Genomic DNA, 57159 nt, shown 5'->3' with positions numbered 1-57159 from the left:
TTGACCGCATTCATCAGCCGGGGCGGCAGCACCAGCAGGTCAAACCCCGCCAACCACAGCCCCGCCAGCGCCGAGACCCCGAGCGAAAACGCCAGCGGCATCCCGAGGAAAGCCAGCACGAGAAAGGCAATGATGACAAACAGGCTCATGCCAGCGACTCCGGTTGTGGCGGGAACAGCGCCATCCGGGACAGATGCAGCGCGGAATGCAGCGCCCCCAGAATGACGGGAAAGAAAAACACGCTTGAGGTCAGGTTGATGGCGCCCAGCCGCTCCGACCAGGTGGCCAGTGCGACGACAACCGAGGTCCAGAAGATCACCAGCATCATTGCCGCGGCGAGGGCGCTCATCACGCGCGACACCATCATCCGCAGTGCCGGAGGAAACCGGTTGACCAAGAGCTCAATGCCCACATGCGTGCCATCGCGGATGCCCATCGGAACGGCCAGAAAGATGGTCCAGACAAAGGCGATGCGCGATGCCTCATCTGCCCAGTCGAACGAGCCGTTGAAGACATAGCGCATGATGACCTGCCCGGACACGATGGCGACCATCGCCGCCGCGCCCAGGATCACGAGGAAACGCGCGCCGGTATCGGCACGCGCAAGGATTGTGGTCAGCAGACGGTCCGCGCTCATCGGATCACATGCCAAGCCTGGCGATTTCTGCATCGAGCAGAGCAACCAGGTCCGGATCAAGCCGCGCCTTTGTCACGGCGGCGACACCGGCCGTCTTTTCGCGCAAGGCAGCCGCCAGATCGGGGGAAACTTCGGTGTAAGTCATGCCCTTTTCGACCAGCTGGCCCAGCCCCGCAGCATCCTGCTCGGCGGCCAGCCCGCGCTGATAGGCGACCGCGGTCGCCATGGCCTCCCGGACCATCGCCTGTTTGGCTGCGTCCAGACCGTCAAACCAGTTTTTGTTCGACACGACCGAGATGAAGTCAAAGAAATGCCCGGTGTTCGAGACGTATTTCTGCACCTCGGCATAGCCCGCCACATTGATGATCGCAAAGGGGTTTTCCTGACCGTCGATCACCCCCTGCTCCAGCGCGGAATAGAGTTCCTTGACATCCATCGCGACCGGATTGGCCCCCAATGCCCGGAAAGTGGCCAGATGGGTTTCATTCGGCTGCAGGCGGATTTTCAGGCCCTCGATATCCTCCATTTTCAGGATCGGCCGGACATTATTGGTCAGCTGACGAAAGCCGAGCTCCATATAACCCATTGAGGTCATGCCCTCGGCGGCCATCTTTGCATCCAGCGCCGCGCCCACCGGACCATCGACCACGGCAAAAGCGGTTTCGCGGTCGGGGAACTGGAACGGCAGCCCGATCACCTCAAGCTCGGGGACAGTGCGGGTCAGATAGGCGGTCCCGACCCACATCAGCTCAATCGCGCCGATTTTGACCGCCTGCACGTTTTCGGCCGCGCCGCCCAGCTGTTGCGCCGGAAAGATGTTCACGTCGATCTCGCCCCCCGAGAGACGCTCCAGCTCTTCCTCGAACTTCGCCATGGCGAGCGACGAGGAATGTTCGGCCGCAAAATTGCCGGCCACGCGGATCACGTCCTTGGCCTGCGCGGATACGGCGATCAGCGCCAGCGCAGAGGTGGTGAGCAGGGTCTTGAAGAGGGTCATGGGACGTTACTCCTGTGTGTCGAAGGATATCATCTGGGAAGGAAGGGGGGTGGCGGCGGCCCCAAAGGCCCGGGCGGTTCTGGCGCGGATCACCGAGGCAATCTCGGCCAGCGTGGTGATATGTTCTTCGATGGGCGTGGCGCCCAGGCGCCCCTCAAAGGTGGCAAACAGCGACGTCAGATCCGCAACCCGGTGCAGCGCAATGATGAACGGATGCCCAAAGCGCGCCCGATAGGCCGCATTCAGCTGCGTCAGCCGTGCCATGTCGCCCGGCGCAAGCTGCAAGAGGCCAAGGCGGCCCTGCTCTCCCTGCGAGGCGGCGGACATAGACCCCTCGATCGCTTCGCGCCCCGCGAGGTCGGGATGCACCCTGAACAGGTCAAGACGCCGGGCGGCATCGGCGGCCAGAATGGTCTCGATCAGCGCCTCGGCCAATGCCTCGTCGCTCTCGAAGGGACGCGCGTCAACGGTGGCCTCTCCCACCCAGGCCGACCGCTCGACCAGCGGTGCCAGCATCGCAACCGCCTCGCAGCGGGGCGCCTTGTTCAGAAGATCGAGGGGCTGTGTCATGGCGTCAGTGTCTCGGGTCAATGCTGCGTTGACCCCAGTTAGCCACGGGCCTCCGTTGCAATCCATGACATTATCGGCAATCATTCATTCGCAAAATCAGAATGGATACCCGAGCATCAGAAGGGATGTTCTGTGGCCCTGCACCTGACCCCGCGCGGATTGCACTATGTCGAAGCGGTGGCCGAACACGGCTCGATCCAGGCCGCCTCGCGCGCCATCGGCATCGCCGCCTCTGCCATCGACCGGCAAATCAAACTGCTCGAGGACCGGCTGGGCGTCCTGTTGTTTGACCGGATGACCACCGGCATGGCGCTGTCTCCGGCGGGCGAGATGTTCGTCGTGCTGGTCCGGCGCTGGAAAGCCGACGAAAACCGCATCTTGTCCGACGTCAAACAGATGCAGGGCGTCGACATGGGCCATATCCGGATTGTCGCGATGGACAGTCTGGTCAACGGGCTGGTGCCGCGCTTTCTGGCCTGCATGGCCGAAACCTATCCCCGGGTACGGATCGATGTGGATGTGGTCACACCGGATGACGCGCTGATGGCGCTGGAGGAGGGGCAATGCGACATCGCCCTGGCCTTCAACCTGCGCCCGCAGCGCGACGTTCATGTGCTGTGGTCTGCCGAACTGCCGCTTCTTTGCGTCGCCCGGCCGGATCACCCGCTGGCGCACAGCCCGAAAGTGGCGCTGAAGGATGTGCGCGAACATGCCCTTGTCGTCCAAAGCCGCGCCTTGCCGATCCGCCGGATATTGGAGGCGCGGCATTCGTGGATGTTTTCCGACGGCCCGCCCCCGGTGGTGACCAACTCGCTGCAATTGCTCAAGCATCTGGTGGTTGCAGGCAGCCATGTGGCGCTGACGTCAGAGATGGATGCCGCGCCGGAACTTCTGGATGGCCGGATGGTGGCCATCGCGGTGACGGGGATCAATATGCCGGCGCAGAACCTGAGTATCGCCATCAACACAAGGCGCAGCCTGCCGCGAATATCAAAAGTGGTCAGCGATCTTTTGGCGCGCGAAGCACAGGCGCTGCTGGACAATGTGCGCCAACATGCCGCGCGCACTGAAAACCGCGCGTGACATCCGGGCGCAGCGGTGACGGCATCGCGCCTCACCCGGCCCCGGGGCTCTGTCGGCTTCAGCGGCGTCTCTGGGCCGGGTTCTGCACGGCGGATGCGGGCACGGTAACCCCAGGAGGATTAAAATACCCTCGCCCGCAAACGCCCGCCCCCAGGCAGATCCCGCGCGGCCGGCAGATGCGATTTCTAGTAAAGCGCAACCATCTCATAGCCGCTGACATGATAGAGCCGCGCATTGGTCACCGCCTGCCCGGAAATCCAGGTGGTCCGGTCCACGGTGAACAGCGGTGCGTTCGGGCTGACCGACAAGAAGCGCCCCAGGGCTTCGGTCGCGGCGGTGGCTGAAAAGCGCACGGCGGCATCGGTGAACGGCACGGCGCGCACCAGCCATTCATTGGGATTGTCGACGGTGAAATCCGCCGTCTCCGCCTCTGGCACCGCCGCGAGGTTGATCCAGCGATCCTCGAATTGAAACGGCGCATTGTCCGCGTAATGCATGCATTCCAAATGCAGCAGACGCGCGCCCGGCTTCAGCGCCAACCGCGCGCGCAGCCAATCGGGCGCATCCACCACCGCGCGCGACACGAGCGCGTAGCGATAGGCGGCACCCATGGATTCGATTTCCACCCGCAACAGCGGAATCTCGAATTTGATCTGGCGCACCGGCGCGATCTTGACCCGCGTGCCCGCCTTGCGTCGCCGCTCGATGATACCCTCATCGCTCAGCTCGCGCATCGCGCGGCTGATGGTGGCGCGCGCGCAGCCAAATTCCGTCGCCAGATCCACCTCGCCGGGCAGCAAGGCGCCCGGCGCCCAGACATTCGCGCGGATCCGCGCCAGGACTTCCTGCTTCACCTGACGAAAAGTGACTTTCTGGTCCACGATAATTACCATACTCTTATTTTCTATATGTCAGTGCATATTCCGGCACCATACGGCAAGATACCCGAGCACAGAAGAGGCGGGAAATGAATATTATCCACCTATCCGATCTTGTTGAACGGCCTTGGCGCAACGGCGGCGGAATCACCCGCGAGATTTGCGAACGGCACCACGGCACAGAGCTTCTCTGGCGGCTGAGCATGGCCGATGTTGCCGCGGACGGGCCGTTCTCTGATTTCAGCGGGCTGATGCGGGTGCTGACCGTCATTGATGGCGGCGCGATGGAGCTGATCACCCCGGAGGGGCGCCTGATGGCGCACCCCCGAACGCCGGTCCGCTTTGATGGCGGCGTGCCGGTCACCTCAAAGCTCTGCGACGGGCCGTTGCGCGACCTCAATCTGATGTTCGACCCGCGGCGCATCGCGGGCGAGGTGACACTGATCGAGGGGCCGGGACGGCACCGGCTGACCGCAACCGACCGCCAAAGCCATGCACTGCATCAGCTTTCCGGCATGGCAGATCTTGGCGCGAACGGGACGCTGAGCCCGGGCGATACGCTGCTGCTGGAAGCCGCCGCCAGCGCCGACGTGGCACTGGCAGCGGGCAGCGCCGCCGTGTTGATCGCGCTGACGCGGCTTCCCTGACACGATCGCGCAGCATGGCCCCGGCCCATGTGGCCGGAGCCGGTTGCGTCAGCCCGCCAGCAGCGCCGCCACCGCCTGCCGGTAGGCCGGAACGATCTGATCGCGCGCGATATGGCGCCCGCCGCGCACCGCATGGCGGCCCGCCGACCACAGATCGGTCACCACCCCGTCCTTGGCGGCAAAAACCAGCCCATCCAGCAGCTGGGCACGGGTCAGCGCGCAGAGCGCCGGGCTCGTGCTGTCGATCGCCACCAGATCCGCCAGCATCCCCGTGCGAATGGCACCCGCCGCGCGGCCCAGGGCCTGCGCCCCGCCTGTGGCCGCCCCCTGATAGAGCGTGGCCCCCACCGACCCCTCGCCCGCAACCATCACATTGCGGGCCACATCCCGCAGCCGCTGCGAATATTCCAGTGTCCGCAACTCTTCGGTCAGCGAAATCAGCACATTGGAATCCGACCCCACGCCAAAGGCACCCCCCGCCGCAAGATAGCCGGGGCCGTTGAACGGGCCATCGCCCAGATTGGCCTCGGTCACCGGACACAGACCCGCCACCGCCCCCGAGCGCGCCATGGCCAGGGTTTCCGCCTCGGTCATATGCGTCGCATGGATCAGACACCAATCGGCATTGACCGGCGCATGCGCCAAGAGCCACTCCACCGGCCGCGCGCCCAGCCATGCCTCAATATCGCGTACCTCCTGGGGCTGCTCGGCAATGTGGATATGCACCGGCCCCGCCGCATGTGTCGCCAGAACCGCGGCCAGATCCGCAGGGCTGGTGGACCGCAAGGAATGCGGCGCGATGCCCAGGCGCGCGTCAGGCGGCAGATCGGCCAGACCCGCGCGACAATCCTCGACCAGACGAGCAAACCGGTCCACGTCATTGCCGAACCTTTGCTGCCCCGCGCCCAGCGGCACCGCCCCCGCCCCGCCATAGGTATAGAGGACCGGCAAATGCGTCAGCCCGATCTGTGTGGCGGACGCGGCGGCATAGATCCGCTTGCTCAGTTCGGCCAGATCGGCATAGGGCGCGCCGCCCGGTTGGTGGTGCACATAGTGGAACTCGGCCACCGCCGCATAGCCCGCCTCCTGCATCTCCATGAAGACCAGGGCGGCAATCGCCTCCATCTGCTCCGGCGTCAGGCGATTGACGAAAGCATACATCAGGTCGCGCCAGGTCCAGAAACTGTCACGCCCCGCCGCGCGATATTCCGTCATCCCGGCCATGGCGCGCTGGAAGCTGTGGCTGTGCAAATTGCTCAGCGCGGGCAAGAGCGTATCCACCCGCACATCACCCGCCTGCGCCTGCGCCTGCACCGCAATATGGCTGATTTTGCCGTCAGAAACCGTGAGGCGGACGTTTTCGGCCCATCCCGCCTCCAGCAACGCGTGTTTTGCAAAGATCACTTGCGCTTCCTTGTTCTGGCATTATGTCTGGACATAAGAATTATATAAACATACAAGTTGAGTCGAGCGAATTCTTCCCGACCTGCTGAGCTGAGGACCGAATGACCCGTTCCGACCATCTTCTGACCGAACTTGCCGCCGCCACGATGACCGAAGGCGCCACCGCCTATGGGCTGATCGAAGATGCGGCGATTGCGGTGGTGGGGGGACAGATTGCCTGGGTGGGCCCGCGGGCCCAGCGCCCCGCAGTTTTCGCCGACCTGCCGGAAACCGCGCTCGGCGGACGGCTGGTGACCCCTGCCCTGATTGATTGCCACACCCATGTGGTCTTTGGCGGCGACCGGGCGCGCGAGTTCGAGATGCGCCTGAACGGTGCCAGCTATGAAGAGGTGTCGCGGGCGGGCGGCGGCATTATCTCAACCGTTGCGGCCACCCGGGGCGCGTCGGAGGCGGAACTTTTGGCGCAGGCGCTGCCGCGCGTGGATGCGATGCTGGCCGAGGGGCTGGGCACGATCGAGGTGAAATCCGGCTATGGGCTGAACCGGGAGGCCGAACTGGCCATGCTGCGGGTGGCGCGCCGCATCGAAGATCACCGCCCGGTGCGGATTGTGACCACCTATCTGGGGGCACATGCGACCCCGCCCGAATACAGCGGCCGCGTGGATGCCTATCTCGAGGAAATCTGCATTCCCACGATGCACGCCGCCCATGCCGAAGGGCTGATCGACGCGGTGGACGGCTTTTGCGAAGGCATCGCCTTCTCGCCCGCCCAGATCGCGCGGGTGTTTGACGCCGCCAAGGCGCTTGGCCTGCCGGTGAAACTCCATGCCGAACAACTCTCCAATCTGGGCGGGGCCCAACTGGCAGCCAGCTATGGCGCGCTCTCGGCCGACCATATCGAATATCTGGACGCGGCGGGTGTCGCGGCGATGGCGGCGGCAGGCACGGTGGCGGTGCTGCTGCCCGGTGCCTTCTACACCCTGCGCGAAACCCAATTGCCGCCGGTGGATGCCCTGCGCCGTCACGGCGTGCCGATGGCGCTGGCCACCGATTGCAACCCCGGCACCTCGCCGCTGACCTCGCCTTTGCTGACCCTGAACATGGGCTGCACCCTGTTCCGGATGACACCCGAGGAAGCGCTGACCGGCATGACCCGCCACGCCGCCCGCGCCCTCGGCCTGACCGACCGCGGCACCATCGCCGCCGGACAACGCGCTGATCTGGCGGTCTGGTCGGTGCAACACCCCGCCGAGCTGGCCTATCGCATCGGCTTCAATCCGCTTCATTCCCGCATCTTCGGAGGCTCGCTTTGACCACCCTCACCCTCACGCCCGGCGCCGTCACGCTGGCCGACCTCGCCCGGATTTATTGGGAGGAAGCCAATCTGGTGCTGGACCCCGCCTGCCGCCCGGCGATCCAGCTTGCGGCAGACCGGATTGCCACGGCGGCGGCGGGCAATGCGGCTATTTATGGCGTGAACACCGGCTTTGGCAAACTCGCCAGCGTCAAGATCGAGAGCAAAGACACCGCCACCCTGCAGCGCAACCTGATCCTGTCGCATTGCTGCGGCGTCGGCCCCGCGATCCCGCGCCGCCACACACGGCTGCTGATGGCGCTGAAACTCCTCAGCCTCGGGCGCGGTGCCTCCGGCGTGCGTCTTTCGCTGATCGACCTGTTGCAGGATATGCTCGCCAAAGGCGTGACGCCGGTCATTCCCGCGCAAGGCTCGGTCGGCGCCTCGGGCGATCTGGCGCCGCTCGCGCATATGGCCGCGGTGATGATGGGCGCGGGTGAAGCCGAGTTTGACGGCAAGATCCTGCCCGGGGCCGAGGCTTTGGCCGCCGCAGGCCTGACCCCGATCCCGCTCGGGGCGAAAGAGGGCCTCGCGCTGATCAACGGCACCCAGTTCAGCACCGCCTTTGCACTGGCGGGCCTGTTCGGGGCCTGGCGCGCGGCGCAATCGGCACTGGTCACCTCGGCGCTCTCGACCGATGCGATCATGGGTTCCACCGCGCCCTTGCAGCCCGAAATCCACATCCTGCGCGGCCATCGCGGCCAGATCGAGGCCGCCAGCGCCATGCGCGACCTGCTCGCAGGCTCCGCGATCCGCGAGAGCCACCGCGACGATGATGCCCGCGTGCAAGACCCCTATTGCATCCGCTGTCAGCCGCAGGTGACGGGCGCTGCGATGGACATGCTGCGCATGGCCGCCCAGACGCTCGAGATCGAGGCCAATGCCGCCACCGACAATCCGCTGGTGCTGATCGGCGCCGACATGATCGTCTCGGGCGGCAACTTCCATGCGGAACCCGTGGGCTTTGCCGCCGATATGATCGCGCTGGCGATTGCCGAGATCGGCGCCATCGCGCAGCGCCGCGTGGCCCTGATCGTCGATCCGGTGCTCAGCCACAACCTGCCGCCCTTCCTGACCCCCAATCCCGGCCTCAGCTCCGGCTTCATGATCGCCGAAGTGACCACCGCCGCGCTGATGAGCGAGAACAAACATCTCGCCAACCCCTGCGTGACCGACAGCACGCCGACCAGCGCCAACCAGGAGGATCATGTCAGCATGGCCGCCCACGGCGCGCGACGCCTTGGGCAAATGACCGAGAACCTTGAGCGTATTCTGGGGGTTGAGCTGCTCTGCGCCGCGCAGGGCATTGAGTTTCGCGCGCCGCTGACCACCAGCGCGCCGATGGAACGGGTGATCGCCCGCGTCCGCGAAGAGGTGGCGACGATGGGCGAAGACCGTTACCTCGCCCCCGATCTGGAGGCGGCAGCGCAGATGATCCGCTCTGGCGCGGTGGTCGTGGCGACGGGCAGCCCCCTGCCGGAGCTGGGCGCATGACCCCGGTCGAGGTCCATCAGGGCGACAGCCCGGTCGTGCTCGGCCTGCCCCATACCGGCACCTATGTGCCGCCGGACATTTTTGCCCGGCTGAATGCGCGTGGCCAGACGCTCGAGGACACCGACTGGCACATCCACCAGCTCTATGACGGGCTGTTGCCGGGGGCGACCACGGTGCGCGCCACCTTCCACCGCTATGTGATCGACGCCAATCGTGACCCCGAAGGCAACAGCCTCTATCCCGGGCAAAACACCACCGGCCTTGTGCCGCTGACCAATTTCGACGGTGACGACATCTGGACCCAAACGCCGGATGACGCCGAGGTCGCGACGCGCCGGGCCGCTTTTCACGCCCCCTATCACGCGGCGCTGGCGGCGGAACTGGACCGGGTGCGCGCCCGCCACGGCGTGGCGATCCTCTATGACTGCCACTCGATCCGCTCGCAGATTCCGTTTCTGTTCGAGGGCACCCTGCCCGATTTCAACATCGGCACCAATATGGGCACCACCTGCGCCCCTGAGATCGAAACCGCCGTGCACGACATCTGCGCCGAAGCCCGGGGCTATCGCTCGGTGCTGAACGGCCGCTTCAAGGGCGGCTGGACCACGCGGCATTATGGCCGCCCGGCCGAGGGGCTGCACGCGATCCAGATGGAGCTGGCCCAGTCCACGCATCTGCAAACGCAATCGCCCCCCTTTGCTTATGACACCGCGCGCGCCGGGGCACTTCGCCCGATCCTCGCGCGCCTTCTGACCACTTTGGCCGATCTGGCCCCAACCCTTCGAGGCTTGTCATGACCAACCCCATCTCCACCGATCCGCGCAAGAACGCCCGTGACATCTATCCGCCCACCGGCAGCAAACTGACGGCGAAAAGCTGGATGACCGAAGCGCCGCTGCGGATGCTGATGAACAACCTGCATCCCGATGTGGCCGAAAACCCGCATGAGCTGGTGGTCTACGGCGGCATTGGCCGCGCGGCGCGCACCTGGCGCGACTTTGACCTGATCGTGGAGAGCCTGACCAATCTTGAGGAAGACGAAACACTGGTGGTGCAATCGGGCAAGCCGGTGGCCGTAGTGAAAACCCACCGCGATGCGCCGCGCGTGCTGATCGCCAACTCCAACCTCGTGCCGCATTGGGCGACCTGGGACCATTTCAACGAACTCGATAAGAAAGGTCTGGCGATGTACGGCCAGATGACGGCGGGGTCCTGGATCTACATTGGCAGCCAGGGCATCGTGCAGGGCACCTATGAGACCTTCATGGAGGCTGGTCGTCAGCATTACGGCGGCAGCCTGAAGGGCAAATGGATCCTGACCGGCGGCCTCGGTGGTATGGGCGGCGCGCAACCGCTCGCTGCGGTGATGGCCGGGGCCTGTTGCCTCGCGGTGGAATGCAATCCCGACAGCATCGATTTCCGGCTGCGCACCCGCTACGTCGATGAAAAGACGGACTCGCTGGACGAGGCGCTGGAGATGATCGCGCGCTGGACGGCGGCGGGCGAGGCGAAATCCGTGGCGCTTCTGGGCAATGCGGCGGATGTCTTCCCCGAGCTCTATCGCCGTGGTATCCGCCCCGATATCGTCACCGATCAAACCTCGGCGCATGACCCGGTGAACGGCTATCTGCCGCAGGGCTGGACCATGGGCGAGTGGAAGGCCAAGCGCGACAGCGATCCCAAAGCCGTGGCCCGCGCCGCGCGCGCCAGCATGAAAATCCATGTCGCCGCGATGGTGGATTTTTGGAACGCCGGGGTGCCGACCCTCGATTATGGCAACAATATCCGGCAGATGGCGCTGGAAGAGGGGCTCGAAGACGCCTTCGCCTTCCCCGGTTTCGTGCCCGCCTATATCCGCCCGCTGTTTTGCCGGGGGATCGGCCCGTTCCGCTGGGTCGCCCTCTCCGGCGATCCGGAGGACATCTATAAAACCGACCAGAAGATGAAAGAGCTGTTCCCCGAGAACAAGGATCTGCACAACTGGCTGGACATGGCGCGCGACCGTATCGCGTTTCAGGGCCTGCCCGCGCGGATCTGCTGGATCGGCCTCGGCGACCGGCACCGCGCGGGGCTTGCCTTCAACGAGATGGTCGCGAATGGCGAGCTGAAAGCCCCGGTCGTCATTGGCCGCGATCACCTCGATTCCGGCTCCGTCGCCTCGCCCAACCGCGAGACGGAGGCGATGCGCGACGGCTCGGATGCCGTGTCGGATTGGCCGCTGCTGAACGCGCTGGTCAACACCGCCTCGGGCGCGACCTGGGTCAGCATTCACCATGGCGGCGGCGTCGGTATGGGGTTCAGCCAGCATTCCGGTGTGGTGATCTGCGCCGATGGCACGCCCGAGGCCGCCAAACGGCTGGAGCGGGTCCTGTGGAACGATCCGGCCTCCGGCGTCTGGCGCCATGCAGATGCCGGCTACGAGATCGCGCTCGATTGCGCGCGCGAACACGGGCTGAAACTGCCCGCCATTCTGTAACCAAAAAAACCAACCGGGAGACTACCATGACCAATCTTAACGTGAAGGGCACCGCCATGGCCGTGTTGCTGGGGCTGGGGCTGACCGCCCCGGCACTGGCGGACCAATTGGCCGACATCAAGGCCAAGGGCACGATCACGGCGGCCACCGAAATGCACTATGCCCCCTTCGACATGCTGGTGGACGGGGAATATCAGGGCATCGGCCGCGACCTCTTTGACGAGGTGGCCAAGGAACTGGGCGTGAAGGCCGAATATATCGACCTGCCCTGGGCCTCGATCCTGCCGGGCCTGGAGGCGGGCAAGTTCGACATCGTCAACGCCCCGGTGACGATCACCGCCGAGCGGATGGCGCGCTACAGCTTTACCCTGCCCATCGGCAATGCCACCGTTGCGCTGGCGAAACGGGCGGGCGACAGCGCGATTTCCAAGCCGGAAGACATCGCCGGAATGCCGGTCGGCTCGCAAAAGGGCTCGGCGCAGCTCGAGCAGCTCAAGGCGCTCTCGGCCTCGCTGGCGACCCCGGCAGATGTGCGTGAATATGTGAACATCGACGAGGCGCTGGCCGATCTGGCGGCGGGCCGGATCAAGGCGGTGGCCAATTCGATGCCGCTCATGGGCTATGCCGCGATCGAGCGCCCCGAATTGTTCGAGCTGGTGATGCCGCCCTTTGGCGACCCGAAATATTTCGGCTGGGTGGCGCAGCCGGGCGATGACAGCGCAACTCTGGTGGCCGCGATCAACGAGGCTTTGCTGAAAATGCACGCCGATGGCCGTCTGGATGCGATCAACAAGAAATGGCTGGGCGCGGCACCGGAGCTGCCCTCGACCATGCCGGACGTGAAATAAGGCCCCTGTTTCAGGCGGGTCCGGCGTCCGGCCGGGCCCGCCCTCATGATACGCATTCAGGGGCCTGAACCGTGAATTTCTCTTTTGACACCATTCTCCACAACCTGCCCTATCTCCTCGGCGCGGCGAAATGGACCATCTTGATCTCGCTTGCCGGAATGGCGATCAGCATCGTGCTGGGCGTGTTCATCTGCGCCGCCCGGATCTCGAAAAGCGACCTGCTCAGCCGGGGTGCTGCGGTCTACATCAGCTTTTTCCGGGGCGTGCCGCTCTTGGTGCAATTGCTGATGTTCTTTTACATGCTGCCCCATATCGGGCTGGATCTGCCCGCCATTCTGGCCGCGATCCTGTCGGTGGGGCTCTGCTCGGCGGCCTATACCGCTGAAATCCTGCGCGGTGCCTTGCAGACCATTCCCGCCGGACAGACCGAGGCCGCCCATGCGCTGGGGATGCCGCCGCTCTCGCTCTGGCGCCGCATTCTCGTGCCGCAGGCGCTGCGCCTCGGCATGCCCTCGCTGATCAATGAGCTGATCCTGCTGGTCAAGGTCTCCTCGCTGGCCTCGGTGGTGGGCATCGGAGAGCTGACGCGCGTGGCGCAGAACATCACCGGCCAGACCTACCGCCCGCTCGAAATCTATCTGGCGGCGGCGGCACTGTATTTCGTGATCAATTTCGCCATCGCGCAGCTGGGCCGTCTGGCCGAGCGCCGCCTGCAACTGCGCTGAGGAGACCGCCATGGAATTCGATCTTTTCCTGCGCTACGGCCCCGCGCTCTTGCACGGGTTCGGCGTCACCATCCTGTGCTGGATCGTCGGTTCTCTCGGCGGCGCGGTGCTGGGCTTTGCCATCGCCTGCCTTTACCGCTGGGCGGGGCGACCGCTGCGCGCGGTCTTGCAGACCTATATCGAGCTGATCCGCGGCACGCCCTTCATGATCCAGCTCTTCATTCTCTACTACGGTGGCCCCAATGTCGGGCTTCTCCTGACACCGGTTCAGGCCGGGATCACCAGCTTCATCATCTACGGCAGCCCCTATTTCGCCGAGATCTTCCGCTCTGGCTTCAACGCGATCCCGAAAGGCCAGATCGAGGCCGCGCGCTGCATGGGCTTTTCCGAGGCCACCATCATGCGCCGGATCATCCTGCCGCAAACTCTGGTGCTGATCACCGCGCCGTTGACCAATTTCGTGATCATCCTGACCAAGGAAACCGCGATCCTCTCGGTCGTGACGGTGCCGGAACTGCTCTATCAGACGCAGACGATGGCGGCGGAAACCTTCACCTATGTCGAACCCTTCCTCGTGCTGTCGCTCTTCTATTGGCTGCTTGTCGTCCTGACCTCGGGCCTCGGCAAGAAGGTCGAAGCCCGCGCGATGCGCCATCTGAAACGCGCCTGAACCCGCCTTTGAAAGGATCATGGCCATGACCAGCCCTGTCTCAATCCGCCCTGCCCCGCCTGAAGCGCAGGAACCGATCATCACCGTGCGCAACATGTCCAAGACCTTTGGCACGTTTCAGGCGCTGACGGACGTCTCGCTTGATGTGCGCCGCTCCGAGGTGCTGTGCCTGATCGGCCCTTCGGGCTCGGGCAAAAGCACGCTGCTGCGCTGCCTGAACTTCCTTGAGGAATATGACGCGGGCGAGGTGCGGATGAACGGCAACCTGATCGGCTGGCAAGATGCGCCGGGCCTGCCGCGCAAACCGCTGCCCGCAGCGGCCCTGCGTGAGCAGCGCCACCACATCGGGATGGTGTTTCAGCAGTTCAACCTCTGGCCGCATATGTCCGCCCTCGACAATGTCGCCGAGGCCCTGATCCGGGTGCGCAAGCTGCCGAAAGCAGAGGCGCAGGCCCGGGCCCGGGCGGCATTGGAAAAGGTGAACCTTGGCGACAAGGTGGCCAATTATCCCTCGGGCCTCTCGGGCGGTCAGCAACAGCGTGTGGCCATCGCCCGCGCCATTGCCATGGAACCCGATGTGATGCTCTTTGATGAGCCGACCTCGGCGCTGGACCCCGAACTGGTGGGCGAGGTGCTGAATGTGATGAAGCAACTGGCCGCCGAAGGCATGACGATGGTGGTGGTGACGCATGAAATGGGTTTTGCCGCCCATGCGGCGGACCGGGTGGCCTTTTTGGAAAAGGGGCGGCTCGTGGCCTGCCTGCCGCCCGCCGAGATCTTTTGCGAAGCACCGGCAGATCCGCGCATCCGCAGCTTCTTGCAAACCTACCGAGAGCGGAATGTCGTCTGAGCGCCCGCGCCCCCACGGGCACCACCTGCGCTCTGTTGCCCCAGCCTGCGACAGACGCAGGCGACCGGGCCCATATGCGCCAGGCCGTCTGACCAGGACCGGGTGAACCGCCGCCTCCCACCCGGCCCCTCTGACCCGCCCCCTCTGACCCGGGCCCTCCGACCCGGCCCGCATGACCCGGCCCCCGTGCCCCCGCCCGCCCGATCTGAGACCACCCGTCGCGACGGGTGGCCCTGCCCCCGCCTGTCCGGCCCCCAAGCGAGATGAGCCATGACCCAAACCACGCTTCCGTCCCCTGCTGCTGCCCCGCTGGCCACCCCGCATCCGATTCCAGTGCCCCATATCGCCGCCATCGCCTTTCCGGCCTTGCCGATGATGCCCGAGGAAAACGGCGCACCTGCCGCGTCCGTCACCCGGCTGAACCTGAACGAATCCGCCACGCCACCGTCGCCAAAGGCACTGGCGGCGGCACAGGCGGCGCTGGAGGCCGCGCATCGTTACCCCGACCATCATGCGCTTGCGCTGACCACCGAAATCACGGCCCGTACCGGGGTTGCGCGCGACCGGATCGTTCTGGGCAACGGCAGCGGCGAATTGCTGGTGCAATCTGCCCTCGTCGCGCTGAGCGCGGGCGATGCGGCGGTGATGCCCAGCCCGACGTTCCCCACCTGCGGCAAGGGCGTGCAAATGGCGGGCGCGCGGATCATCAACGTGCCGCTGCGGGCGGATGGCGCCAATGACGTGCCCGCGATGCTGGCCGCGCTCACCCCGGACACGCGGCTCTTCTACCTCTGCACGCCCAACAACCCCACCGGCGGACTCCTGAACGCTGCCGATGTGGCGCAGGCCATCGCCGAGGTGCCCGACAGCTGTCTGTTGGTCATCGACGAGGCCTATCACGAATTTGCCGCACAAGAGGGCGGCGATGCGGTGCTGCCAATGCTGGCCGCGCGCAAGGGACCCTGGGTGATCACCCGCACCTTCTCCAAGGCCTATTGCCTTGCGGGGCTGCGCATCGGTTACGCCCTGGTCAGCGACCCCGGGCTGGCCGCGGGTTTCGCGCGGCTGCGGCATAATTTCAACGTCAGCCGCCCCTCTCTCGCGGCGGCCCTCGCCGCGTTGCAAGACGATGCCCATGTCGCGCAATCCATCGCGCGGACGGTGCAGGAACGCCAGCGTCTGGCCGCGGCCCTCGCCCCCCATTGCGCGCAGATCCTGCCGAGTTTCGCCAATTTCCTGACCGTCCGGCTGCACCAGCCCGCCGCGCCCATCGTGGCGGCGTTGCAGGCCGGGGGCATCGCCGTGCAATATCTGGGCTGGCCCGACACCCAGGGCGCGATCCGCATCTCGATCGGCGATGCTGCCGAGAGCGACCGGCTGCTGGCGGCACTGATCGCGGCGGTGGCGGCATGACCATGCAGGCACTACAAGCACTTCAGGCGCAATTGGGCGACAAGGGGCTGATCACCGATCCGGCCGAGATGGCGCGCTATCTGGACGATCCGCTGGGCACGCCCGCCACCTTGCCGCGCATGGTGCTGCGTCCCGCCACGACCGTCGAGGTACAGGCCGCGATGCGCTGGTGTCATGCCCAAGCCATCGCGGTGATCCCGCAGGGCGGCCTGACCGGCCTGACCCGCGGGGCGGCACCACATGATCTGGAACACACGGCGATCTTGTCGCTGTCCAGAATGACCCGCATCCGCGCGCTCGATGCAGCAGGCGCCACGATGAGCGTGGATGCGGGGGCTGTTCTGGGCACGATCCGCGCCACGGCAGAGGCGGCGGACCTGTATTTCCCCCTGTTCCACGGCGCCGTCGGCTCCTCGCAGATCGGAGGCAATCTCTCGACCAATGCGGGCGGCAACAATGCGCTGCGCTATGGCACGGCGCGCGATCAGGTGCTGGGGCTGGAGGTGGTGCTGCCCGATGGCACGCTCTGGGACGGGATGCGCGCCCTGCGCAAGAACACGGCCGGCTATGACCTGCGCCAGATGTTCATCGGCGCCGAAGGGACTTTGGGCATCATCACCGGCGCCGTCCTGAAGCTGCGGCCCGCCCCCCGCAACCGTGCCACCGCCTTTGTCGCGGTGGACAGCCCCACCGCCGCCTTGCAGTTGCTGCACCTGCTCTCACGGCATCTGGGCGAAACCATCGCCGCGTTCGAGCTGATGTCCGAGGGCGCGCTTGCGGCGGCATTGGCGCTGGAGGGCTGCCGCTATCCGCTTGCGGCCCCGGCGCCCTGGGCCGTGCTGATGGAGGCCGAAACCCCGGCGATGCGCCATGATCTGGCGGCCGCCCTTGAGGACGGTCTGGCCGAAGCCTTTGAGGCCGCGCTCGTGCAAGATGCGGTGATCAGCCAGAATGACACCCAGCGCGCCGCCTTCTGGGATCTGCGCGAGGGGATCGCCGGTGCGCTGATTGAGGACAAAAGCTGCCTGAAAAGCGATACGGCCGTGCCCGTCAGTCAGGTGCCCGCCTATATGGAAAACACCGCCCGCGCGGTCTCGGGGTTTCTGCCCGGCATCCGTCCGGTCCCCTTCGGACATCTGGGCGACGGCAACGTGCATTTCAATCTGCTGCGCCCCGAGGATATGGCCCCCGACATCTTCCGCGGCCATTGGCATGCGCTGACGGTCATCCTTGCGCAAGAAGCGATGAAACTCGGCGGCACGCTGAGCGCCGAGCATGGCATCGGGCGGCTGAAGCGGGCGGAGTTTGAGGCGCTGGCCGATCCCGTTGCGCTGGATCTGATGCGGCGGCTGCGGCGGGCGATGGACCCGGCGGGCCGGATGAATCCGGGGGCGATATTCTCCTCGTGAACAGGCCCGCAGGGCTGCCGCGAAAGCCGGGCCGCGTCAGGGCCTGCTGGCTCCCGCGCCCGGATGCGGGGGACGCGTGGTTCCCCCGCCCCCCCATCCGGGCGCGGGCAATCGTCTGGTGCAGCCCCTAGATGCCGTCGCCGCACCAAGGCGCTTTGGTCACCCCTGAGGCTGTCTGTTGTGCGATTTTCGCGCCTGGCGCAGCAGCCAGGACTTGAATTGCATCGTCGCCGGACGGTCCGAGCCACGTTCGGAATGCACCAGCCAATAGCTGTCTTCGCTGGCGACGGGCGGCCCGAACGGCAACCACAGGTCACCACGGCGCAGCTCTGCCTCGACATATTGCACCGGCACCACCGCAAGCCCGAGGCCGGACACCGCCGCCGAAATCAGCATTTCGCTGTGCGGCAGCCGCGGCCCGCGGATCGCACCGGAATGCGGCAATCCCGTGCGCCGCAACCAGGTCAGCCACAAATCGGCGCGGCTGGCATTCTGCAACGTCGGGATCTGATCAAAATCGAGATGCTGCAAAGCGACGCCCCGGGGCAGCAGTTTCGGCGCGGCCACCACCGCCAGTTCCTCCGGGAACAGTTCATAGGACACCGCATCCTTCCAGGAGCCCCTGCCGCGCAAGATGGCCATGTCGATCCTGGTGGTGTCAAAATTGATCTCCTGCGTGGCTGTGGTGACTTCGATCATCACCCCGGGATGCGCCGTCATGAAGCCCTGCAGCCTTGGCGCGAGCCAGCGCGTGGCCAGCGTCGGATGCGCGCAGACCATCAGCGCCTCGTCCAGTTTGCGCCCGCGCACCGTGTCGATCGACGCCTGCTCGATATGGTCCAGAGACTTGGAAACCTCTTGCAGATAGGCGCTGCCCGCATCGGTCAGCACGATCCGGGAGCCGATGCGCTCAAAAAGCCGGGTGCCGAGGAACACTTCCAGATTGCCGATCTGACGGCTGACCCCGCTCTGCGTGATCGACAGATCCTCCGCAGCCTTGGTGAAACTCGCGTGCCGTCCGGCGGATTCGAATGCCAGCAAAGCGGATAGTGACGGTAAATATCTGCGCATCATGCCCTCCATCATGACCAAAAGTCATGCCGGAGTGAGGATTTCAAGAGTTCGCAGCCGCCCCGGTCTCTGTCAGGAGTACGAAGACGGACGACGCAGTGGTTTGGCGCGACGAAAACCGGTCACGCGACGCAGGCAGGCGCACTGGAAATGCATCCTGATAAGGCGGGCGTGTGATCTGATGTCACATGGTTGGCTGCCCATGCGAAAACGTCATTGGACGGCGAGGTCGAAACGAAGATGGCAGTGGACGCGAAACATATCGTGGTGATTGGCGCAGGCGTGATCGGGGCAACGGTTGCGCTGGCCTTGCAGCGCGACGGTCATCGCGTGACAATCGTTGAGCCCTCAACGCCCGGCGGCATTCAGGCCGCCAGCCATGGCAATGGTGCCTTTCTGAGCCCGGCATCAATCATCCCGATGTCGATACCCGGTCTGTGGAAAAAGGTACCCGGCTATCTGCTGGATCCGACCGGCGCGCTGACCATCCGCTGGCGGCATCTGCTGCGATTGTCCCCCTGGCTCATGCGTTTTTTGCTGTCTGGCTGGACCCCTGCCCGGGTCGGGAAAACGGCGGCGGCGCTGGCCGCGCTGCTGGCCGGGGCGCAGGCCAGACATCGCGCCCTCGCGGAGGGCATCGGCCGCCCGGAACTGATCGTGCAAAAGGGGCTGATCTATGCCTTTGCCGACAAAACCGCCTTTGAGAATGACAGCGCGAGCTGGGCATTGCGCCGCAGGTTCGGTGTCCGCATGCAGGAACTGGACGGCACTGAACTGCATGCCCTGCTGCCCGACCTGTCGCAGGCCTATCAATTCGCCATCCTGCTGACCGATGGCGCGCATTGCACCAATCCCGGTGGCTATGTTGCGGCGCTGGTGGCGGCGGCGGTCGCGCAAGGGGCCGACATGCACCGGGCGCGCGCAACCGGCTTTTCGCTGCGCAACGGCAGGTTGATCGCGGTTGAAACCGATGCGGGCGCCCTTGCCTGCGACGGCGCGGTGATTGCCTCCGGGGCCCGCTCGAAGGCCCTGGCCCGTGCAGCGGGCGACCGGATTTCACTGGAAAGCGAGCGCGGCTATTATGTGGAGATCGCGGATCCGGCGGTGCGCCCCGCCATTCCGGTGATGCCGCAGGATGGCAAGATGGCCAATGTCCTGACCGAGACGGGTCTGCGCGCCTCGGGTCAGGTCGAGCTGGCCTCGGCAGATGCCGCGCCCGACTGGCGGCGGGCCGATATCTTGCTCGGTCATCTGAAACGCGCCTGGCCCGCGCTGGACCGGCCCGAAACCGATGCCAAGGTCAGCCGCTGGCAGGGGAACCGCCCCTCGACGCCGGATGGTCGCCCGGTCATTTGCGTCGCAAGCGGCTGCCGCCAGATCATCCATGCTTTCGGACATGGGCATATCGGGCTGGCATCTGCGCCGATGACCGCCGAGATCGTGGCGGATCTGATCGCGGACCGGCCCCCCGCCATCGACATCGCCCCCTTTGCCGCAACGCGTTTCTGACCAACGCGCGGTGGCTCCCCACTTTCACCCCCTCCCCCCAATGCTCATCCCGAAGGGTCGTCGGCATCCATGCTTCGGGTCTTTGCCCTGATCCGGGTGACGCGGGATAATCACCACGCGCGCGCGGGTTAACAGGCGTTTGGGGTCGGCCCTGACCGCAGAAGGCCACAAAGCGGCGGACCCTCGGCTTTGCCGCAATGGTCCTGTCCCGGGCTGTTCTTGCCAACAGCCTTGGCTATAATGCGGGGTATCGAGCGGGCCGCAGGGCCAAACAGGTACTTCCGGCATGACTTTTTGTCATGGATGCGCAATTATTCCAAGGTAGGCGGCCAGCCGACCATCTGGCATCAATGTCCAAGAGGGCGATGAAATGCTCCAGACTGCCCGTCACCGGGTACAAACGCGTCACCAACAGAGAGAATGCACATGAAAACAACCGTCTCCTTTGTCGCCTTGCTCAGCACCCTGTCCGCGGGTGCCGTTTGCGCCGAAACCTGGGATATGCCGGTGGCCTACCCGGCCAACAATTATCACACCGAAAATGCCGTGGCTTTTGCCAATGACGTGAAAACCTGCTCGAACGGCGCGCTGGAGATCACCGTGCATCCGGGCGGTTCGCTGTTCAAAGGCGATGAGATCAAACGCGCCGTGCAACTGGGCGAAGCGCAGATCGGCGAGCGGCTGCTCTCGGCGCATGCCAATGAAAACCCGATCTTTGCCTATGACTCGATCCCCTTCCTTGCCAGCTCGTTCGAGGCCTCGGACAAGCTGCGCGATGCGGCGAAACCGGTGTTGGCGAAGGTTCTCGCGGCGCAGGGCGTGACCTTGCTCTATTCGGTGCCCTGGCCGGCGCAGGGGATGTATTTCGACAAGGAAGTGAACAGCGTCGCTGATATGAAAGGCGTCAAGTTCCGCGCCTACAATGCCACCACCGCCCGCGTGGCCGAGCTGTCGGGCATGGTGCCGACGCAGATCGAAGCGGCCGAGCTGAAGCAGGCGCTGGCCACCGGCGTTGTTGAATCGATGATTTCCTCCGGCTCGACCGGTGTCGACGAGAAGGTCTGGGAGGACATGAGCCACTTTTACGATGTGAAAGCCTGGCTCCCGCGCAACACAGTCTTCGTGAACACCGAAGCCATGGCCGCGCTGCCCGATGAGGTGCAGGACTGCGTGACCAAATCCGCAGAGGTCGCGCAAACCCGTGGCACGGAAGTGGCCGCCTCGCTCGCCGATGGCTTTGTCAAAACGCTGGGCGACAATGGCATGAGCATCGGGATGCCCTCCGAAACGCTGGCCGCCGACCTGTCGGCGATCGGCGCCACGATGACGACCGAATGGCTTGCCGCGACAGGTGATGACGGCAAGGCGATCATCGACGCCTATAAAGCACAGTAAGGTCCCTGGCCCCCGCAGCGACCGCGGGGGCCTTGCCTTGGCATGCCCATTCCTCCCCCTTCCCGTCGCGTCTTTCTGCGCGCCGCCACAGAAAGCTGACCATGAGATTTGCCCTCGACACGCTCTACAAAATGACCGGCTATGGGGCGGCCCTCGCCCTGTTGGCAATCCTCGGTCTTGTCATTGCGCAAATGGTGGCCCGCTGGCTGGGCCTGTTGTTGCCCGGTGGCGCGGCCTATGCCGGGTATGCCATGGCCTCGGCCTCGTTCCTCGGGCTGGGCTATGCCTTCACCCGGAACGAACATATCCGCGTCAGCCTGTTTGTTGAGCGCAGCGGCACCTGGCGCCGCGGGGCCGAAATCTGGTGCTATACGGTGGCCTCGGTCGTGGGGGTCTTCTTTGCCTGGTATGCGCTGCGCACCCCCTGGCTCAGCCACAAGCTGAACGATGTCTCGCAGGGGCAAGACGGCACGCCGCTGTGGATTCCACAAATTCCGATGGCGGTCGGGGCCACGGTGCTGGCCATCGCCTTGCTCGACAACCTGCGGCAGGTGCTCTTTACCAACAGTCTCGGCGTTGACAGCCCGGCGCAATCGCCGCTGCGCGACATCTTTGCCCATCGCAAATTCCGCCTCGCGCTGTTCGGGGCGTTTTTGCTGGTGATCTACGGCGCGGTGCATCTGATGACCGGCTTTGACCGCGATGCGACCGGGCTGAAGATTGGCATTTTCCTCTTCGTGATGTTCTTCTTGCTGGGCTCCGGCCTCTGGGTGGGGCTGGCGCTGATGGGGGTGGCCTATATCGGGATGATCGGATTCACCTCGCGCAACCCCGGCAGCTCGATGTCGATCACCATCTGGACGAGCGCTTCCAGCTGGACGCTGACCTCGCTGCCGCTGTTCATCTGGATGGGCGAGATCCTCTATCGCACCCGCCTGTCCGAGGACATGTTCAAAGGGCTGGCGCCCTGGCTCGCGCGGTTTCCCGGCGGGCTGTTGCACACCAATGTCGTGGGCTGCACCGTTTTCGCCGCCGTCTCCGGCTCGTCCGCGGCCACGCTGACCACGGTGGGCAAGATGTCGATTCCTGAGTTGCGCAAACGCGGCTATCCGGAGTTCATGATCATCGGCACCCTTGCCGGGGCGGCAACGCTCGGCCTGATGATCCCGCCCTCGCTGACCCTGATCGTTTACGGCGTCAGCGTCCGCGAAAGCATCACCAGCCTGTTCATGGCCGGGGTGTTTCCGGGCCTGGTGCTCGCAGGCATGTTCATGGCCTATATCGCCCTCTGGTCGGTGCTGCGCCCAAAGGAGGCGCCGCCGCCCGAGCCGAAAATCGGCTTTGTCCGCGCGCTGAAAAACTCGGTGCTGCTGCTGCCGGTGATCGCGCTGATCGTGATGGTCATCGGCTCGATGTATTCCGGCATTGCCACCGCGACCGAGGCCGCGGCCTTTGGCGTCGTCGGGTCCATCGTGCTGGCGCTGGGGCAAGGCTCGCTCTCGCGCAAAAGCTTCACCGAGAGCCTGCTGGGCGCCACCCGCACCTCGGCGATGATCGCGCTGATCCTGATGGGGGCCAGCTTCCTGACGCTGTCGATGGGCTTTACCGGGGTGCCGCGCGCGCTGGCGGAGTGGATCGGCTCGATGAACCTGTCGCCGATCGCGCTGATCGCGGCGCTGACGGTCTTCTATATCGTCATCGGGATGTTCCTCGACGGGATCTCGGCGGTGGTGCTGACCATGGCGATCATCGAGCCGATGATCCGCGCGGCGGGGATCGATCTGATCTGGTTTGGCATTTTCATCGTGGTGGTGGTCGAGATGGCGCAGATCACGCCGCCGGTGGGGTTCAACCTCTTTGTGCTGCAGGGGATGACCAAGCATGACATGGGCTATATCGCGCGCACCGCGCTGCCGATGTTCCTGATCATGGTGCTGATGGTGGCGGTGCTGATCGCCTTTCCGGGTCTGGCCACCTGGCTGCCCGAGGTCCTGAAACAGGCCGCGCCGTGATCTTGCGCGACGGGCTGGCCTGGGTGGGCCTGAACGCCCGCACGGTCCTGTTGGGGGGGCTCATTGTCGTGCCCTTCCTGCCCGGGACAGAGGGCGCATTGACCCCGGCGCTGCCGGTGCTGGTGGCCTTGCTGCTGGCGCTGGCCGTGGCGCGGCTCGATCTGTCCGAGATCCTGTCGGCGCTGGCCACGCCGCGCGTGCTCTTGCCCATTCTGGCGGCGATCCTGCTGTTCCAGCCCCTCGCGGGGCTTGGGTTGCACAGCTTTGGCCTGGGGCTTGGCCTGGCGCCCGGATTTCTCCTCATTCTGGCGGGTTTTGCGGCTGCCCCGCCGCTGAGTTCCGCGCCCAATATCGCGCTGATGCTCGGCTATGACGCGCGTCTGGCGCTGCTGGTCACGCTGACTGGTACTTTTCTCTCGCCGCTGATGGTGCCTGCGACGCTCTGGCTGGTCGGCGGCAGCCCCTTGCTTGATCCGCAAGAGATCGCCCTCAAAGTATCGGCAATGCTCTTCGGCGGCCTGCTGCTGGGCAGCTTGATCCGGCGGACCACCGGCCCGGCCCGCATCGCGCGCAACGCCCCGGTCTTCGACGGTATCGCGGCGCTGGTGATGCTGACCTTTCTGTTCCCCTTGCTGGACGGCGTCCTCGCGCAGGTTCAGGCCGATCCCGCCCGGGCGCTGGCGCTGGCCCTGCTGGCGCTGGTGCTGAACATCGGCAGCAATCTGCTGCTCCGGCAGGGGATGCGCATGGTCACCGATCGCGCCACGGCGGGTGCAGGCGGCCTGCTGATGGGCAACCGCAATCTCTCGGTCCTGCTGGCCGCGCTGCCGCATGACCCGACGTTCAGCCTGTTCGTCGGAGTGTCGCAAATCCCGATCTACGTCACCCCTTTGGTTTTCTCCCTTCTCGACGGACACCGCACACCATGTCTGCCTTCATCGGAATCCTGAGCCTGGACACCCGCTTCCCGCGCATTCCGGGCGATGCGGGCCATCCTGACAGCTACCATCTGCCCGCCCGCATCCGCGTGGTCGCGGGCGCGGGCAGCCCCGACATTGTGCGCGATGGCCGCCCCGCGCCCGCTTTGGTTGCCGCTTTCATCGCCGCCGCGCAGGCGCTGGAGCGCGAGGGGGCGGTGATGCTCACCTCAACCTGCGGTTTCCTGATCACCGTGCAGGCCGAAATCGCGGCGGCGGTCCGCATTCCAGTGGTGCTCTCGGGGCTGGCGCTGGTGCCGTTGGTGCGCCTCATGACGGGCAATCGCCCGGTGGGCATTCTCACCGCTTCACGCCCAAGCCTTGGCACGGCCGCGCTGCAGGCGGCGGGCTGCACCGCCGAGGCGGTGCGCATCGCCGGGCTGGAGCATGAGGCCGCCTTTGCCGAGACATTTCTCACGGCCAAAGAGCTGCAGCGGCAGAGACTTGATCCGGGCGAGATCGAAGCGGCGGTCACCCGGGCGGCACGCGGGCTGGTGGCCGCGCATCCGGAGATCGGCGCACTCGTTCTGGAATGCGGCAACCTGCCCCCCTATGCCGCCGCGGTGCGCAGGGCCGTCGGGCGCCCGGTGTTTTCGATCCTCGATGCCGCGCGGCTGCTGGACCTCTGAGCGGCGGCGTCCGGTCTAGCGCGGCTGCGGTTGGTGGCCCGCGTGAGGGGGGCCCTTCTGTCCAGGGGGGGCGAAATTTCGGCACCGCCCACCCGTTCTGCAACGGGTGGGCGTCAGACCGGAACAGGCTCAGGAACGGCTCAAGAGATCCGATCGGAACGAGGCATCGAGCCGCCGCATATAGCTTTCGGCGCAGCACATGTGATCGTGCATGATCGCCGCAACCGCATCGGCGTTCTCGGCCCGCAGCGCGGTCAGCAACTGCTTGTGGCTTTCGATATTCTCTTCGCCAAAAATCTCATGCTCTTGCATGCTCTCGCTGCGATAGCTGACGAGATCGCGCAGCATACTGTTGAGAAATCTGCAGAAAAACACCAAAAGCACATTGTCGGACGCGTCGCAGAGTATGTCGTGGAACTCGGTCTCGACCCGGCGCACCACCGGACGGTCGCGCACCGCATTCGCCTCTTCGCACAGGCGGATGTTCTCCTCGAGCCTGCGGAAATGATCCTCGGTCAGCTTGCCGATGACATTGCGGGCCAGGCTCACCTCCAGCGACTGCCGCAACTCATAGACATGCGCGAAATCGAGCTGCTGGAAATGCAGATATTGCCGCAAATGCTGCGTCGCAATCTCGATTGACGCGTCCTGGATCTCCGGCCCGCCGTTGGGCCCCGAGAGCATCCGCACCATCCCCTCGACCTCGAGCGCCTTGAGCGCCTCGCGCATGGTGCCTTTCGAGCAGCCGTAATGCTCCATCAGCGTGCGCTCGTTGGGCAGCCGGTCGCCTGGTTTCAGCCCCTCACGCGCGATCCGGCGACGGATGTCCTCCGCAACCTGATCCGACAGCTTGATCCGTGAAATCTTGCGCTCTTTGCTCGTCGACGCATCCAGATCCATCGCGGTGCCTTAGCTTTCCAAGTCCATGTCGGGGTCCAAGGGGTATATGGGACGCGCGAGTTTTTTGAAAGAGAATAGATCGTAATCAGAGCCTGTTACACCCGAACTGGCGCATTCGATCGTCGCTTTGGCCAAGGGTTCAAACACCGGACGGCAATACATCCGCGATTTCAGATGCAGAAAACGCGCGGCGGTGGCGTCAATCCCGAGCGAGGTGAAAACCCCCAGATCGAGCGGTTCATGCGGCTGCTCACAAATCACGATCCGCGCGGCACCGGTATCCAGCGCCGCCGCGCGTCCCATCGAGAGCACCTGCCCGGTGTAGATCGGCCCCGTGACACGGTAGCGCCCATCGGAGAGCGCGGTGACCGTACCGCGCAGGCGCAGCGGCGGTTGCGGCGCGGGCAGGCCCTCGGCGGGGGTCTTGTTGCCCAGCGCCACCGCGACCTCGGCCCCTTCTCCCGCGGCGAAAAGCTGCGCGACGGTTTGCGGATCGGCAATCGGGCCGACGACGATGCCCTTCTGCCCGGCCTCCAGCAATGCGGCAAGCACATCCATCACATCGCATGATCCGCCCGAATTGCAATTGTCCCCGTGATCGAGCATCAGGATCGGCGCGCTGCCATCTGCCAGCGCCATCGCACGGGCGACAGATTGCGCCAGAGGCTCTTCCGCGTAGACATATTCCGCCCGGCGTTTCCAGGCCTCTTTCCCAAGGTCGGCGGCGACATCCCGCGCCAGCTCCGGGGTCTGCGCAACCACCAGGATCGACAGCCCCGTCTCGTGCAGGTCGGCCAGCGGAAACCCCCCGAAGACGGTGACGGCCTGCACGCCTGCGCGTGTCTCGGCCTGCCGCGCCATCGCGATCAGATCCGTCATCGCGCAATCGGTCGTGGTGTTCATCCGCAGCGTTGCCGCCAGCATCGGCGGATGGTTGAGCGCCATCGCCGGACGCGCGCCCCCGGCAAGCAGCGGCGCGAATATCCGCGCGACATGTGCGCCGGTTTCGACCATGTCGATATGGGGATAGGTCTTGAACCCGACGATGACATCGCATTGGTCCAGCAGACTTTGACTGATGTTGCCGTGCAGGTCCAAAGCCACCCCAATCGGCACATCTGGGGCCGCGGCGCGCACCCGCGCGAGCAGGGCAGCCTCGCCGTCATCATGGCTGCGCGTCACCATGGCCCCATGCAGATCCAGCAAGATCCCGTCACATCCCCCGGCCACGGCCGCCACAATCGCCTGCGCCATCGCCTCGAAGGCCGCGTCCTCCACCGGCCCCGACGGATTGGCGTGGGCGATCAGCGGCACCGCGATCTGTGCCCCGATGCTCCGCGCGAAGGCATGGAACGCGCCCAGCGCCGTCGGATGGCCCTCGGCGGCGGCAAGCGCCTCGGCCCCATAGATCGGATTGAAGACGCTCAGCGGGGTTTTCACCGGAGAGAAGGTATTCGTCTCGTGGTTCAACCGGGCAAGAACCAGACGCGTCACGCGGTCACCCCGCGGCGCGTCTCGGCGCGCTGGCGGTCGTAGTGCAGCACCGCCTCCAGCAAGACCTGCGCGCCCGCCGCGCATTCCTCCGGCAGGGTGGATTCCGCCGGATTGTGGCTCAGCCCGCCCGCACTGGGCACAAAGATCATCGTTGTCGGCACCACGGCGGCAGTATGCGCCGCGTCATGGCCCGCGCCGGAGATGATGTCGCGCATGCTGAAGCCCGCCGCCTGCGCCCCCGCGCGCACCGCCGCGATGCAGGCGGCGTCAAACACCACGGATGCGGTGCGAGAGATTTGATCCAACCGGTGCTCCAGCCCGATCTCGGCCGCCGCTGCGCGCACCAGCGCCTGGGTTTGCTGCTCCATCTGATCCAGAACCGCATCCGAGGGATGGCGCAGATCAATCGTCGCGCGCACTTCGCCGGGAATCACATTATGCGAATTGGGATGGACCTCCAAAAAGCCGATCGTGCCCACCGCATCCGCATGCGATCTGGCAATCCCGTCGATCCCCTCAATCACCTTTGCCATGCCCAAAAGCGCGTTCCGGCGCATGTTCATCGGGGTTGAGCCGGTATGCGCCGCCGTGCCCCGCAGGACCAGCTCGAACCACCGCATCCCCTGCACGCCCTGAACAACCCCGATCTGAACGCCCTCTGCCTCAAGGATCGGGCCTTGCTCGATATGCAGCTCGAACATCGCGCCGATCTTGACCGCGCCCGCTTTTGCCGCGCCGCGATAGCCGATGCGATCAAGGCTGGCCCCGAAGGTGTCCCCCGCAACATCGCTGCGTGCATCGCCGTAGTCGGGCGCATAGACCCCCGCCCAGATCCCCGAGCCGAGCATGGCGGGCGAAAAGCGCGAGCCCTCCTCGTTGGTCCAGTTCACCAGCATCAGCGGCGCCTCGCTCTCATAGCCCGCCGCCTCCAGCGTGCGCAGCACCTCCAGCCCCGCGAGCACGCCCAGAACCCCGTCGAACTTGCCGCCCGTCGGCTGCGTGTCAAGATGGCTGCCCATCGCAATCGGCGGCAGATCGGGGCGCTTTCCGGCGCGCAGCGCGAACATATTGCCCGCCTCGTCCACCGTCAGCTTCATGCCCAATGCGGCGCATTCGGCGCTCAGCCAATCGCGGATGCGCTTGTCATCCTCACTCAGGGTCAGCCGCGCAATCCCGCCATCTGACGTGCCGCCGATCTGTGCCGTCTCCATCAGACTGGCCCAAAGCCGGTCTTGGTTGATCGTCAAGTTGGACATGGTCTCTTCTTTCTGCCGAAGGTCTTTCAGGCCTCAGGCCTTCACGCCGAGGTAGCGGTCAATCGTCTCGGGATCGGAGCGGAATTGTGCCGCACTCGCCTCATGGACGATCTGACCGAGTTCGAGAATGTAATGCCGGTCAGCAAGCTGGCTGCAGACCGCAAGGTTCTGTTCGACCAAAAGGATCGGCACACCGGCATCGCGGATCAGCCGGATCTGCGTGACAATTTCCTCAACAATGATCGGCGCCAGCCCCTCGACGGGTTCATCCAGCATCAGCACTTTCGGGCCGTTCAGCAGCGCCCGCGCGATGGACAGCATCTGCTGCTCGCCGCCCGAAAGCTGCCCGCCACCATTGCTGCGGCGCTCTTCAAGGCGCGGGAAGATCCTGTAGATGTCGCGGATCGACCAGGGCGAGCCCTTGCGCACCGCGATGCGCAGGTTTTCCTCGACCGTGAGCAACTGAAAGATCCCGCGATCCTCCGGCACGAGCGAGAGGCCCGCCGCCGCGATCTGATAGGGCGCGCGGCCCGTCACATCGCGGCCTTCCAGCTCCACCACGCCGCGCTCAGGCGTCACAAGCCCCACCGCCGCCTTCAGCGTGGTGCTTTTGCCGGCCCCGTTGCGGCCCAGCAAGGTGACGATCTCCCCCTGCCCGACCTCAAGGGTGACGCCCTGCAAAATATGACTTTTTCCGTAATATCCGTGCAGATTTTGCAAACGCAAAGCGGGGGTCATGCGATGTCTCCCGTGATCATATTGCCCAGATAGGCGCGCTGCACTTCCGGATCTTCACGGATCACGGCGGGCGTGCCCTCCACCAGTTTGCGCCCCAGACGCATCACCGTGATCGTGTCGGAAATGTTCATCACGATGCCCATGTTATGCTCGATGAACAGCACCGTGTGATCCTGAGCAAGATCGCGGATCAGGGTCTTCATCGCGTCGATGTCATCAATGCCCATGCCCGATGTCGGCTCATCGAGCAGGATCAGGCGCGGACGTGCCGCCATCGCCATGCCCACTTCAAGCCGCCGCTGCTGACCATGCGACAACTCTCCCGCCAGCCTGTCGGACACGGCCGACAGTTCCAGACGCTCGGTCACCTGATCGGCAAGCTCGAGCGCGGCCCGGTTGCTCTGTGCGCGGCGCCACGGTGCCAAAGCCTGCCAAGGCGTGCGCCCCTGTGCCGCCAGCCGCAGGTTTTCGCGCAGGCTGAGATTGGCAAACAGGCTGGTCACCTGAAACGACCGCGCAATCCCCAGCCGCACCCGGTCATCATCCGAGGCTTGCGTGATGTCGCGCCCCTCCAGCACAACCCGGCCGGACGAGGCCGGAACCCGCCCCGTCAGCGCATGGAACAGCGTGGTTTTGCCCGCGCCATTCGGCCCGATGATCGAATGCACCGAGTTGCGGCGGATATCGAGGTCAACCTCCGCCAAAGCGTGAAAGGTGCCGTATTTCACCCCGAGCCCACGGGTCTGCAATGCGATATCGCTCATCTCAATGCTCCTTTGCCGGGGGATTTGGCGCGCGTGCACGGCCCGTTGCCGCGTCATAAAGGCGCTCCACCAGGCCCCAGAGCCCGCGTTGCAGGAACAACCCCGTCGCGACGAGAGCCAGCCCCAGGAGCAGCAACCAGCGCGGCCAGATCGACGAGAGCAAATCGGCGAGCACCAGGTAGAACCCCGCGCCCAGCACCGAGCCAAACAGGCTGGAACTGCCGCCGATGATGGTCATGATCAGGATCAGCTCGCTGGTGTGGTATTCAATGTTTGACAGGGGCGCGACACCGATCAGCATCGCATGCAAGGCACCACCGAGAGCCGTGACCGCGCCCGAGATCGCAAAGGCCTCGATCTTGAACAATTTGGTCGGAAAGCCGATTGCCGCGGCGCGGCTTTCATTCTCGCGGATCGCGATCAAGGTGCGGCCGAAGGTGGATTGCGTGACCATGATCAGCAGCGCAAAGATCACCAGAAAGCAAACCGCGACATAGCTGTAATAGGCCCAGGGCGCGTTCAGCTCTTGTCCGCCAAGGCTGGGGCGCGGCACGCCCAAAAGCCCGTTGTCACCGCCCGTCAGGCCGCTGAACGTATAGGCGAGAAAGTAGAACAGCTGCGAAAAGGCGAGCGTCAGCATCACGAAATAAACGCCCTGCCGCCGGATCGACAGCCAACCCACCAGGCTCGCGACAACCGCGCCCAGAAACGCCGCCCCCGCCAGCACCAAAGGCACCGGAACCGACCAGCGCGTCAGGCAAATCCCTGCGACATAGGTGCCGATCCCGAAGAAAATCCCCTGCCCGAACGAGAGCAGGCCCGTATAGCCCAGCAGCAGATTGCAGGCGGCGACAACCATCGCAAAGATCAAGATCTCGGTGGCCAGAATCCCCGACTGCAGCACCAGCGGCAGGATCAGAATGCTCAGCACCACAAGGCCGAACTGGACGACAGGTCTATCGATTGCACGCATCGGTCACGCCCTCCCCAGCAAGCCACGGGGCATCAGCGCGATGACCAGCGCCATGCCGACATAAATCATCAGCCGCGCACCTTCAGGCCAAAGCGTCGCCATGACGCTCTGCACGATCCCGATCAGCAACCCCGCCACCAGCGCGCCGGTGTAGCTGCCCATGCCGCCAATCACCACGACGACAAAGGCGATCGAGAGCGCCTCGACCCCCATGAAAGGCTCAACCCCCCGGATCGGTGCCGCCAACGCGCCCGCCAAAGCCGCGAGGCCCGCGCCAAAGCCAAACACCAAGGTGTTGATCCGCATGGTGTTGTAGCCCAAGAGCGCCATGTTCGAAGGCGATTCAGACCCCGCCCGAACAATCGCGCCCAGCCGCGTGCCTTCCAGCAGCCACCACAACAGCCCCGCCAGCACGGCCGTGAAGACGATGGTGAACAGCCGGTATTGCGGATAGATGAAATCACCGAGGATCACGATGCCCTGCAGGCTGGCCGGGGCCGGAACCGAGCCGCCCAGCGGACCCCAGATGATGATGGTGACTTCCTGAATGACGAGCGCGAGCCCGACCGTCACCAGAATGTGGAACGTGTGGGGCAGCTTGTAGATCCGATGCAGCAGCAGCGCCTCAATCAGGATCGCCAACCCCGCGACGATCATCGTCGCCATCGGCATCGCGGCCCAGAAGTTGAACCCGCGCATCGTCAGATCATAGGTGAGATAGGCGCCAAGCAAGTAGAATGCGCCATGCGCGAAATTGACGAACTGCAAGAGGCCGAAAATGATACTCAGGCCGACCGCCAGCAGAAAATACAGCATCCCCAAGCCGATGCCGTTCATAACCTGGAAGAGGTAGATCAAGGAGATTCTCCCGAAACTGTGCAAAGATCCCCGCGCAGCCTGCACCACGCGGGGCGGCGAAAGGCCTCAGCCCGCCATTTTGCAGCCCGCCTGCTCCGGCGACAGGAAGGATTTCCCGGAGCTGATGATCTCGGCGTAATCGTCCTTGTCGGCCATATCGGCCTTGGATTTGCCCTTGAGCAGATAGTAATCCTTGATCACCTGATGGTCCGCCGCGCGCACTTCTTCCGGGCCGGTCAACCCTTCATAGGTCATCCCTTCCAATGCCGCCGCGACACCCGTCCCCTCCGGTGAGCCCGCCGTGACGGCGGCCTCCAGCAGCAACTTGCTGATGATGTAGGACCCGGCGAAGGAATAGTTCGGGTTGACGCCGTGCTTTTGCTGCACCTTCGCCACCAATTCGCGGTTCAGCGCAGTATCGGCCCCGTGCCAGTATTGCGCGCCGAAATAGACGCCCTCGCACACATCCGGCCCCAGCGCCTCGAATTGCTCCAGCCCCGACGCCCAGGCGACGATGATCGTCATCCGTTGCTTCAGCCCGAAGCTGACCGCCTGGCGCAAGGTGTCCGAGCTTTGGCTGCCAAAGTTCAGCAACAGCAAGACATCGGGCTTGGCCGCGATGGCATTGGTCAGATAGCCACTGAATTCCTTGTCGGTCAGCGCGTGATAGCTGTTGCCGACATGCTCGATCCCTTTCTCGGCAAACACATCTTTCGCCGCGTTCAGCAGACCGTCGCCGAACACATATTGCGGCGTGATCGTGTACCATTTCTTCGCATCCGGCAGCGCGTCGATGATCGGGCGGATGGCCTCATTGATGGCGCCATAGGTCGGGACCGACCAGCGGAAGGTGGCCTTGTTGCAATCGGCGCCCGTGATCTCATCCGCGCCTGCGGTCGTCATGAATGCGCCGCCGCCCCGGAGTATCTCATTGCCCATGGCGAGCGATTCAGAGGAGAGGATGCCGCCCGCGAACAGCTTGACACCATTCTGGGTCAGCGCCTCCTGCACCTTGCGCACGGCCGTTGCCGGTTTGCCTTCGGTGTCGAGATCGAGCGTGGACACCTCGATGCCATGCGCGGCCGCGATCTCTTCGGCAGCCATCTGCGCGCCAAGCGTTGCAAACTGGCCATTGGCGGCAAAGGCCCCCGAAATCGGCACGGGAACGCCGATGGTCAGCGCCTCCCCTGCGGCAAGCGCGCGCGAGACGATGCCGGGCGCGGCGAGAGAAACGGCAGCGAGCGAGGTGCTGCTCAGGAATGTGCGGCGAGTGATCATGTTGAGCCCTGTTGTTGAGGTCGCATCTTTATTCATGCTTACTATACAAACTATACGTATAGATTTTTTGGGCTGTCAATAATTTCCGCCCACCTCCCGGCGCGCGTTCCGCGGAGGGGGGAGGGCTTTCACAGTAACGCTGCATGAATTTTCGCGGCGCGACGCCCCGGCGGCGCCAGCCCCGGGCTGAGAGCGCCCAGAGATCTTGCGGAACGAACGGCGGATTCCCGGCCTTGGCGTCAGATGGTTTCAGCCATCCCCCGGCGACCAGAATGCCGGAGTTACGCGCTCAGGCGCGTTCGGGCATCGGCATCAATGCGCCGCGATGACCGATCACGCGCATCGCCAGGGCATGCCCCGCCGCCACCGCGGCCGGAACCCCGGCACCGCAGAGCCGCGCCGCGAGATAGCCCGCGTTGAAGCTGTCGCCCGCGCCGGTGGTGTCCACCGGTTCGCGGCGCTCCATCGGGGGCAGCGCTGCCACCGGCGCGCCGCGGAGCGCATAGACCATCGGCCCGCCGCCGTTTTTCACCACCACCTCACCCACACCCGCCGCCAGATAGCGCTCTGCGGTGGCCTGCGGTGATGCGTCTTTGAAATGCTTGGCTTCGTCTTCATGGCTGGGCAGGACGATGTCTGACACCGCCGCCAACGCCATGATCTGCGCGCACATTTCCGCTTCGGACACCCAAAGCCTCGGGCGGAGATTGGGGTCAAACACCACCCGTTTGCCGCTGACCCGCATCTCGGCCAGCGTGGCAAGCAGCACCGCCCGCGCGTCGGGCGTCAGAATGGCGAGCGTGATCCCCGAGACATAGATCACCTCCGCCGTCTGCAGCGCCGCGCGCAGCCGGACCGGATCATCGGCCAGGGTTCGCGCCGCCGACCGGTCGCGCCAATAGGTGAAGGACCGCTCGCCTTCTGCGAGCGCGATCATGTACAGGCCGGGCATCCGGTCCGGATGGCGCCAGATGGCCGTGCTCTCCAGCCCGGCCGCCTCGATGAAACGCACCATCTCATCAGAGAGCCGGTCCTGCCCCAGAACGGTGGCATAGCCCACGGCCCATTCGGCGGGCAGTTGCATCCGCGCGTACCAGGCGGTGTTCAGCGTGTCGCCGGCGATGCCCTGCTGCCAATGCCCCGCCTGCGGCAATGCCGACAGCTCGACCATACATTCACCGAGGGAGAGAAAGCGCATTCACGCGGCCCCTTTGATCCAGAAAGACAGGGTCGCGACACCGCATCGGGTGGCGCGACCCGGGTGGCCCCCGCGCGGGGGTCAGTACATGGCGATGCCCGGGAAGAAGATCATCACCGCGACCGCCAGGATCTGCAGACCGATGAAGGGCAGCAACGAGCTGAAAATATCCCCAAGCGAGATGTCGGCGGGCGCCACCGATTTCAGATAAAAGGCGGCGGGGCCGAAAGGCGGCGACAGAAAGCTGATCTGCATGTTCATGCAGAAAAGCACGCCAAACCAGACCGGGTCCAGCCCGAGGGTTTTGATGATCGGCACGAAAATCGGCATCGTCAGCAGCGCGATCCCCACCCAGTCGAGAAACGCCCCCAGCACGAACAGAATGGCCATCATCACCAGCACTATCACCGTCGGATTGTCGGAAATGCCGGTCAGCAAACCGCCGACGAAATGAATGCCGCCCATCAGGTTGTAGACGCCCACGAGGGCGGTCGCGCCAATGCCGATCCAGACGATCATCCCCACCGTGGCAAGGGTCTGCATCGCGCTGTCGCGCAGGAAGGGCCAGGTGAATTCGCCCCGAATGATCGCGGAAAGCGCCACGCCTGCCACGCCGACCGCCGAGGCCTCCGTCACCGAGGCAATCCCGAGGTAGATGGAGCCGAGCACGAAGATCACCACCATGATCGGCAGGATCAACCCCTTCAGAAGGCGAAGCTTTTCCGCCGTGGGCACATGCTCGCGGTCGGGGACGGGTGCGGTGCCATCCACAAAATACGACATGATCAGCACATAGATCACATAGAAAGTGGCCAGCATGAAGCCCGGCACGAAGGAGGCGGTGAAGAGATCGCCAATCGAGACATTGGCCGTCAGCCCATAGATGATCAGCACGATCGACGGCGGGATCATCGCGCCGAGCGAGCCGCCCGCGCAGATCACCCCGATGGCCAGTTTGCGGTTATACCCCTGCCGCAACATCTGCGGCAAAGCGATCAGGCCCAGCAGCACGATCTCGCCGCCGATGATCCCCGACATCGCCGCCAGGATGACCGAGACGAAAATCGTCTGTACCGCCACGCCGCCACGGATGCGGCCGCCGATCAGTTTCAGCGCATCAAAGAGGTCGCGTGCCACGCCGGAGCGGTCGAGCATCGCCGCCATCAGCACGAACATCGGCACAGAGACAAAGACGAAACTGTTGACGAAAGTGTAGATCCGGCTGGTGATCAGCCCGACCGCCATCGAGCCATAGCCCCCCAGCGCAAAAACCAGCGCCACCAAGAGCGTCACAAAGGCGAGCGGCATCCCGGTCAGCAAAAGCAGCACCAAGAGCCCGAACATCAGCAGTGTCGCCGGACCGATCCCGATGGCGGCCAGATCGAATAGCGCGTTCATGCGGCGCCCTTCCCGAGTTTTCTGAGATAGTTGACGGTGAAGATCACGAATTGCAGGCACATGATGATCATCATCACAAACAGCGCGATCTTGAGATAGGCGGGCATCGCCGGGTTCCAGGCACTGCCCGACCGCTCCAGCCGGACCTCGCCGCCCGGCGTCCAGACGCTCTTGGTCACCATCAGCCAGGCCGCATAGGCGAAGAAGGCCGAAGCAATCGCCGAAATGATCGAAATCACCACATCGAACACCTGACGGGCCCGGCGCGGCAGGGCGTCATAGATCATCACCACCCGGATGTGACTGTCGCGCGCCACGCAGAACAGCCCGCCATAGAGGAAGGCAATCGCACAGAGGAAGGTGCTGGTTTCATGCGCCCAGATCGTCGGCTTGTTCAGCACATAGCGCAGAAAAACCTCCATCAGCAGCATCACCGCGGCGATGACGATACCGGCGGCAAAAAGATAACCGCCCTGATGAATGAAACGGCCCAAACGGCCGGATTCCGGTGGCAGCATCGCCCCGGCTCTCGCGTCACTTTCCGCCCCGGAGGGCAGCACCGTGTGATCTGGTGGTGTCATGATTTCCTCCCCCGCCTGGCGCGGCCCGTCCTTCGCCCGCAAATTGGCCGGGAGCGCGGAACGCCCCCGGCCAAATGATTATTGCATCAGGCCTTTGTCGGTCAGATAGGCGGTCAGCTGGTCATAGACCTTTTGCGCCATCGGCGATTTGGTGGCCACTTTTTCCCATTCGCCGCGCGCGATACCGCGGAATTTGGCGCGCTCTTCCGGCGACCAGTTGTGAATGGTGACGCCATCGGCCTTGGCGACTTCCACCGCCGCCAGATCACGTTCTTTCAGCGTGTTGATCTGGGTTTGCTGGAACACTTTCAGCGCATCGCGCATCTGGCCCTGAATTTCCGGCGGCAGCGCGTCCCATTTCTCCTTGTTCATCGAGACTTCGACCAGCGGCAGCGAGTGGAAGCCCGGGTAGACCGGGTTCTTGCCGATGCTGTTCATCCCGGTCTCCTGATTGACCGAAAAGACCGAGTAATCGGCGGCATCGATCACGCCTTTGTCGAGCGAGGTATAGACCTCGGAGGCCGGCAGGTTGACCGGATTGGCACCTGCGGCGGCAAAGACATTGGCGATCAGGCCTTCGGGCGAGCGCACCTTGACGCCCTGCAGATCGGCAACGCTGTCGAGCGGCACTTTCGAGACAAAGGCTTCCAGCCCCGGGGTCGAGACGCCGATGAATTCCAGCCCATAGGGGTTGATCAGCTCGTTCATCAGCTCTTTTCCGCCGCCATTTTCGACAAAGTCGATCATCTGCGCCGGATCGGCCCAGGCGCCGACCGGGTTGGCGATCAGGCCAAAGGCCGGGTCGCGGCCCGCGAAATAGGAGGTGTCGGTGATATGGCCATCCAACAGCCCCGCCGCGATGGCATCCGGGGTTTCCTTGTAATCCACGATCGTGCCCACCGGCAGCAGCTCAATCGCCACTTTGCCACCGGTCATTTCCTTGACGGTCTCGGTCCAGCCCTGCTGGAAGATGAAGTTGGGGTTGCCCGCCGGGTCCGAGGACTGAAAGCGGAAGCTGTATTCCTGCGCGCCAGCGGCACCGCAGAATGCGACCGAGCCGAGAATGAGCGCGGCGGTGGTGTTCAGGATCTTCATGAGGTCTCCTCCCTTATTGATATCCGTTCGTGGTGTTTCGCCGCCGGTTACGGCGACGGAAATGCGATCTGCACCTTCATGGCGCGGGCCTTGTCCGAGGCGAGGTCAAAGGCGGCGACCGCCTCGGCCACCGGCAGCACCCGGGTCAGCAGCGGGCGCAGGTCCACCCGCCCGGCGTCGATCAGACGCGCGGCGCTGGCGAATTCGGGGTCAAAGCGGAAGCTGCCCTGCAGGCGCAGCTCTTTCGCGACGATGCTGGTCATCGGCAGGCTGGTGTCGGGGCCAAGCCCCACGGTCACCAAAAGCCCGCCCGCGCGCAGAAATCCACAGGCCGCAAGCAGGGCGGGCGGCGCGCCGGAGCATTCAAAGGCCACATCAACCTGCCCCTTGTTGATGGCGTAAGGGGCCAGCGCCTCAGGCTCTGCCGCCAGATTGAGCGTGCGGTCCGCCCCCATCCGCGCGGCAATCGCCAGCGCCGGGGCGGCGATGTCGGTGGCGATGATCTCTTCGGCACCGGCCAGTCGCGCGGCGGCAATGGTCAGGCAGCCGATGGGGCCACAGCCCGAGACCACCACGCGTTTGCCGATCAGGCTGCCCGCCTGCCGCACCGCATGCAGGCACACCGCCAGCGGCTCGGCCATCGCCGCCCCCGCCAGATCGGCCCCCGGCGAGAGGCGGATGGCCTGCGCGGCGGGCAGCGTGACTTCGGCGCGAAACAGCCCCTGTTCATGCGGGAACCGCATGGCCGAGCCGTTGAAGCGCATGTCGAGGCATTGGTTCGCCATGCCCCGGCGGCAATAATCGCAGGTGCCACAGGGGCGCGAGGGGTTCACCGCCACCTTATCGCCCTCGGCCAGCCCGCTGACCCCGGCGCCCAGGGCAGTGATGATGCCCGAGACCTCATGCCCCAGCGCCATCGGCTCGCGCAGCCGTACCGCGCCAAAGCCGCCGTGGTGGTAATAATGCAGATCCGAACCGCAGATGCCGCCATGGCTGACCGCAATCCGCACCTCGCCCGGCCCCGGCACCGGGGCGGCGGCGATCTCGTCCAGCCGCAGGTCATGCGGGGCGTGGATGACAAGGGCCTGCATCAGAGCACCGAAATCATGCCGCCATCGGCATAGATGATCTGGCCCGAGATGTAATTCGACGCATCCGAGGCAAGGTAGATCGCGGTGCCCGCCAGCTCCTCGGGCAGGCCCCAGCGGCGCATCGGCGTACGGGCCTTGACCCAGCCGTCAAAGGCCGGATTGCTGATCAGCGCCTCGTTCATGTCGGTGACCATATAGCCCGGGCCGATGGCGTTGGACTGAATGCCCAGCTCGCCCCATTCCGCCGCCATCGCCTTGGTCAGCATCTTGATGCCGCCCTTGGCCACCGTATAGGGCGCCACCGTCGCCCGGGCGAGTTCCGAGGTGAGCGAGCCGATGTTGATCACCTTGCCGCGCCCGCGCACCGCCATCCGTTTGGCCGCCTCGCGCCCGACCACAAAGGCCGAGGTCAGATTGATGTCGATGACCCGCTGCCAATCGGCGGTGGCCAGCTCCAGCATCGGTTTGCGGAACTGGATCCCGGCGTTGTTCACCAGAATATCGACGGCAATCCCCGCCGCATCGAACCCCTCAAAGGCCGCGACAATCGCCGCCTCATCGGCCACGTCAAAGGCGGCGGTGAGAACATCGTAGCCCTGCGCACGCATCTCGGCGGCGGCTTCCTCCAGCCGCGCGGCATTGACCCCGTTCAGGATCACCCGCGCACCAGCCCCCGCCAGCCCCTCGGCCATCGCCCGGCCCAGGCCGCGTGACGAGCCAGTGATCAGGGCGGTTTTCCCGGTGAGATCAAAGAGTTTCAGCGACATGGTTCAGAGCTCCGAAAGGCGGGTGGTCAGATCGGCGCGGTCAAAGAAACCCGGCACCAGTTCGGTGCCCAGACCCGGGCCCTCCATCGGATAGATATAGCCACCCTCGATGCGCGGGACTTCGGTCACCAGCTCGCGGTACCAGCCCTTGTAAAAGGCGCGCACGGATTCCTGGATCAGCGTGTTCGGCTGACTGACCGACATATGCACCGCCGCCGCAAAGCCCACCGGGCCGATGCAATCATGCGGCGCGAAGGGGCGGTGATAGGTATCGGCCATCGCCGCAATCTTGCGCCCCTCGGTCAGGCCGCCGGTCCAGCACAGATCCGCCATCACCACATGCGCCGCGTCGCGGTCCATGTATTCCTTGTAGGCAAAGCGCGAGCCGAGCGTCTCGGAGGCGCAAGTCCAGACATGGGTCGAACGGGCAAATTCCGCCAAAGCCTGCGGCGAATTCATCCGGATCGGATCTTCGTACCAGCGCGGGGTATAGGGTTCGATCGCGCGGGCGATCTCTTTCGCGGTGGGCAGGTTCCACAGCGAATGCATCTCGACCATGATCTCCATCTTGTCGCCCACCGCGCGGCGGATCAGCTCAAAGGGTTTCAGCGCGGTCTTCATCTGCTCGGCGCTGATGAACATCCCCTTGTTCTCGATCCCCGCCGGGTCAAACGGCCAGATCTTCATGGCGCTGATGCCATTGTCCAACAGATCCTCGGCCAGATCGCCCGCGCGGGTCATGAACCCGTCCAGATCCTCATAGGGCGAAGGGGCGGCATCAAGGTTCCAGGTGTCCACCGGCTTGATCTTGTTGGTGCGCACATAGCGGGTGCCCGCACAGGTGTTATAGGTACGCACCCGGTCCCAGCTCTGGCCGCCCAGCATCACATGCACCGGCTGGCCGCAGACCTTGCCGAAGAGATCCCAGAGCGCAATGTCGATCGCCGAGGCCGCCCGGTATTCCACCCCGGTCGAGGCCTGCGCATTGGGCAGCGAGACCATCTCTTTGTGCAAAAGCTCAATGTTCAGCGGGTTCTGCCCCAGGAGCCGCACGGCGAGCGTGTTGTGGATATGCGCCTCGCAGGCTTCGGCGCCATAAAACGTCTCACCCAGACCGGTGATCCCGGCATCGGTCTCCACATGCACCCAAAGCACATTGGCAAATTCTTCCACCCGATAGGTGCGCAACGCAGTGATTTTCATCTCAGATCCTCCGGGCCAGCCCGCCAGCCCCGCCACTCCCATGCCGCAGAATATGCATCTCCGATCGCGCCGGATGCGGCGCGGTGCAGGGATACAAAGCCTTCGGCAAATTCCTCTTGGTCGGTACTTAAACGGGGTGCTAGGATTCGATCAACAGGAAAATGCCATTTGGTGCTACAGAATGTCAAAACCTATACTACAGGTCAGCGAAAGCGATCCCGAGAAGGATGTGGGTCTGGTCGAGCGCACAATCCGCGATGTGCGCGACCTCATCCGGAACAGCAAATTGAAGGTCGGCGATGCGCTGCCCAGCGAGAGCGCGCTGGCGGCGCAACTCGGGGTGTCGCGGACGGTCGCGCGCGAGGCGCTGCGGGCGCTGGCGGCGATGCGGGTGCTCGAGGTGGGCAACGGGCGCCGCGCGCGGGTGGCGGCGGCCAATGCCGAGGCGCTGTCGATCCTTCTCGATCACACGATCTACACCGGGCAGTTGTCGTTCCAGCAGGTGCTGGATGTGCGCCGCACGCTGGAGATGCGCACCGCCAGCCTGGCCGCCCTGCGCCGCAGCGACGCGCAGGCGCGCGAAATGCTGGATGTGGTCGATCAGATGTTTGCCGCCCTCGACAATGACCAGACGGCGATCATGGAGCTGGACATCAAGCTGCATGCGCTGATTGCCCGCGCCACCGGCAACGCCCTTTATGCGATCTTGCTGGACAGTTACGGCGTGATCACGCGGCAGACCTGGGATATCGGCTGGCGGTCGCGTGGGACCTATGAGAACCGGCTGGAGAACATCCGCTGCCATGAGCGGCTGGCGACCGCCATCATGATGCAGGACAGCCTGCGGGCAGAGAACGCGATGTCCGAACATTTCGATTCCGCCGTGGCGGTGCTGATCCGTGCCGGCATCACCTGAAACGCCGCCCGCCGCCCGCCCCTATTGTCCCGACGCCGCATCATCGAGATCAGACTGCGGCGCGGACACATGCAGTGGCGCTGATGAATCCGATGGGCGCAAAGCGCTCTCAGCGGCGCCACCGCGCCATCAGGATCTCGTAAAACCGGCTGGCCGAGGGCGACAGCGTGGTACGGCTGCGGCTGACCACCCCCACCTGACGCGTCACCACCGGCTCGACCAGCCGTTTGGTGGCGATCACCGGATGCGGACCGCTGGGCAGGGACATCCGCGGCAGCGCCGCCACCCCCAGCCCCGCCCCGACCAGCCCGAGCGGGGTGGACAGATGCTGCACCTCATAAAACCAGCGCGGGCGGATGCCATGCCCGGCCAGCCCGAGATCGATGATCATCCGATACCGGCCCGAACTGCGGCCATATGCTGACCGCTGTCGGGCCCTCCGCGATCGAGGCGGGGCTGGTGGCCGCCACCGATCCCCTGACACGGGTGGTGATCCACAATGTGAACACCGGCAAGCTGATAGAGGCGCTGGTGGAAACGCCCGGCGGCCGGGTAACCTGTGACGGCGACGCGCCGATTGCCGGGGCGCCGGGCACAGCCGCGCCGGTGCGGGTGGCGTTTCTGGACGCGGCCGGCTCGAAAACCGGCCAGCCGTTTCCCACCGGCCAACGCAGCGAGGTCATTGAGGGTGTCGAGGTGACGTTGATCGACATGTCGGTGCCCGCGATGATCGTGGCCGCGTCCTCACTGGGCCTGACGGGCGGCGAAACCCCGGCGGAGCTTGACGCAAACACGGATTTCATGGCGCGCCTTGAGAGGCTGCGCCAGCAGGCCGGGTAGCGCAAGGGCCTTGGCGATGTGACGGGGTCGGTGATCCCGAAACCGATCCTGCTGTCGGCTCCGGCGGCGGGAGGCACGATCCGTGCGCGCTATGTCATGCCGCACAGCTGCCATACCGCCGTGGCGATCACCGGCGCGGTCCGCATTGCCACGGCCTGCTCGGTCACGGACACCGTCGCGCGGCGTCTGGCGGACCTGCCGCCGCTGACCATCGAGCATCCGGCCGGAACCACGGCGACGGAACTTGAGCAAGACCCGGAAACCGGGGAGGTGACCCGGGTCTCGCTGGTGCGAACGGCACGGCTGCTCTTTGACGGGCGGGTGCACGTCACCGGCACTGCGGCGTAAACAGACCATAACGGCGGAGGACACCATGTAACATACCCTGAAAGCCTGCAACGCAGCGGCGCTGATGGCGATTAGCCTGCTGACACCCCCGGCAACTGCCGCCGATCTCGCGGGCGAGACGGTGGTTTAGACCATTCCCTTTGGCGTCGGCGGTGGCACCGATGTCCGGGCGTGCTTCTTCGCGCCGCAACGGGCCGAGGCCCTGCCGGGGAGCCCGACGGTCGTCGTGCTGAACGTGCCGGGGGCGGCTCGATCACCCGGGCGAACCAATGCGCCGTGCGCGCCAAGCCGACCGGGCCGGAAGTGCCGGGCACCTCGGCCTCGACGCAATATCCGGCGATCCGCGCGTGCGCTATGATTACGGCAACTGGACGCCGGTGCTCGCCTCGCCCACCGGCGGCGTGGTCTACATCAATCTGCAATATGGCATCGACGGCGCCGATGACATCGGGGCGCTGCGTCAGACCGAGATGCGCTTTGCGAGCCAGGGCCCGACCCAGCTGGAACTGCCCGCGCGTCTGGCATTCAAAATCCTCGGGATGCAGGTCAAGCCGGTGTTTGGCATGGACAGCCGTGGCCAGGGACGCCTGGCGTTCAAGCGCGGCGAAGCGGGCATCGATTTCCAGACCACCACCGCCTATCTCTCCAGCGTCATCCCGCTGATCGAAGGGGGCAAGGCCGCGCCCCTCTTCGCGCTCGACGTGGTGAATTCCGATGGCACCGTCTCGCGCGATCCGTCCTATCCGGATCTGCCCTCCTTCCCGGAGTTCTTTGAGCAGGCAACCGGCGGCGCCCCTGCGGGCGAGGCCTGTGAAGCCTGGAAGGCGATGATGCTCGCGGGCTTTGCGCTGCAAAAGATGATCGTTGTCCCGGCGGATGCGCCGGAAGAGACGAAGCAGATGTGGCGGGATGCGGTGCAGACCGTGGTGGACGCGCCATCGTGCCGGACATGGATCCGGCGGCGAAAGATTGGCTGAAAAACTGGCTGACCACGGAATACGACGTCCGCTTCTGACGGGTTCCACTGAGAGGAGGCCCTTGGAAATGGGTCTCCGGGGGGAGGAAAGATAATGTGGGACATTGCGCGCTCGGCGCTGGGACAGGCGCTGTCTCTGTCGCATCTGGGTTTTTTGGGGCTCGAGGTACTCGTCGGGCTGATGGTCGGGATCTTGCCCGGACTGGGCGGCATCGCGGGCATGTCGATCCTGCTCCCGTTTCTCTACGGAATGGAGACGACCGCCGCCCTCGGGATGCTGATCGGCATGGTGGCGGTGATCGTCATGGGGGCGGTGGGTCTCAACATGCGCCGCTTTGGCTGGCCACGTCCGGCCCTGCTGATTGGCTTCGTGCTGGCGCCGGGGGCAGAAAACTACCTCTATCAGGCGGTGCAATTCTACGATTGGAGTTGGGTCAGCCGTCCGGGCGTGCTGATCGTCGGGGCGATCACGCTGGTCTCGCTGTTCCTCGGGTTGCGCTCGGGTGCGGTGATCGAAAGCGAGGGGATGGCCAGTGCCGAGGCACAGCACACCCGCGGCTGGCAGATCGGCTTTGCGGCACTGTTGCTGGCCGTGGGGGCCTATTGCGCGGCGGATGCACTGAAGCTCAGCTTTCTGGCGCGGATCTTTCCGCTGGCGGCGGGCACGATCACCCTGATCGCGGTGACCATTGTTGCCGGGCAGATCCGGCGGGGCAGCCCGAAGGTGCTGCATGATGACGACGCCACCGCCCGCAACCCGGGAACCTTCCGCGCCGAGACCTATCTGATGCTCTTTGCGCTGGTGACCGTCGGCATCTGGCTGATTGGTTTTCTGCCTGCCATGGCGATCTTCTGCCCGCTCCTCCTCGTCTAAATCGGCGGTGCGGGCTGGATGCGCAGCCTGATCATGGCCGCCAGCGCCATCGGGTTTCTCGCCCTGCTGACCCGGGCGATGACCCTGCGGTTGCCCCAGCGCCTCGTCTGGAGCCTGCTGCGCTGATCTCTGACCTTCCCTGCCCATCAGGCGCCCCCGGATCGGGGGCGCCTTTTTGGGTGGCATGGACTTTGGCCGGACCAGCGCCTGCCGGAACACATGCCGACAGCACCGCCGCTGATGCGCTGCCGGACCCGCACCGGCACGAAATCAGCGGTCGCGGCTGCGACGCCGCCTTGTGGCGATAAACCCACGCCGCTACAGGTTATTGCGGCGGGGTCCGGGCCGGGGCCCTGTCACCACGTCATCCGCGCAGGTGATACGGCGCGCGAAAACTGCAACCCATGTGAGGACGCACAGCAATGGCGCAAACACCGAGTTCCCGCCTCGACAAGCTGCTGTCCTCCATGGGCTATGGATCGCGCAGCGAAATGGCGCGCCTGGCCAAGGCTGGCGGCATCACGCTGGACGGTGCCGTGCTCGCAGACGCGGGTCAGCGCATTCCTGTCACGCCGGATTTGCCGATGCGGATGAAGATCGACGGCGCGGCGCTCGATCCCATCGCGGGCCTCGTCCTCCTGCTGAACAAGCCTTTGGGCATGACCTGTTCGCACAAGGAAGCCGGGGCGCTTGTCTATGATATCCTGCCTGAACGCTGGAAGCGGCGAAGCCCGGCAATCTCCACCATCGGCCGGTTGGACAAGCAGACTTCCGGCCTTTTGTTGCTGACCGATGATGGCCGTTTGCTGCACCGTGTCATCAGCCCCAAACGCCATGTCAAAAAGATTTATCGCGCCACTTTGGCCCGGCCGCTCACCGGCACCGAGGGCGATCTGTTCGCCTCGGGCCGCATGATGCTGGACGGCGAGGACAAGCCGCTGGCCCCGGCGGAGTTGCAGGTGATCTCGGAAACCGAAGCCCTGCTGACGGTCACCGAAGGCCGGTATCATCAGGTGCGCCGCATGTTTGCTGCCGCCGGAAATCACGTCGAGGCACTGCACCGCGAACGTCTTGGCGGTCTGCTGCTGCCCGCGGATCTGGCCCCCGGGCAGTGGAAGCTGCTGGGTGAGGAAGAGATCGCCCTGATCTTTCAGGACAGCGTTGGCAGCCTGGGTGATTGACACGCCTGCCGGTGGCCCGCGCCTTATCATGGCGCGCGCCACCGGATCACGACAGCGCCCCCAAGCAAACTCTCCGCGGGCAGTGACGTCCTCAATGCCTCACCTGACGCGCCAGCTTTGTGTGCGGCGCAGAAGGCTGTGCGACAGCGCCATGTGCAAAAGCCGCGCCAGGACGTTGGTGTAAAAGATCATCATCCCCATCGCTGCCGCCGGGGCAATATCCCCCGCGTCATCCATGTTCAGCACCGCGACAGAGGCAAGCGCCGTCTGGCTCGAATAGATGAACACCACCGCCGAAACCGTCGTCATCGCGTTCACGAAGAGGTAGATCATGATGTCGAGGATTGCCGGCAGACAGATCGGCACCGTCACCCGACCAAACAGCCGCCAGAACGGCTGCCGCATCGAGGTTGCGACCGATTCAAACTCAGGGTCGATCTGTTTCAGCGCGGTCAGGGCAGTCAGATGGCCGACCGTGTAGAAATGCGTCACCGTCGAGACGACAAGGATCGCCATCGTGCCATAGATGGCATTCAACGGGTTCGACGGGTTGTTGAAGAAAAAGATATAGGCAAGGCCCAGAACCATGCCGGGAACCGCCATCGGCAGCATGGCCAGAAACTGGAACAAACCGCGCGCAAAATGCGACCCGTCCAGCTTTTCCACCATATAGGCGCCGGTGAACACCACGGCTGTGCCGATCACCGCCGTCAGCGCCGCCAGCCGGATCGAGTTCCAATAGGCCGACCAGCCGCCGCCATCCATCTTGTCAAAGGCAAAGTTCTTCAGGCTCAGGCTCATGTCATAGGGCCAGAAATTCACCAGCGCGGCCAGTTGACAGGTGCCGATCATCAGAAGGATGAACCCCGCCACCAGTCCGCACCAGATAAGGCAAAGCGCATCAAATCCCGCGCGGGGCTTGGGTTCATAGGGCACCGAGCGCGCCGAGAGCTGCGAGACCTGTTTCTTCTGGATCTGCCGGTCGATCACGAAAGCCAGAATGGCAGGGATCAGCAGGATGACGGAAACCACCGCGCCCATCTCGAAATTCTGCTGGCCGATCACTTGTTTATAGATGTCGAGGGCCAGCACGCTGTACTGCCCGCCAATCACTTTCGGCAGGCCGAAATCGGTGATCACCAGCGTGAAGGTCACAAAAGCCGCCGAGATCAGGCCATAGCGCGCGCCCGGGATCGTGACCGTCCAGAAGGTGCGCCAGCGCGAGGCGCGCAGCGCTTCTGCAGCCTCATATTGGCGCTGATCGGCGATGGCGAGCGCGGTTGAAATGATGATCAACGCATGCGGAAAGGTGAAGAACACCGACCCGATCACGATGCCCAGCGGGCCATAGATCGACTGGCCCATCAGCAGGGCCTTCAGCAAGCCCTGATTGCCGAACAGATAGATCAGCGCGATCCCCGGCAACAGCGAGGGCACGAGAATGGGCATCATCGCGATCAGCTTCATCGCGCCCTTGAACCGCATGCAGCTGCGGCTGATCGCATAGGCAAATCCGAAGGCAATGCTGACGGTCAGAACCGTGCTGACCAGAGCAATGAACAGCGAATTCTCGATTGATCGGAACAGTGTCGGGTTCGAGAAATAGGCGAGGTAGTTTTGCACACCGACCGTCGTGACCGGGCGCAGATTGATGCGGCGAAAGGTGTTGCTGTCATATTCCTGCCAGTCCCGGGCCGCGACCGGATCAAGACCCACCAGCCAAGACGCCTCGCCCAGCGCCCGCATCCGGTATTTCACCGCGCTCCGGAAACTGAAGTCGGGGAAGAGATCAATCACCGACAATCTGCCTTCCGAGGAGCTGTGCAGATCTTCCGCGCCAAAACGCTCCAGCGTGCTGTTCAGCGCGGCCGCGGTGACCGGCGGACCGAATGTCGTGCCCGTCGCATCGCTGACCTGAAATTCGTATCGGGCGAGGTCAAACCCATAGGTCACAAAGGATTTTGTCAGCATCGTATAGAGCGGCAGTGCCAGCGCCACGATCAGGTAGAGCGCGATCACCAGCATGAAGCCCCGCTTGATCACGCCATCGCGATCAATCTTCAGCGTGACGGTGCGGCGCGGCAAAATCCATTCAGCAAGGCTCATCTCAGGATCCCTTCGGAAAAACGAGGACACGTTCGGCCGGAAGTTCCACCGTCAATCTGCTGCCTTCGGACAGATCAAGCCGCCGCACGGCGTTCATCGAGAAATTGGCGACAAGTGGCGCCTCGCCCAGCGCGTCACTGCGCAGATGCATCCGCCAGGACGACCCGAGGAACTCCTGCGCCGAGATCGTCACCGGCAGGCGGTTGGGCTTTGACGCGGCATCGTGTCCGGCAGAATGCGGCAGAATATCTTCCGGACGGATCGCCACCATCACGGCTGTCCCGTCGGTCTGCCCCGGCACATCGGTGTTCAGGACCACGCTGCCCAGCTTGACCGCGCCCTGCTGATACTGGCTGGCGAAGCGATTGGTTTCGCCGATGAAATCAGCGACGAACAGCGATGCAGGGTGGCGGTAAATCTCGGTCGGGGTGCCGATCTGCTCGATCCTGCCGTGGTTCATCACCACAATACGGTCGGCCATCGACAACGCTTCTTCCTGATCATGCGTCACCATGATCGTGGTCACGCCCAGCTTGCGCTGCAATTCCTTGATCTCATGCCGCAGATGCACGCGCACCTTGGCATCCAGTGCGGACAGCGGCTCATCCAGCAGCAAGAGCCCCGGATTGATGGCAATGGAGCGCGCCAAGGCGATGCGTTGCTGCTGGCCGCCGGACAGTTGCGCCGGATAGCGATCCGCCTTGTCCGGCAAACCGATCAGCGCCAACAATTCCGCAACCCGCCGGGTGATCTCTGCCTTGGGCCGCCCGGTGTTTTCCAACCCGAAGGCAACGTTGCGCACCACCGTCAGGTTGGGAAACAGCGCGTAGGATTGAAAGACGATGCCATAATCGCGCTGCGAGGCGGGCAAGTTCGAGATGTCACGCCCCCCTTGCGAGATCTGTCCGCCTGTCTGTGGCTCAAGCCCGGCGATGGCGCGCAAAAGCGTGGTCTTGCCGCACCCCGAGGGGCCAAGGAAACAGATGAATTCGCCCCTTGCGATCCGCAGCGAGACATCCTGAAGCGCCACGAAATCGCCGTAGGTCTTCCAGAGATTTGTAATGCGGAGATAATCGTCGGTCACGGGCATGGTCTCCGACACATTGGACAGGTTCGGTGAAGTCATGGCATTCATGATGCGGCTCCATTCGGCTGGAGCGTGGGCCCGTCGCGGCCCACGCCGTGTCAGATGCTCAGGATTTCGGCTCGCTCTTGTTGTCGTAGCGACTGGACCATTCCGCGAGGATCTTGGCGCGGTTGTTGGCGGCCCATTCGAAATCGTTCTTGATCATCTTGCCTTCGGCATCGGCCGGGTAGTTTTCAACGGCCCTGGCCACGCCGGGCATCGCGAGGACGGCATAGCCTTCGTTGTATTCCTTCATCGCGGCTTCAGAAACCGACCAGTCGACCAGCACCTTCGCCGCCTCAAGCTTGTCGGTGCCGGCGATGATCGCCGCCGCTTCGGCATCCCACCCCAACCCTTCTGTCGGGGTGATCACCTCGATCGGCGCGCCATCCGATTTGGAGTTTGCCCCCCGGAAGGCAAAAGACACGCCGACCACGGTTTCCCCCGCGGCGGCCATTTTGCAGGGCTTTGAGCCGGAATGGGTGTAGCTGGCCACATTGCTGTGCAGGCGGTCCATATAGTCCCAGCCCTTGTCCTCGCCAAAGGTTTGCAGCCATGCCGAGACATCCAGGAACCCCGTGCCGGAGGAGGCCGGGTTCGGCATGACAATATGGCCCGCATATTCCGGCCTGGTCAGGTCTTCCCAGCTGGTCGGCGCCGTCAGACCCAGTTTCGTGCCTTCGACCGTGTTGTAGCAGATCGCGGCCAGCCAGGCGTCCAGGCCAACCCAGGACGGCGGCGTGTCTGTATCCACAAACCGGGCATCGAGTTTCTCGACACCGGCGGGGGCATAGGGCTCCAGCATGCCTTCGGTTTTCAGCACCAGAAGCGAGGTCGCGGCCAGGCCCCAGACCACATCCGCGCTGGGATTGTTCTTTTCGGCCAGCAATTTCGCGGTGACCACACCGGTGGAATCGCGCACCCAGTTGACCTTGATCTCAGGGTGCTCCGCATGGAAGGCTGCGGCGTAGCGCTCGAGAAATTCGGCCTCGAATGCGGTATAGACGGTCAGCTCGGTTTCGGCATGGGCGGCAAAGGCGCCACAGAGCGCCAAGGCCGATGAAAGCAAAAACGTTTTTCCGGTCATGTCTGGTTTCCCCGTTGGATAGTCGCTGGATTGAGCGGCGGCCTTGAGTGGCCGCACGTGAATTTGCTGAGGTCACCGCCCGGCTTCTGGCAGGCGCTGAACGTCATGACTTAGGGTGCGGTGAAGGCGTAAAATTAGTAAAATCTATTATTTTTATGAAAGTATCGACCATGTCGATATGTTGGCGTTCAGCTGACCGCGATGGCCATTACGCCTGCCGCCACCACGGCCGCGGCGAGCAATCTGCCCGTCACGGGACGCTCCCCAAACCACAAAATCCCGATCAGCGCGGCAAAGACGACACTGGTTTCCCGCACGGCGGACACCGCCCCAAGCGGCGCTATCGTCTTGACATACAAAACAATTCCATAGGCACTGACCGCCGCGATACCGCCGGTGGCGCCCATGGCCAGCACGCGCGGGCCAAAGCGCCCCCCTGCCCTGCGGCGCATCAGGCCAATGGTCAGGGGCACGGGAAATTCCAGCACGAACAGCCAGCCCATATAGGAGAAAGCATTGCCCGATCTTCGCACGCCGATGCCATCGGCTACAGAATAGGCAGCAATGAGCAGACCAAGGCAAATGGCGAACACGACCGCGGCGTGCGAGGCCTGCGCCGCCCCCCGTTGCAGCGCCAGAATAAGCACTCCGGCAGAGACGCAAGCAACCCCAAACCAGCCCAGCGGCGCAAGGGATTCGCCGATCAGCACCATGGCAGAGAGCGCCACCACCGCCGGGGCCAGACCGCGCGAAATCGGATAGACCTGGCTCAGGTCTCCCATGCGATAGGCGCGGAACAGCAAGATGTAATAGCCATAATGCAGCAGCGCCGAGGCCGCGATCGAGGGCCAGCTTGCGCGGGCCGGCAGCGGAAAATTCAGCACAAGGATCAGGCCCAGAACGGCATGTGCCGCCGAGACCGCCGCAAGCACCCCCGCGCGGTCATCCACCGCCTTGACCATCGCGTTCCACCCGGCATGCAGCAAGGCCGCAAACAACACCAAAGCGAGGGCAGAAAGGGTCATGTCATGCACCCGGAGCAGGCCTGAGGCCAAAATTCTGAAGGCCAGGGCCTTGTGGGTCCCCGCATGGTGGGCCGGGCCGTTGAGGGGAGCGGCCTTGTGGAGCGGGGCGCTGAGAGGCGGGATTTGCTGCGCAAGTCAGTCAAACATTTCTGCGACGGTTTCCTCGCCAATGGCAAAGCCAGTCGAGGCACCTGTGCCGCTTGTCACCATCGCCAGGGCCAGATCCGCGCCGGGCCGGTCGATGAAGGCCGCCCCTTTCGACGAAGAATAACTGCCCGTCCAGCGCTCGACCACGGTCACCGGCCGATGCCCGAACAGGCGCGCAAATTCCGACAGGATCAGCGCGTCGATATACGCTGAGCCAAAGGGGTCCGGTGTGGGGCCGTAGTGATGGGAGTCGCCCAGCACCAGCGATCCGTCCGCGCTTTGCACCACGATCAGATGCACGCCGTTTTCAAGCATCTCCGGCTGTTCGCGGATCAGCCGCGCCCGCAGCGCCGCGGCCTCGGGCAGCTGCGCATAGCCGTCATAGCGCAGCAGGCTGAGGTCCGAGGCCAGCGCCCCCGCGAGGCGGAAACCCGGATCGGCCAGCCGCAGCATCTGCAACCTGCACCGCGTGACATCGCGCGCGGCGATACGCTCGGCCAGAAGGCCGGTCAGATCATCGCCCGGGCAGACCACGATCTTGCGCGCCCGCACCGGACCCGCGCTGGTTTCCACAACCGGCGGGGAAACGGCAGTCACCGTAGTGGAAAACCGGAATTCCACGCCCTGCCCGCGCAGCCAGGTCACGATCTTTGGCAGCGCCAGACGGGATTCCACCCGGATTTCCTCGGGACTGAAGAGCCCGCCCAGCACCGCCTGCGGATCAAGCTCCGGCTGGCGGGCCAGGAGTTCGGCCCGGCTCAGCAGCTGACAGCCCACGCCCGAGGGGCTCCGGGCAAAGGCTTCGGCCAGCGCCATCGCCTCGGGGCGTTGCGCGGCCACCAGCATGCCGCGCTGTTCGACCGCGATCCCCGCCGCACCCGCCAGCTCCAGCCAGATCTTGCGGGAAGCGGCTGCGCGGCTGCGGGCAATGCCCGGTTCCTGTCCGGACACCACCACAAGGCCAAAGTTGCGCACCGAGGCGCCATTGGGCTGCGCATCACGGTCGATCACGACGACCCGCAACCCCCGCTTGACGGCAGCAAGGGCATGGGCGAGGCCGATGATCCCGGCCCCGACCACCGCGAGGTCATATTGCGCGCTCACCATGGCAGCGAGAAGGTCTTGACGTTGGTGAAAGACTTCATCGCCTCGATCACGCCTTCCTTATAGCCGTTGCCGCTGTCCTTGATGCCGCCGAAGGGGGACATTTCGATGCGGTAGCCGGGCACTTCCCAGATGTTCACGGTGCCGACCACGAGGCCCTTGATATAGGCCTGCATCCGGCGGAAGTCGTTGGTGCAGACCCCCGAGGAGAGGCCGAAGGCGGTGGAGTTCGAGATCCGCATCGTCTCGACATCGTCATCGGGCACCCGCACGATCGGGATGATCGGGCCGAAGGTTTCCTCAAGCACCAGCTCGCTTTCGTGGCGGACATGATCCACCACGATGGGCGGCAACAGCGCCCCCTTGCGGCCCGGGTGATACAGGATTTTTGCTCCCTCCGCCTCGGCCAGATGCACGCGGTTTTCAAAGACTTCCGCCGCGCGGGCATGGACGACACAGCCAAGCTCGGTCGCAGGGTCCATCGGGTCGCCAAAGCGTAAAGCCTTGGCGCGCGCCAGAACCATCGGCACGAAGCGGTCGGCGACGCTTTCCTGCACCAGAATCCGCTTCACCGCCGTGCAGCGCTGACCCGAGTTCCTGGTGGCCCCCGCCACCGCCAGATCTGCCGCCTTGGCCAAATCGGCATCGCTGAGGTCGTTGCAGATGATCAAAGGATCATTGCCGCCGAGTTCCAGCACCTGACGTTTGTAGACCGCTTTGGCCGCGATCATCTTGCCCACCGGCACACCGCCGGTGAAGGTGATCAGATCGAAGTCCGGGTTGGTGATCATCTCATCGCCGATGTCACCGGGCCAGCCGGTGACCACCGAGAGCATCTCGGGCGGCAGTCCCGCTTCATAAATCGCATCGGCCAGCCAGAGCGCGGTCAGCGGTGTCAGCTCCGTCGGTTTGACCACGATGCAATTGTTGGTGGCAATCGCCGGGGCGATCTTGTGGCTGACCATGTTCAGCGGATGGTTGAACGGCGTGATCGCCGAGATCGACCGCAACGGCTCGCGCGTGGTGAAGATCTTGCGCGCCTTGCCATGCGGGGTCAGATCGCAAGAGAAAATCTCGCCGTCATCATGGATGCACATCTGCCCGGCCAGCGTGTAGACATCATAGGCCCGGCCGCATTCATAAAGTGCATCAGCCAGCGAAATGCCCAGCTCTGCCGTGATGATCGGCGCGAGTTCCGCCTTCCGCTCGCTGATGATGCGGGCGATGTTCAGAAGGATTTTCTGCCGCTCGTAGCGGGTCAGGGTCGGCTGATAGGCGGCGGCGATGGCAAAGGCTTCGCGCGCATGTTCGGCGGTGCCCGCAGGCACCGTGCCGATCAGCTCATCCGTCCAGGGGTAGTGGACCGGCACCCGGTCCGGCGTGTCAACCTTGCGTCCCGCGATGCGCATGCTCTCATGCCGGATCGCGATGGGGGGGGAACGTTTCAACATCTCACACCTCAGAGTGCCGCAGCGGTACAGGCGACGTAGAAGGCGTCAAAGTTGCGCAGCACCGGCGCCGTCGGCAAATCCACCACCCGGTTGACGATGAAGGGCACCACCTGCTCGGTCAGCCCGCCGTGGCTGCGCAAGGGCTCGTTCAGCGCCGCAAGATCGTGGCGGTGCGCCGAAGTGCCCAGCGTCATGTTCTCGCCCGAGATCATCACGATATCGCCGATCCGGTCGCCGGGCAGTTCAAAGCGGCGGATGGCTTCGGCTTTGTCGACCACCAGAGTCATCTCGGGAATGGCGGCAAGCTCGGCGATCACCGCCGCCTGATCGGCGCTTTCGGGCAGATAGGCGGTGGCGAAAGAGCCGAGTGCACCATGGTGCACCACATAGGGGTCGGTGATCGGCAAGATCACCCGCGCGGCATCCTTGCCCAGCATGTCATCCAGCTTGTCCTGCACATAGATCACCGCAGGCGCGCCATCGGCCAGATGTTTCGGCTTCATCCCATGGTCGGCGGTCACCACAATCGCCGCGCCCAGCGCATCAAGTTCGGCCAGATAGGCGTCGAACATCTTGTAGAAGCTTTGCGCCTGCGCATCTTCCGGCGCGTATTTGTGCTGCACGTAATCGGTGGTGGTCAGATACATCACGTCCGGCCTCCAGTCGCGCAGAAGCTTGACCCCGGCGGCAAAGACGAACTCCGACAGATCGGCGGAATAAACCTCGGGCACCGGCATCCCAAGCCAGGCGCTGGCATCGCTGATGCCGTTCTGGGCAAGGGTCGCCTTGTCCGAGCGCTCGGCCGAAAAGCAGATCGCGCGGTCTTCGTCAAAGCGCAGGCCCGCCCCCAACAGGGCGCGCAGCTTGTCTTTCGCCGTCACCACGGCGACGCGGGCGCCCGCCTCGTAGAACTGGCCGAAGACGGTGGGCGCGCGCAGAAAACGCACGTCGTTCATCATCACCTCTGTGCCGGTTTCCCGTTCATAGAGGTAATTGCCGCAGATGCCGTGCACGGCGGGCGGGCGGCCGGTGGCAATGGACAGATTGTTCGGGTTGGTGAAGGAGGGGATCACCGAATGCGCCAGCCGGTCAGTGCCAATCTCGCGCATCTTCTTCAGCGTCGGCATCAGGCCTTTGGCAATGGCCACCTCAAGATAGGCGGGTTCGCAGCCGTCAAGGCAGATCGCAATCGCGGGCACCTTCGGCCAGGGATAGCTGCGGTCATTGGCGATGACGGGAAGGCGGGTATGGGCGTTCATGAGAGGGTCCGTTCTGTAAAGAGGAGATCAGGCGGCGAGTTTCGCGCGCTCGGCAATCGCGGCGGCGGGCGGGGCGGCGGTATCGACACCCATTTCGGCCAGGCATTCGGCGGCGGCAGCCACCACCCGGCGCATGATGGTTTCATCCATCCGGCCGATGCAGCCGACGCGGAAGCTGTCCACCACGGTCAGCTTGCCGGGATAGATGATGAAACCCTTGGCCTTCATCAGATCGTAGAAGGTCGAAAAGACGAAACTCGGATGCGCGGGGTTGAAGAAAGTCACGATGATGGGCGAGAGCCAAGCATCGGCGAGCAGGGTTTCAAACCCCAGGGCCCGCATCCCCGCCACCATCACATCGCGGTTGCGGGTGTAGCGCGCACCCCGGCCCGCCACGCCGCCCTCCAGCGCGTGCAGCCGCAGCGCCTCGAGGAAGGCCGCGATGGTATGGGTCGGCGGCGTAAAGCGCCATTGCCCGGTTTTCACCATCGCCGCCCATTGCGCATGCACATCCAGGCTGAGCGAATGCGCATTGCCCTTTGCGGCCTCCAGCGCCGTCTTGCGGGCGATGACAAAGCCGAAGCCCGGCACGCCTTCGATGCATTTGTTGGCCGAGGAAACCATCGCGTCATATTGAATGCGGTTCACATCCAGCTCGACCGCGCCAAAGGCCGACATCGAGTCAATGAGCAGGCGGCGGCCCTTTGCGGCGACCACATCGGCAATCTCGGCGATCGGGTTCAGGATCCCCGACGAGGTTTCGCAATGGATCGCGATGACATGGGTGATGGCCGGATCGGCATCCAGCGCCTGACCAACCTCATCGCCGCGCGGCGGCAGATAGTCGCCCTTGTCGATCAGCGTATAGGCCCGCCCCATCACCCGCAGCGTTTCCGCCGCGCGCAAGCCGTAAGCACCGTTTGCGAGCACCAGAACCTTGCCATCCTGCGGCACCATCGAGCCCAGCATCGCCTCGCAGCAAAACGAGCCCGAGCCCTGGATCGGCACGCAAGCGAACGCGCCCCTGGTATCACCCGCCAGCGCAACCAGCTGATCGCACATGGATTTCGTCATTGCGCGGAAGTCACCATCCCACGATCCCCAGTCGCGCAGCATCGCTTCCTTGACGCTGAATGCCGTGGTCAGCGGCCCCGGCGTCAGCAAGAATGGCTCACCCAGACGCGGGTCGGCAAAGGCGGTATCGGTAGCGGTCATCGAGGGCCTCTTTGGATTGATTGCGAAGATCTGAGGTCAGTTTTCCACGGCGAAAATCATATGTAAAATCGTTATTTAAGATCAGAACATCGACTAAATCGATACTAAGGCCGGTTTGGCCAGGCGGCTTTCCAGCAGCAGGCCAGAGTCGGACAGGATGGGATAGGCGACCTTGACGAGGAGGGAATTCACCTCCTTCAACGCGCGCACCACTTCGATGTGAATGTCGCTGGTGTCGATGCTGCGCAGATTGCCGGACCGTAGCCGCGCGATATGGCGGTCATGAAAGTCGCGCTCCAACTGCCGCAGCACCGCCTTTTCAGCCACCAGCAGCCGGGCGCTCTCCAGATCGCCCGAGACCAGCACGTTCAGCGCGATCTGCATATTGGCCATCACCCGCGCGTGCAGGCTGATCAACTCGCGCCAGCCTTCATCGGAAAAGCGCAGCTTCAGCCGGGCCTTGTCCGCCGCCTGTGACACCAGCGTTTTGGCGATGATATCGCCCATCGCCTCGAAATCATTTGCCAGACCCGCCAGTTCCAGCCCGCGGCGGGCCTCGTCCTCGGTCAGGACGCCGCGGTTCAATTCGGCCACGAACAGTTTGATGTCGCTGTGACGCTTGTTGATCTCATCGTCCATTTCGCGCAGGCGGCGGATACCGCGGTCATCCCCCAGCTCCAGCACCTCCATCACCGGGCGCAGCATCGCCTCCAGCGTCTCGCCCATGCGCAGCAATTCGCGCTGCGCGCTGGCGAGCGCCAGATTGGGCCGCGCGAGGGCACTGCGGTCGAGCGCACTGCGCCAGGTGGTGCTGGTCACGGCATCCTCGGGCAGGGGCCAGAGCGTGGCGGTAAGCCGGTCC

At 64.5% G+C, this 57159-nt stretch carries 53 protein-coding genes and 2 pseudogenes (2 of these 55 cut by a window edge); 23 read left to right on the top strand and 32 right to left on the bottom strand.

Annotation, left to right across the window (positions count from 1 at the left end; genetic code table 11):
- The 4 genes in view from ACEN2S_RS08625 to uraD are tightly spaced (at most 6 nt apart) and all read right to left on the bottom strand, a layout consistent with a single transcriptional unit that may run on beyond the window.
- Positions 1 to 149 carry the 5' end (the start) of a TRAP transporter large permease gene (locus tag ACEN2S_RS08625; RefSeq protein ID WP_441865020.1) on the bottom strand. It extends 1132 nt beyond the left edge of the window, so only the first 149 of its 1281 coding nucleotides appear in the window; the start codon lies at positions 147 to 149; its stop codon lies beyond the left edge, outside the window.
- Positions 146 to 637, bottom strand: coding sequence for a TRAP transporter small permease (locus tag ACEN2S_RS08620; protein WP_441865018.1), 492 nt, complete (start codon positions 635 to 637; stop codon positions 146 to 148). Before ACEN2S_RS08620 ends, ACEN2S_RS08625 begins: the two co-directional genes overlap by 4 nt.
- Positions 638 to 641: 4 nt before the next feature.
- Positions 642 to 1634: a TRAP transporter substrate-binding protein gene (locus ACEN2S_RS08615; RefSeq protein WP_441865016.1), complete on the bottom strand. Its 993-nt coding sequence runs from the start codon at positions 1632 to 1634 to the stop codon at positions 642 to 644.
- A gap of 6 nt (positions 1635 to 1640) precedes the next feature.
- On the bottom strand, positions 1641 to 2204 hold the full coding sequence (uraD, locus tag ACEN2S_RS08610) for a 2-oxo-4-hydroxy-4-carboxy-5-ureidoimidazoline decarboxylase (RefSeq protein WP_441865014.1): 564 nt from the start codon (positions 2202 to 2204) through the stop codon (positions 1641 to 1643).
- 132 nt (positions 2205 to 2336) lie between these two features.
- Here uraD and ACEN2S_RS08605 point away from each other — a divergent pair, with 132 nt between their 5' ends.
- Positions 2337 to 3287, top strand: a complete 951-nt coding sequence (locus tag ACEN2S_RS08605; protein ID WP_441865011.1) for a LysR family transcriptional regulator — start codon at positions 2337 to 2339, stop codon at positions 3285 to 3287.
- Between the two features lie 185 nt (positions 3288 to 3472).
- Here the strand turns inward: ACEN2S_RS08605 and ACEN2S_RS08600 are convergent, their stop codons facing one another.
- A complete protein-coding gene (locus ACEN2S_RS08600; RefSeq protein ID WP_441865008.1) occupies positions 3473 to 4180 on the bottom strand; it encodes a UTRA domain-containing protein in 708 nt (235 codons plus the stop codon).
- A gap of 74 nt (positions 4181 to 4254) precedes the next feature.
- Between ACEN2S_RS08600 and ACEN2S_RS08595 the strand changes: the two genes are divergently transcribed.
- The gene (locus tag ACEN2S_RS08595) at positions 4255 to 4812 is read left to right on the top strand and encodes a HutD/Ves family protein (RefSeq protein ID WP_441865005.1); all 558 of its coding nucleotides are present in this window, start codon (positions 4255 to 4257) and stop codon (positions 4810 to 4812) included.
- A gap of 48 nt (positions 4813 to 4860) precedes the next feature.
- On the opposite strand, the gene ACEN2S_RS08590 is transcribed toward ACEN2S_RS08595, so the two are convergent.
- Complete coding sequence (locus ACEN2S_RS08590; RefSeq protein WP_441865003.1) at positions 4861 to 6216, bottom strand: formimidoylglutamate deiminase; 1356 nt, start codon at positions 6214 to 6216, stop codon at positions 4861 to 4863.
- A gap of 101 nt (positions 6217 to 6317) precedes the next feature.
- Between ACEN2S_RS08590 and hutI the strand changes: the two genes are divergently transcribed.
- From hutI to ACEN2S_RS08540, 10 genes are all read left to right on the top strand, one after another.
- Positions 6318 to 7529, top strand: a complete 1212-nt coding sequence (hutI, locus tag ACEN2S_RS08585) for an imidazolonepropionase (protein WP_441865000.1) — start codon at positions 6318 to 6320, stop codon at positions 7527 to 7529.
- Positions 7526 to 9064: a histidine ammonia-lyase gene (hutH, locus tag ACEN2S_RS08580; RefSeq protein ID WP_441864997.1), complete on the top strand. Its 1539-nt coding sequence runs from the start codon at positions 7526 to 7528 to the stop codon at positions 9062 to 9064. The genes hutI and hutH overlap by 4 nt, the downstream gene beginning before the upstream one ends.
- A complete protein-coding gene (gene hutG / locus ACEN2S_RS08575; protein ID WP_441864995.1) occupies positions 9061 to 9861 on the top strand; it encodes an N-formylglutamate deformylase in 801 nt (266 codons plus the stop codon). Before hutH ends, hutG begins: the two co-directional genes overlap by 4 nt.
- Entirely contained in the window at positions 9858 to 11540 is a 1683-nt protein-coding gene (gene hutU, locus ACEN2S_RS08570) for a urocanate hydratase (RefSeq protein WP_441864994.1), read from the top strand. The genes hutG and hutU overlap by 4 nt, the downstream gene beginning before the upstream one ends.
- 26 nt (positions 11541 to 11566) lie before the next feature.
- Positions 11567 to 12388: a transporter substrate-binding domain-containing protein gene (locus ACEN2S_RS08565; protein WP_441864991.1), complete on the top strand. Its 822-nt coding sequence runs from the start codon at positions 11567 to 11569 to the stop codon at positions 12386 to 12388.
- A 71-nt stretch (positions 12389 to 12459) separates the two neighbouring features.
- The gene (locus ACEN2S_RS08560; RefSeq protein ID WP_441864988.1) at positions 12460 to 13113 is read left to right on the top strand and encodes an amino acid ABC transporter permease; all 654 of its coding nucleotides are present in this window, start codon (positions 12460 to 12462) and stop codon (positions 13111 to 13113) included.
- A gap of 10 nt (positions 13114 to 13123) precedes the next feature.
- Positions 13124 to 13783: an amino acid ABC transporter permease gene (locus tag ACEN2S_RS08555; protein WP_441864985.1), complete on the top strand. Its 660-nt coding sequence runs from the start codon at positions 13124 to 13126 to the stop codon at positions 13781 to 13783.
- Positions 13784 to 13877: 94 nt separating this feature from the next.
- Entirely contained in the window at positions 13878 to 14633 is a 756-nt protein-coding gene (locus ACEN2S_RS08550) for an amino acid ABC transporter ATP-binding protein (RefSeq protein WP_441865500.1), read from the top strand.
- A 270-nt stretch (positions 14634 to 14903) separates the two neighbouring features.
- On the top strand, positions 14904 to 16046 hold the full coding sequence (locus ACEN2S_RS08545) for a pyridoxal phosphate-dependent aminotransferase (protein ID WP_441864982.1): 1143 nt from the start codon (positions 14904 to 14906) through the stop codon (positions 16044 to 16046).
- On the top strand, positions 16043 to 17455 hold the full coding sequence (locus ACEN2S_RS08540) for an FAD-binding oxidoreductase (RefSeq protein WP_441864979.1): 1413 nt from the start codon (positions 16043 to 16045) through the stop codon (positions 17453 to 17455). Before ACEN2S_RS08545 ends, ACEN2S_RS08540 begins: the two co-directional genes overlap by 4 nt.
- Positions 17456 to 17614: 159 nt before the next feature.
- Here the strand turns inward: ACEN2S_RS08540 and ACEN2S_RS08535 are convergent, their stop codons facing one another.
- Entirely contained in the window at positions 17615 to 18526 is a 912-nt protein-coding gene (locus tag ACEN2S_RS08535; protein WP_441864976.1) for a LysR substrate-binding domain-containing protein, read from the bottom strand.
- Between the two features lie 246 nt (positions 18527 to 18772).
- Here ACEN2S_RS08535 and ACEN2S_RS08530 point away from each other — a divergent pair, with 246 nt between their 5' ends.
- The 6 genes and pseudogenes from ACEN2S_RS08530 to ACEN2S_RS08505 all read left to right on the top strand — a co-directional run bounded on the left by ACEN2S_RS08530 (position 18773) and on the right by ACEN2S_RS08505 (position 25048).
- The gene (locus tag ACEN2S_RS08530) at positions 18773 to 20035 is read left to right on the top strand and encodes an NAD(P)/FAD-dependent oxidoreductase (RefSeq protein ID WP_441864974.1); all 1263 of its coding nucleotides are present in this window, start codon (positions 18773 to 18775) and stop codon (positions 20033 to 20035) included.
- Positions 20036 to 20455: 420 nt separating this feature from the next.
- On the top strand, positions 20456 to 21430 hold the full coding sequence (locus ACEN2S_RS08525) for a TRAP transporter substrate-binding protein (RefSeq protein WP_441864972.1): 975 nt from the start codon (positions 20456 to 20458) through the stop codon (positions 21428 to 21430).
- A gap of 101 nt (positions 21431 to 21531) precedes the next feature.
- Positions 21532 to 21975: pseudogene (locus tag ACEN2S_RS08520) on the top strand (TRAP transporter small permease); the annotation flags it as partial.
- Positions 21976 to 22113: 138 nt separating this feature from the next.
- Complete coding sequence (locus ACEN2S_RS08515; RefSeq protein WP_441865497.1) at positions 22114 to 23442, top strand: TRAP transporter large permease; 1329 nt, start codon at positions 22114 to 22116, stop codon at positions 23440 to 23442.
- On the top strand, positions 23439 to 24392 hold the full coding sequence (locus ACEN2S_RS08510) for a hypothetical protein (protein ID WP_441864970.1): 954 nt from the start codon (positions 23439 to 23441) through the stop codon (positions 24390 to 24392). Before ACEN2S_RS08515 ends, ACEN2S_RS08510 begins: the two co-directional genes overlap by 4 nt.
- Entirely contained in the window at positions 24368 to 25048 is a 681-nt protein-coding gene (locus tag ACEN2S_RS08505) for an aspartate/glutamate racemase family protein (RefSeq protein WP_441864968.1), read from the top strand. Before ACEN2S_RS08510 ends, ACEN2S_RS08505 begins: the two co-directional genes overlap by 25 nt.
- A 129-nt stretch (positions 25049 to 25177) precedes the next feature.
- On the opposite strand, the gene ACEN2S_RS08500 is transcribed toward ACEN2S_RS08505, so the two are convergent.
- The 15 genes from ACEN2S_RS08500 to ACEN2S_RS08430 all read right to left on the bottom strand — a co-directional run bounded on the left by ACEN2S_RS08500 (position 25178) and on the right by ACEN2S_RS08430 (position 40642).
- The gene (locus ACEN2S_RS08500; RefSeq protein WP_441864966.1) at positions 25178 to 25948 is read right to left on the bottom strand and encodes a FadR/GntR family transcriptional regulator; all 771 of its coding nucleotides are present in this window, start codon (positions 25946 to 25948) and stop codon (positions 25178 to 25180) included.
- Between the two features lie 9 nt (positions 25949 to 25957).
- Positions 25958 to 27442 carry a M81 family metallopeptidase gene (locus ACEN2S_RS08495; protein WP_441864963.1) on the bottom strand — a complete coding sequence of 495 codons (1485 nt, stop codon included), beginning with the start codon at positions 27440 to 27442 and terminating at the stop codon, positions 25958 to 25960.
- Positions 27439 to 28698, bottom strand: coding sequence for a Zn-dependent hydrolase (locus ACEN2S_RS08490; protein ID WP_441864961.1), 1260 nt, complete (start codon positions 28696 to 28698; stop codon positions 27439 to 27441). Before ACEN2S_RS08490 ends, ACEN2S_RS08495 begins: the two co-directional genes overlap by 4 nt.
- Positions 28699 to 28731: 33 nt before the next feature.
- Complete coding sequence (locus ACEN2S_RS08485; protein ID WP_441864958.1) at positions 28732 to 29436, bottom strand: ABC transporter ATP-binding protein; 705 nt, start codon at positions 29434 to 29436, stop codon at positions 28732 to 28734.
- Complete coding sequence (locus tag ACEN2S_RS08480) at positions 29433 to 30200, bottom strand: ABC transporter ATP-binding protein (protein WP_441864956.1); 768 nt, start codon at positions 30198 to 30200, stop codon at positions 29433 to 29435. The genes ACEN2S_RS08485 and ACEN2S_RS08480 overlap by 4 nt, the downstream gene beginning before the upstream one ends.
- 1 nt (position 30201) lies before the next feature.
- Positions 30202 to 31173: a branched-chain amino acid ABC transporter permease gene (locus ACEN2S_RS08475; RefSeq protein ID WP_441864954.1), complete on the bottom strand. Its 972-nt coding sequence runs from the start codon at positions 31171 to 31173 to the stop codon at positions 30202 to 30204.
- 3 nt (positions 31174 to 31176) lie between these two features.
- The gene (locus tag ACEN2S_RS08470) at positions 31177 to 32031 is read right to left on the bottom strand and encodes a branched-chain amino acid ABC transporter permease (protein WP_441864952.1); all 855 of its coding nucleotides are present in this window, start codon (positions 32029 to 32031) and stop codon (positions 31177 to 31179) included.
- Positions 32032 to 32097: 66 nt separating this feature from the next.
- Positions 32098 to 33309 (bottom strand): ABC transporter substrate-binding protein, encoded by a 1212-nt coding sequence (locus ACEN2S_RS08465; protein WP_441864949.1) that lies wholly within the window; start codon positions 33307 to 33309, stop codon positions 32098 to 32100.
- 289 nt (positions 33310 to 33598) lie between these two features.
- Positions 33599 to 34507, bottom strand: coding sequence for a sugar kinase (locus ACEN2S_RS08460; protein ID WP_441864946.1), 909 nt, complete (start codon positions 34505 to 34507; stop codon positions 33599 to 33601).
- Positions 34508 to 34588: 81 nt separating this feature from the next.
- Complete coding sequence (locus tag ACEN2S_RS08455) at positions 34589 to 35905, bottom strand: TRAP transporter large permease (protein ID WP_441864943.1); 1317 nt, start codon at positions 35903 to 35905, stop codon at positions 34589 to 34591.
- Positions 35902 to 36423, bottom strand: coding sequence for a TRAP transporter small permease subunit (locus tag ACEN2S_RS08450; protein WP_441865494.1), 522 nt, complete (start codon positions 36421 to 36423; stop codon positions 35902 to 35904). Before ACEN2S_RS08450 ends, ACEN2S_RS08455 begins: the two co-directional genes overlap by 4 nt.
- A gap of 141 nt (positions 36424 to 36564) precedes the next feature.
- On the bottom strand, positions 36565 to 37581 hold the full coding sequence (locus tag ACEN2S_RS08445) for a TRAP transporter substrate-binding protein (RefSeq protein WP_441864940.1): 1017 nt from the start codon (positions 37579 to 37581) through the stop codon (positions 36565 to 36567).
- 47 nt (positions 37582 to 37628) lie between these two features.
- Positions 37629 to 38672, bottom strand: coding sequence for an L-idonate 5-dehydrogenase (locus ACEN2S_RS08440; protein ID WP_441864937.1), 1044 nt, complete (start codon positions 38670 to 38672; stop codon positions 37629 to 37631).
- Positions 38672 to 39439, bottom strand: a complete 768-nt coding sequence (locus ACEN2S_RS08435) for an SDR family oxidoreductase (protein ID WP_441864934.1) — start codon at positions 39437 to 39439, stop codon at positions 38672 to 38674. The genes ACEN2S_RS08440 and ACEN2S_RS08435 overlap by 1 nt, the downstream gene beginning before the upstream one ends.
- 3 nt (positions 39440 to 39442) lie before the next feature.
- The gene (locus ACEN2S_RS08430; protein WP_441864931.1) at positions 39443 to 40642 is read right to left on the bottom strand and encodes a mandelate racemase/muconate lactonizing enzyme family protein; all 1200 of its coding nucleotides are present in this window, start codon (positions 40640 to 40642) and stop codon (positions 39443 to 39445) included.
- Positions 40643 to 40823: 181 nt separating this feature from the next.
- On the opposite strand from ACEN2S_RS08430, the gene ACEN2S_RS08425 reads away from it, so the two are divergent.
- Positions 40824 to 41558 (top strand): FadR/GntR family transcriptional regulator, encoded by a 735-nt coding sequence (locus ACEN2S_RS08425; RefSeq protein WP_441864928.1) that lies wholly within the window; start codon positions 40824 to 40826, stop codon positions 41556 to 41558.
- Positions 41559 to 41667: 109 nt separating this feature from the next.
- Here the strand turns inward: ACEN2S_RS08425 and ACEN2S_RS08420 are convergent, their stop codons facing one another.
- Positions 41668 to 41949 carry a LysR substrate-binding domain-containing protein gene (locus ACEN2S_RS08420; protein ID WP_441864925.1) on the bottom strand — a complete coding sequence of 94 codons (282 nt, stop codon included), beginning with the start codon at positions 41947 to 41949 and terminating at the stop codon, positions 41668 to 41670.
- A 26-nt stretch (positions 41950 to 41975) separates the two neighbouring features.
- Here ACEN2S_RS08420 and ACEN2S_RS08415 point away from each other — a divergent pair.
- From ACEN2S_RS08415 to ACEN2S_RS08400, 4 genes and pseudogenes are all read left to right on the top strand, one after another.
- Positions 41976 to 42746: pseudogene (locus tag ACEN2S_RS08415) on the top strand (PrpF domain-containing protein).
- A 269-nt stretch (positions 42747 to 43015) separates the two neighbouring features.
- Positions 43016 to 43723, top strand: a complete 708-nt coding sequence (locus ACEN2S_RS08410; RefSeq protein ID WP_441864922.1) for a hypothetical protein — start codon at positions 43016 to 43018, stop codon at positions 43721 to 43723.
- 93 nt (positions 43724 to 43816) lie between these two features.
- Positions 43817 to 44596: a hypothetical protein gene (locus ACEN2S_RS08405; protein WP_441864920.1), complete on the top strand. Its 780-nt coding sequence runs from the start codon at positions 43817 to 43819 to the stop codon at positions 44594 to 44596.
- 422 nt (positions 44597 to 45018) lie between these two features.
- A complete protein-coding gene (locus ACEN2S_RS08400) occupies positions 45019 to 45777 on the top strand; it encodes a pseudouridine synthase (protein WP_441864918.1) in 759 nt (252 codons plus the stop codon).
- A 99-nt stretch (positions 45778 to 45876) separates the two neighbouring features.
- Here ACEN2S_RS08400 and ACEN2S_RS08395 read toward each other — a convergent pair whose 3' ends face one another.
- From ACEN2S_RS08395 to ACEN2S_RS08355, 9 genes are all read right to left on the bottom strand, one after another.
- Entirely contained in the window at positions 45877 to 47883 is a 2007-nt protein-coding gene (locus ACEN2S_RS08395; protein WP_441864915.1) for a putative 2-aminoethylphosphonate ABC transporter permease subunit, read from the bottom strand.
- Between the two features lies 1 nt (position 47884).
- Positions 47885 to 49018: a putative 2-aminoethylphosphonate ABC transporter ATP-binding protein gene (locus tag ACEN2S_RS08390; protein WP_441864913.1), complete on the bottom strand. Its 1134-nt coding sequence runs from the start codon at positions 49016 to 49018 to the stop codon at positions 47885 to 47887.
- Positions 49019 to 49076: 58 nt separating this feature from the next.
- Positions 49077 to 50096 (bottom strand): putative 2-aminoethylphosphonate ABC transporter substrate-binding protein, encoded by a 1020-nt coding sequence (locus tag ACEN2S_RS08385; RefSeq protein ID WP_441864911.1) that lies wholly within the window; start codon positions 50094 to 50096, stop codon positions 49077 to 49079.
- Positions 50097 to 50284: 188 nt separating this feature from the next.
- Positions 50285 to 51121, bottom strand: coding sequence for an EamA family transporter (locus ACEN2S_RS08380; RefSeq protein WP_441864909.1), 837 nt, complete (start codon positions 51119 to 51121; stop codon positions 50285 to 50287).
- A gap of 135 nt (positions 51122 to 51256) precedes the next feature.
- Positions 51257 to 52375, bottom strand: a complete 1119-nt coding sequence (locus ACEN2S_RS08375; RefSeq protein WP_441864907.1) for a TIGR03364 family FAD-dependent oxidoreductase — start codon at positions 52373 to 52375, stop codon at positions 51257 to 51259.
- Positions 52369 to 53823: a phosphonoacetaldehyde dehydrogenase gene (gene phnY / locus ACEN2S_RS08370; RefSeq protein WP_441864905.1), complete on the bottom strand. Its 1455-nt coding sequence runs from the start codon at positions 53821 to 53823 to the stop codon at positions 52369 to 52371. The genes ACEN2S_RS08375 and phnY overlap by 7 nt, the downstream gene beginning before the upstream one ends.
- Positions 53824 to 53831: 8 nt before the next feature.
- Positions 53832 to 55082 (bottom strand): phosphonoacetate hydrolase, encoded by a 1251-nt coding sequence (phnA, locus tag ACEN2S_RS08365; RefSeq protein WP_441864903.1) that lies wholly within the window; start codon positions 55080 to 55082, stop codon positions 53832 to 53834.
- Positions 55083 to 55109: 27 nt separating this feature from the next.
- Positions 55110 to 56297 (bottom strand): 2-aminoethylphosphonate--pyruvate transaminase, encoded by a 1188-nt coding sequence (locus ACEN2S_RS08360; protein WP_441864901.1) that lies wholly within the window; start codon positions 56295 to 56297, stop codon positions 55110 to 55112.
- Between the two features lie 93 nt (positions 56298 to 56390).
- Positions 56391 to 57159 carry the end of a Na/Pi cotransporter family protein gene (locus ACEN2S_RS08355; protein ID WP_441864899.1) on the bottom strand. The gene runs 899 nt beyond the window's last position, so the window shows 769 of its 1668 coding nt (coding positions 900–1668); its start codon lies off the right edge, out of view; its stop codon occupies positions 56391 to 56393.

This window comes from Phaeovulum sp. W22_SRMD_FR3, from assembly GCF_052113705.1.
Classification (GTDB): Bacteria; Pseudomonadota; Alphaproteobacteria; order Rhodobacterales; family Rhodobacteraceae; genus JBGQOG01.
The sequence above is the reverse complement of the archived record's forward strand: the minus strand, read 5'-3'. Positions and strand labels throughout refer to the sequence as shown.

Bases quoted from the DNA above. Each gene is read 5' to 3' on its own strand.
- ACEN2S_RS08620 (WP_441865018.1), bottom strand. From the start codon at position 637: ATGAGCGCGGACCGTCTGCTGACCACAATCCTTGCGCGTGCCGATACC.
- ACEN2S_RS08615 (WP_441865016.1), bottom strand. From the start codon at position 1,634: ATGACCCTCTTCAAGACCCTGCTCACCACCTCTGCGCTGGCGCTGATC.
- uraD (WP_441865014.1), bottom strand. From the start codon at position 2,204: ATGACACAGCCCCTCGATCTTCTGAACAAGGCGCCCCGCTGCGAGGCG.
- ACEN2S_RS08600 (WP_441865008.1), bottom strand. From the start codon at position 4,180: ATGGTAATTATCGTGGACCAGAAAGTCACTTTTCGTCAGGTGAAGCAG.
- ACEN2S_RS08595 (WP_441865005.1), top strand. From the start codon at position 4,255: ATGAATATTATCCACCTATCCGATCTTGTTGAACGGCCTTGGCGCAAC.
- hutI (WP_441865000.1), top strand. From the start codon at position 6,318: ATGACCCGTTCCGACCATCTTCTGACCGAACTTGCCGCCGCCACGATG.
- hutG (WP_441864995.1), top strand. From the start codon at position 9,061: ATGACCCCGGTCGAGGTCCATCAGGGCGACAGCCCGGTCGTGCTCGGC.
- hutU (WP_441864994.1), top strand. From the start codon at position 9,858: ATGACCAACCCCATCTCCACCGATCCGCGCAAGAACGCCCGTGACATC.
- ACEN2S_RS08565 (WP_441864991.1), top strand. From the start codon at position 11,567: ATGACCAATCTTAACGTGAAGGGCACCGCCATGGCCGTGTTGCTGGGG.
- ACEN2S_RS08555 (WP_441864985.1), top strand. From the start codon at position 13,124: ATGGAATTCGATCTTTTCCTGCGCTACGGCCCCGCGCTCTTGCACGGG.
- ACEN2S_RS08550 (WP_441865500.1), top strand. From the start codon at position 13,878: ATGTCCAAGACCTTTGGCACGTTTCAGGCGCTGACGGACGTCTCGCTT.
- ACEN2S_RS08545 (WP_441864982.1), top strand. From the start codon at position 14,904: ATGACCCAAACCACGCTTCCGTCCCCTGCTGCTGCCCCGCTGGCCACC.
- ACEN2S_RS08540 (WP_441864979.1), top strand. From the start codon at position 16,043: ATGACCATGCAGGCACTACAAGCACTTCAGGCGCAATTGGGCGACAAG.
- ACEN2S_RS08535 (WP_441864976.1), bottom strand. From the start codon at position 18,526: ATGCGCAGATATTTACCGTCACTATCCGCTTTGCTGGCATTCGAATCC.
- ACEN2S_RS08525 (WP_441864972.1), top strand. From the start codon at position 20,456: ATGCACATGAAAACAACCGTCTCCTTTGTCGCCTTGCTCAGCACCCTG.
- ACEN2S_RS08515 (WP_441865497.1), top strand. From the start codon at position 22,114: ATGACCGGCTTTGACCGCGATGCGACCGGGCTGAAGATTGGCATTTTC.
- ACEN2S_RS08505 (WP_441864968.1), top strand. From the start codon at position 24,368: ATGTCTGCCTTCATCGGAATCCTGAGCCTGGACACCCGCTTCCCGCGC.
- ACEN2S_RS08500 (WP_441864966.1), bottom strand. From the start codon at position 25,948: ATGGATCTGGATGCGTCGACGAGCAAAGAGCGCAAGATTTCACGGATC.
- ACEN2S_RS08490 (WP_441864961.1), bottom strand. From the start codon at position 28,698: ATGTCCAACTTGACGATCAACCAAGACCGGCTTTGGGCCAGTCTGATG.
- ACEN2S_RS08485 (WP_441864958.1), bottom strand. From the start codon at position 29,436: ATGACCCCCGCTTTGCGTTTGCAAAATCTGCACGGATATTACGGAAAA.
- ACEN2S_RS08480 (WP_441864956.1), bottom strand. From the start codon at position 30,200: ATGAGCGATATCGCATTGCAGACCCGTGGGCTCGGGGTGAAATACGGC.
- ACEN2S_RS08475 (WP_441864954.1), bottom strand. From the start codon at position 31,173: ATGCGTGCAATCGATAGACCTGTCGTCCAGTTCGGCCTTGTGGTGCTG.
- ACEN2S_RS08465 (WP_441864949.1), bottom strand. From the start codon at position 33,309: ATGATCACTCGCCGCACATTCCTGAGCAGCACCTCGCTCGCTGCCGTT.
- ACEN2S_RS08460 (WP_441864946.1), bottom strand. From the start codon at position 34,507: ATGCGCTTTCTCTCCCTCGGTGAATGTATGGTCGAGCTGTCGGCATTG.
- ACEN2S_RS08455 (WP_441864943.1), bottom strand. From the start codon at position 35,905: ATGAACGCGCTATTCGATCTGGCCGCCATCGGGATCGGTCCGGCGACA.
- ACEN2S_RS08450 (WP_441865494.1), bottom strand. From the start codon at position 36,423: ATGCTGCCACCGGAATCCGGCCGTTTGGGCCGTTTCATTCATCAGGGC.
- ACEN2S_RS08445 (WP_441864940.1), bottom strand. From the start codon at position 37,581: ATGAAGATCCTGAACACCACCGCCGCGCTCATTCTCGGCTCGGTCGCA.
- ACEN2S_RS08440 (WP_441864937.1), bottom strand. From the start codon at position 38,672: ATGCAGGCCCTTGTCATCCACGCCCCGCATGACCTGCGGCTGGACGAG.
- ACEN2S_RS08435 (WP_441864934.1), bottom strand. From the start codon at position 39,439: ATGTCGCTGAAACTCTTTGATCTCACCGGGAAAACCGCCCTGATCACT.
- ACEN2S_RS08430 (WP_441864931.1), bottom strand. From the start codon at position 40,642: ATGAAAATCACTGCGTTGCGCACCTATCGGGTGGAAGAATTTGCCAAT.
- ACEN2S_RS08425 (WP_441864928.1), top strand. From the start codon at position 40,824: ATGTCAAAACCTATACTACAGGTCAGCGAAAGCGATCCCGAGAAGGAT.
- ACEN2S_RS08420 (WP_441864925.1), bottom strand. From the start codon at position 41,949: ATGATCATCGATCTCGGGCTGGCCGGGCATGGCATCCGCCCGCGCTGG.
- ACEN2S_RS08410 (WP_441864922.1), top strand. From the start codon at position 43,016: ATGCGCCGTGCGCGCCAAGCCGACCGGGCCGGAAGTGCCGGGCACCTC.
- ACEN2S_RS08405 (WP_441864920.1), top strand. From the start codon at position 43,817: ATGTGGGACATTGCGCGCTCGGCGCTGGGACAGGCGCTGTCTCTGTCG.
- ACEN2S_RS08400 (WP_441864918.1), top strand. From the start codon at position 45,019: ATGGCGCAAACACCGAGTTCCCGCCTCGACAAGCTGCTGTCCTCCATG.
- ACEN2S_RS08395 (WP_441864915.1), bottom strand. From the start codon at position 47,883: ATGAGCCTTGCTGAATGGATTTTGCCGCGCCGCACCGTCACGCTGAAG.
- ACEN2S_RS08390 (WP_441864913.1), bottom strand. From the start codon at position 49,018: ATGAATGCCATGACTTCACCGAACCTGTCCAATGTGTCGGAGACCATG.
- ACEN2S_RS08385 (WP_441864911.1), bottom strand. From the start codon at position 50,096: ATGACCGGAAAAACGTTTTTGCTTTCATCGGCCTTGGCGCTCTGTGGC.
- ACEN2S_RS08380 (WP_441864909.1), bottom strand. From the start codon at position 51,121: ATGACCCTTTCTGCCCTCGCTTTGGTGTTGTTTGCGGCCTTGCTGCAT.
- ACEN2S_RS08375 (WP_441864907.1), bottom strand. From the start codon at position 52,375: ATGGTGAGCGCGCAATATGACCTCGCGGTGGTCGGGGCCGGGATCATC.
- phnY (WP_441864905.1), bottom strand. From the start codon at position 53,823: ATGTTGAAACGTTCCCCCCCCATCGCGATCCGGCATGAGAGCATGCGC.
- phnA (WP_441864903.1), bottom strand. From the start codon at position 55,082: ATGAACGCCCATACCCGCCTTCCCGTCATCGCCAATGACCGCAGCTAT.
- ACEN2S_RS08360 (WP_441864901.1), bottom strand. From the start codon at position 56,297: ATGACCGCTACCGATACCGCCTTTGCCGACCCGCGTCTGGGTGAGCCA.